Raw genomic sequence first — 56,812 nt, 5'->3', positions numbered from 1 at the left:
CGCAGAACGACAGGTCCCGGCAGACGGCTAGGCGAGTGACTCCAACGGCACGTGAGGGTTCGCCAGGGCATCGGTGTCCACCGCGGCCCGCGAGGAGATCAGCCGCTGGATCGGTTCTGTGACATCCCACACGTTCACGTTCATCCCGGCCAGCACCCGCCCCTCCCGTACCCAGAACGCGATGAACTCCCGCTTCCCCGCGTCCCCCCGGATGACCACCTGGTCGTACGAGCCGGGCGGCGCCCACCCGCTGTACTCCATGCCGAGGTCGTACTGGTCGGTGAAGAAGTAGGGCACCCGGTCGTACGGCACGTCCTGCCCGAGCATCGACCGCGCCGCGGCCGGGCCGCCGTTGAGCGCGTTGGCCCAGTGCTCCACGCGCAGGCTCGTGCCGAACAGCCCGTGCGGGAAGGAGGCCACGTCGCCGGCCGCGAAGATGTCCGGGTCGGACGTCCGCAGCCGTGCGTCGACGACGACGCCCCCGCCGTGCGCACGATCGGCGATCTCCAGGCCCGCCGCCTCGGCGAGGCCGGTCCGCGGGGCCGCGCCGATCGCCGCGAGGACGTCGTGCGCCGGGTGCTCCTCGCCGTCGTCGGTGCGGGCGGCGAGGACCATGCCGTCCTGTCCGACGATCTCGGTGAGCCGCACCCCGAAGCGGAACCGGACCCCGTGCTCGCGGTGCAGCTCGGCGAAGACGTTGCCCAGCTCGGGCCCGAGCACGCCGTGCAGCGGCGTCGGTCCGTGCTCGATGACGGTGACCTCGGCGCCGTACGTCCGCGCCGCCGCCGCGACCTCCAGGCCGATCCAGCCGGCGCCCGCGATCACGAGGTGCCCGTTGTCCCGGCCGAGCGCGCCGAGGACCCCCTTGAGGCGCTCGGCGTGCGCGAGGCGGCGCAGGTGGTGGACGCCGGCCAGGTCGGTGCCGGGGATGTCCAGGCGGCGGGGCTCCGCGCCGGTGGCGAGCAGCAGCTTGTCGTAGCGCACGAGGGTGCCGTCGTCGCCGAAGCGGACGGTCTTGGCGGCGCGGTCGACGCGGTCCACGGTCTGGCCGAGGTGCAGTTCGACGTCGTTCTGCGCGTACCAGGCGGGCTGGTGGACGAAGACGCTGTCGCGCTCGTCCTTGCCGAGCAGGTAGCCCTTGGAGAGCGGCGGCCGCTCGTAGGGGTGGTCGCGCTCGTCGCAGATCAGTATCACCCGGCCGCTGAAACCCTCGGCCCGGAGGGTCTCGGCCGCCTTCGCTCCGGCGAGTCCACCACCGACGATGACGAATGTCTGGTCCGCGTCGACCACTTGAAGCCTCCTCGTGAGGGTGCCGCCACATATGCCGCCCACATGCGCCGCACTGTGAGCCTCCCGCACGCAGCGTGATGCGGGAAGGGGGAGTGACCTTCGGTGCCGCGATCTTGACCCGTTCGGGGGTGGATCCGGACACGCAGGGTCACCCATGGTTCACATACGCCCCGTCAGCCTCGCATGCAACCACCGCGCGGAGGCGTCGGTGAGCGAGGCGATCTGATCGACGATCACGCGCTTGCGGGCGTGGTCGTCACCGGCCGTGTCGAACAGCGCCCGGAACTGCGGGTCCAGGCCCTCCGGCGCGCGGGCGGTGAGCGCCTCGGCGAGTTCGGCCACGACGATCCGCTGCTCGGCGCGGATCCGCTCCTGCTCGGCGCGCTGCATGACGTACCGGTGCGCGAGGGACTTCAGTACCGCGCACTCCAGCCGGGCCTCGCGCGGTACGACGAGTTCGGCGCCGTAGCGGGTGAGCCGGCCGGTGCCGTACCGCTCGCGGGTGGCGTTCTCCGCGGCCAGGCAGAACCGGCCGATCAGCTGGCTGGTGGCGTCCTTGAGGCGGGCCTGGGCGACCGCGCTGCCGTCGTAGCCGTGCGGCCACCACTCCTCGTTCCGGAGCCGGTCGAGGGCGGCGGCGAGTTCGGCGGGGTCGGTGTCGGCGGGCACGTATCTGCCGACGGCGACGGCGAAGACCTCCTGCCGTTCGGACTCGGCGCGCAGGCGGTCGGGGTCGATGTGGCCGGCGTGCAGGCCGTCCTCGACGTCGTGCACCGAGTAGGCGACGTCGTCGGACCAGTCCATGACCTGGGCCTCGAAGCAGGTGCGGGTGCCCGGGGCCTCCTTGCGGACCCAGTCGAAGACCGGCCGGTCGTCCTCGTACACGCCGAACTTCGGGGAGGCCGGGTCGGTGGGGTGCGCGCCGCGCGGCCACGGGTACTTGGTGGCGGCGTCGAGGGCGGCGCGGGTGAGGTTGAGGCCGACGGAGCCCTCGGGGGTGAACCGCTTGGGCTCGAGGCGGGTGAGCAGCCGCAGGGACTGGGCGTTGCCCTCGAAACCGCCGCAGTCGTCGGCGAACTCGTTCAGCGCCTGTTCGCCGTTGTGGCCGAACGGGGGGTGACCGAGGTCGTGGGAGAGGCAGGCGGCCTCCACCAGGTCCGGGTCGCAGCCGAGGGCCGCGCCCAGTTCGCGGCCGACCTGGGCGCATTCGAGGGAGTGGGTGAGTCGGGTGCGGGGGCTGGCGTCCCAGGCCTGGGCGGGGGTGCCGGGGGTGACGACCTGGGTCTTGCCGGCGAGCCTTCTGAGGGCGGCGGAGTGCAGGACACGGGCGCGGTCGCGCTGGAAGGCGGTGCGGCCGGGGCGTTTGTCGGGTTCGGGGGCCCAGCGGTCGGCTGACGCCGGGTCGTAGGCCGGCGGGGGTGCGGGTGCGGGGACTGCCATGGGTCGACAGTACGGGTTGGTGGTGGCAGAAAGGGGGTTGTGAGGTGCCTACTCGTCTGCCGGGTCGGGGTGCGTTCGCGAGTGCGGGTACGTGGGGGCTTGTCGCGCAGTTCCTCCCCCAGCCTCCGGCTGGGGGTACCCCCAGCGCCCCTTTCGGGGCGGCCCAGTGGACCCACCTTCTTGGGGGCGCGGGGAACTGCGCGATCGACCACAACGCACCCGAGGCCGCAGACGCACCCTAGGCGGCCACGGTCACCGGTGTTCCCAGTGCCCGCTCGTAGCGGTGGAGGACCAGGTCGGCCATCGCGGCGTGGGCTCCCAGGGGGGCCGCCACCACGCCCGGCGCCGCTGCCGCGCACTCGGTGGCGAAGCGGCCCGGGGCCGTGAAGTAGGAGGCGACGGCGATGTGCCGGCGCCCCTTCGCGCGCAGGGCGGTGACCGCTTCCGGGACCGTCGGGGCCGCCGCCGAGGCGTAGGCGGGGAGCACCGGGACGCCCAGGCGGGCGGCGAGGAGACCGGCCATGCGGTCGGTGTCGACCCTGGCGTCGGGGTCGCGGGAGCCGGCCGCCGCCAGGACCACGGCGCTCGCGGGCCTCGGGCGCCAGCCCGCCCCCAGCAGGCGGGCCCGCAGCGTGTCGGCCAGGAGGGGGTGCGGACCCAGCGGGGCGGCGACGCGCGTGCGGGCGCGGGCGGCGGCCGCCGTCTCCGGGATGTCCCGCTTGACGTGGTAGCCGCGGCCGAGGAGGAGCGGGACGAGGACCGCCTCGGTTTCCCCGAGAGCGGCGAGGGTGTCGGGGAGCAGCGGTGCGTTCAGTTCGATGTGACCGAGGTGCACGGGCAGGCCGGGGCGCAGGGCGCGCACCCGGTCCTGGAGCGCTCGTACGGTGCTGAGCGCGCGCGGGTCGCGGCTGCCGTGGGCCACCAGGACCAGGGCGGGCGGGCCGGGGCGCGGGGGAAGGTCGGTCACCGTCATAGGAGCATCCTCACCGGAGGAGATTGCGCGGCCGTTGCCTGACCGTCACGGCTGTTTTCCGGCGCTTCACGGTACGCACCCGTGCGGTGTGAGCGAACCGGAACGCCCCGGGCGGCGTCCTCCATGGTCGAAGCCGACAGGGCCCGGGGCCGACAGGGCCGACAGAGGGGACACCCGTATGAAGATCCGCCGACCGCGGTTGCCGCGCACCCGTACCGGCCGGCGGCGGCTGGTGCAGGGTGTGGTGGCGGGCTGCGTCCTGGCGCTGCTGCCGGCCACCTGGTTGTACGTGTCGACGGCGGACCGGCTGCGGACGGTGGCGGACGTGCCGCGCACCGACGTGGCCGTGGTCTTCGGCGCGGGCCTGTGGGACGGCGAGCCGTCGCCGTACCTGGCGCACCGTCTGGACGCGGCGGCGCGGCTGTACCGGCAGGGCCGCATCCGGGTGGTCCTCGTCACCGGCGACAACAGCCGCAAGGACTACGACGAGCCGGACGCCATGCGCGCCTACCTCACCCGGCACGGCGTCCCGGGCACCCGTGTCGTCACCGACTACGCGGGCTTCGACACCTGGGACTCCTGCGTCCGCGCGCGGCGGATCTTCGGCGTGGACCGGGCGGTACTGATCAGCCAGGGGTTCCACATCCGGCGTGCGGTGGCGCTGTGCGAGGCGGCGGGTGTGACGTCGTACGGGGTCGGGGTCGACGCCAAGCACGACGTGACCTGGTACTACGGCGGGACACGGGAGGTCTTCGCGGCGGCGAAGGCGGCACTGGACGTGGTGTTTCAGCCGAACCCGACGTTCCTCGGCCGGAAGGAACCCGGGGTGGCCCGCGCGCTGGCCGACGGCCGCTGAGGCGTCCGGCGGGAGGGTCACCGCCCCGCCGGCCTCCGGTGCCCGAGCCAGTCGCCGCCGTCGATACGCCGGCCCCGGGCGCGCAGCCGCTCGGCGACGGCCGGTCCCGCGACGTACACCCAGGCCCGGAGGGCGGCCCCGTCCCGCAGTCGTAGGGCCTCCCGTTCGACGCGCACGTACAGGCTCGCGGGATCGCCCGGTACGTACTCCTCCAGCTCGTCCAGCTCCTGGAGGAGCCGGTCGTACGACTCGGGCCGGGCGGTGACGAGTTCACCGCTGACCAGGCCGGTTCCGCCGGGTTCCGCGACGGCGTACGGATAGCCGGGTCCGTCGTAGAGCACCGCGCCGGCGAGGCGGCCCGGTTCCTCCGTCTCCGTGCGGCCGCGCAGGAACGCGTCGTGGTTGGGCTCGCCCGGCCGGAGGGTGCCGTAGACGAAGAGCGGGAGGTGGTGGGGGTTCCGGGCGGTCACAGAAAGGATTCTCCACCCACGCCGTCCCCACACACATCTCCATGGAGGCGCTATGGACATGACATGTCATGGCCCCTTAAATCTGTCTCGTCATCAGCGCCACCCCACGCCTTCGAGGCACTCTCCGAGGAGACTGATGAGCCGGACCCGGAACACCCGCGTTTCCCGTCTCGCCACCGCCGGCGTCGCCGCCACCACCGCGACCCTGCTGGCCGCCGCACTCTCCCCCGCCGCCCACGCCGACGCCAGACCCACCCGGGCCACCGCGATCGCCGACGCGGCCGAGGCGCTCGTCCAGCACGCCGCCGGACTCGGACTCACCTCCGCCGAGGGCACCTCGGTCCGGGACGTGATCGTCGACAAGAACGGCGCCCAGCACGTCCGTTACGACCGCACGTACCACAAGCTCCCGGTGCTGGGCGGCGACTTCGTGGTCCACCTCAAGGCGGACGGCGCGTACCGCGGCGCCGACCGGGCGACCCGGAGCACGATATCCCTCGCCTCGGTCGTGCCGGAGATATCCGCCCCGAAGGCCGCCGACCTCGCGGTGAACGCACTGCGGGCGGCACACCTCGGCGACGCGCTGAAGCAGGTGCGGGCCAAGCCGCAGCTGGTCGTCAACGCCCTGCACGGCACCCCGAAGCTGGCCTGGCGCACCAACGCCGTCGGCAAGGACTCGCTCGGCAACCCGGTCGCCCGCACCGTGCTGACGGACGCCCGCACCGGCGCCCAGATCGACGCCTGGGACAGCATCGAGACGGCGGCCGGCGACGGCAAGTCCCTGTACAGCGGCACGGTCCCGCTCCAGACGACGCAGTCCGGGTCGTCGTACAACCTCACCGACCCCACCCGCGGCAACACGTTCACCGGGGACGCGGCCAACAAGACCGACCTGTGCATCTTCGGCATCTGCATCAGCCGGGCGCCCAACACGGTGTTCACGGACGCCGACAACCACTGGGGCACGGGCGCCACGTCGGACCGCTCGTCGGCGGCCGTCGACGCCCAGTACGGCACCAACGAGACCTGGGACTACTACAAGAACGTCCACGGCCGCAACGGCATCGCCGGTGACGGCAAGGGCTCGTACAACCGCGTCCACTACGGCAGCAACTACAACAACGCCTTCTGGGACGACAGTTGCTTCTGCATGACGTACGGCGACGGTGACGGGACCACCTTCGGGCCGCTGGTCGCCCTCGACGTGGCGGGCCACGAGATGACCCACGGGGTCACCTCCAAGACGGCGGCGCTGACGTACACGGGCGAGTCCGGCGGCCTGAACGAGGCCACCTCGGACATCCTCGGCACGCTGGTGGAGTGGTACGCGAACAACTCCTCCGACCCGGGCGACTACCTGATCGGCGAGAAGATCGTCCGCTCCGGCTTCGGCAAGACGGCGCTGCGGTACATGGACCAGCCGTCCAAGGACGGGAGTTCGGCCGACTACTGGAGTTCCTCGGTCGGGAACCTGGACGTGCACTACTCGTCCGGCGTCGCGAACCACTTCGCGTATCTCCTCGCGGAGGGCAGCGGCGCCAAGACGATCAACGGCGTGAGCTACAACTCGCCGACGTACAACGGCTCGACGGTCACCGGGATCGGCCGGGACAAACTGGGTGCGATCTGGTACCGCGCGCTGACGGTCTACATGACGTCCTCGACGAACTACGCGGGCGCGCGGACGGCGACCCTGAACGCCGCGAGGGACCTCTACGGCGCCGGCAGCACCGAGTACAACGCGGTGGCGGCGGCCTGGAGCGCGGTGAACGTCAACTGAGCGGACCGCGGGACGCATGACGTCGGCCGCCCCGGTCGGGGCCGCGCACCGGGCCGGGGCGGCCGCACCCCGTACCTCGTACCCCATGGCAAACAGCGGCGAACAGGGTGAATACCCGGAATTCAAGGAACAGCCGGGGCATTCATACTGCCGCTGAGCGGATCCGATGGCGGATGTGTGTGAATTCCGTGACGGCCACCGAATTCCGCAACTCCGTTGTCGCGGCAAGCCCTTGCGGCACATTCCCTCGTGCACTAACTAGATAAAACATGAACTTGTTCAGCCGCCCCCACACCGCCCGGCGCACCCCCACGGCCTCGCCCCGCTCCGCGCAGGCATCCTCCCCCCACGGCTCCGCGCCCGCTCTGCCGGACCCCGCGCTCGCCGCCCTCACCGGCGAGTGGATCATCGACCCGGCGCACAGCAGAATCGGCTTCTCGGTCCGGCACGCGATGGTGACGACGGTGCGCGGGGCCTTCACCGAGTACAAGAGCCGGCTCTACTTCGACGGCCGTGACCCGTCCCGTTCCCAGGCGGAGATCATCCTGTCCACGGGCAGTGTGGACACCGGCGTCGAGCAGCGGGACGCCCACCTGACGGGCCGCGACTTCCTGGACTCCGCCACCTACCCGCGGATGCGCTTCCAGAGCACGGCGGTACGCCTCAAGTCCCCCGACGTCTACGTGATGACCGGCGACCTCGCCATCAAGGACCGGACCCGCCCGGTCGACCTGGAGCTGACCTACATCGGCCACGTCACCGACCCCTTCGGCTACCAGCGCGTGGGCTTCGACGGCACGACCACGATCAACCGGATGGACTGGGGCCTGTCGTACAACTCCCGCCTGGCGGAGGGCGGCGCGATGGTGAGCGAGACGGTGCGCCTGCAGTTCGACATCGCGGCGATCCGGATGGTGCCGGAGGGCGCGGTCTAGGGACGGAACGGCGGCTCCGACGGCTCGCCCGTGACTCCGGGACTCGTCCATGGCTCCGGCGGGTCACCCGTTCACTCCCCCCACGACCCGCCGTCCGTGTGCTTTTCATACATTTCCCTCCGCTTTCTTTCTATAGCCCCTTTGACCTGCCAGAACGGGCTCGCAACACCCCTGGCAAACCCGCTCTGTGACACCCGTTCATCCCACAGCCGACGGAATCTCGGGGAGCGGGTCCGGCCCGCCTGCCTTTACCTCGGAAGAGCAAGGGAGTGGACGAGAGCCCGACCAGGAGCGAGGGAGCACCATGCGACGCACCGTCCGTCTGCTGACCGGAGCCGCGCTCGCGGTGGCCGCGGCCGGTGGCGCGACCGCGCCGGCCTACGGCAGCGGCTCCGGCGGCCTGGACGTGTACCCCTCGACCGCGGCGCCCGGCGCCCAGGTCACGGTGAACACCGCGGTGTGCGGGGAGCGGGGGTCGGCCGTCGGCGACGCCGGTCCGGTCGGCGCCGGGACGTTCACGCTCGCGCCCAGCACGCACGAGGGCGAGGCGATCGGCGCGTTCCGGGTGCCGCCGAGCGCGCAGCCGGGGACGTACGAGATCGTCGCGAAGTGCGCCGACGGGACCCGCCGGGCCACCGGTGACCTGACGGTGGCGCTGACGCCGGCCGCGGGGCCGCTGCAACCCCACGGCAGTGTGAAGACGGGGGTCGGTGGTGCCCTTGGCACCGACCCCGTGCAGACCGCGGCGGGCGTGGCGGCTCTGGCCGTCGCCGCCGCGGGCGGTACCTGGCTCCTGCATCGCCGGGCGAGAGGCGATGCGTTCTGACGGACACCCTCCGCTGTCCGTCCGCCGGTACCGCCATCCCACCCCCTCCGGGTCCGACGCCCCTCGCGGCCCGGAGGGGGTAGGGGGTCACACGTTCGGTCGCCTTCGAAAGAGGGGTGCGCATGCGCAGGATCGGGGACACCGCGATAGCCGCCGTGACCCTGGTGGCCCTCGGCTCGGGCGTCTGGCTGCTCGGCCCGGGATCGGGGCCGCGTGACGCCCCGCCCCAGCCGTCCGCCGCGGAGGGCCGCCCCGACCCCGGGGAGGAACGCCTCGCGACCCCCGCGCTGCCGCCCTCCCCGCCCACCCGGATCCGCATCCCCGCCATCCGCGTGAACGCCCCGCTCATGGGCCTCGCCCTCACCTCCGCGGGCAGCCTCGACGTGCCGCCCGCCGCCGACAAGAACCTCGCCGGCTGGTACGAGGCGGGCACCAAGCCCGGCGAGACCGGCACCGCGATCGTCGCCGGGCACGTGGACAACACCGAGGGGCCCGCCGTCTTCTACGACCTCGGCGCCCTCAGGCGCGGCGCGGTCATCGAGGTGGACCGGCGGGACAGGTCGGTCGCCGTCTTCACGGTGGACGCGGTCGAGGTCTACCAGGCCCGGGACTTCCCCGACGAGAAGGTGTACGGGGCCGCGAAACGTCCCGAGCTGCGGGTGATCACCTGCGGCGGCGGTTACTCGCGCACGACCGGCTACCAGGGCAACGTCGTCGTCTTCGCCCACCTCACCGGGAGCCGCTGACCACCGGGGCCCCCGCCCGCGCCGGTACCGCGACTCCGCCGACACGGGCGCGTTGCGGGCGCCTCACAGGCGCTGTCCGCCGTGCCCGATGCCCCTCACACTCCTCCGCCGTCTGCGAAGAGGGCAGCGTTCCGCGCGGGAAACAGGGGTGATGCGGTCGGGTAACGTCCGCCGCGCACGCTCCTGGACATGACCTCGAATACGCGTGTGGTGGTGACCGGCGCCGGCCTCGCGGGCGCCCGCCCCGCCCGACGACTCGGGGAATCCGGCACGCCGGGGGCACCGGGAGCACCGGGAGCACCGGTGAGGCCCGTGCCGCCGATGCCGACGCCGACCCCACCGACGACACCACCCACGGCACCCGTGCCGCCCACTGGGCCCGTGACGCCCGCCGGACCACTGGCGGCGGCCGGACCAGTGGCATCCGCCGGATCCGCGACGTCCGCCGGATCCGTCACGTCCGCCGGACCCGTGCCGACCACGGGGCCCGTGGCATCCGCCAGGTCAGTGACGCCCGCCGGGTCCGGCGCGTCCGCCGTGCCCTTCGCCGGTGGCGTCCCCCCGCTCCACCTGCTCACCCACGATGGAGGCTCCTGATGACCACCGCCCCCGGGGCCACCCCCACGATCGTGCTCGTCGGCCACGGCATGGTCGGCCAGCGCTTCCTCGAAGCGCTCGCCGGGCGCGGCCTGACCGCCACGCACCGCGTGGTCGTGCTCTGCGAGGAGCCGCGTCCCGCGTACGACCGCGTCGCCCTCACCTCGTACTTCTCGGGCACCAGCCCCGACGAACTCTCGCTGACCGACGCGCGGTTCATCGACGACCACGGCATCGAGCTGTACGTCGGCGACCCCGCGGTGGCGGTCGACCGGGAAGCCCGCACGGTGACGGCCGCGTCCGGCGCGGTGTTCGGGTACGACACGCTGGTCCTGGCCACCGGCTCGTACCCGTTCGTGCCACCGGTCCCGCACCGGGAGGCGACCGGCTGCTTCGTGTACCGCACGATCGAGGACCTGCTCGCGATCGAGGAGTACGCGAAGAACGCCTCGACGGGTGCCGTGGTCGGCGGCGGCCTGCTCGGACTGGAGGCCGCGGGCGCGCTCAAGGGGCTCGGACTCACCTCCCACATCGTGGAGTTCGCACCCCGGCTGATGCCGGTGCAGGTGGACGAGGGCGGGGGCGCGGCGCTGCTGCGCACCATCGAGGAGATGGGCCTGACCGTCCACACCGGCGTGGGCACGCAGGAGATCGTGGTCGACGACGCGGGTGCCGTGACCGGCATGAAGCTGTCCGACGGTTCCGAACTCGCCACCGATCTGGTGGTGTTCAGCGCCGGAGTCCGGCCGCGTGACCAACTCGCCCGGGACTGCGGCCTGTCGGTCGGCGACCGCGGTGGAATCACCGTGGACGAGCAGTGCCGTACGGTGAGCGACCCGCACGTGTTCGCGATCGGCGAGTGCGCGCTGGCGGCGGACGGCCGGGTGTACGGCCTGGTGGCGCCGGGTTACGAGCAGGCCGAGACGGCCGCGGCGACCATCGCCTCCGACGAGGCCGCCTTCACCGGCGCCGACCTGTCGACCAAGCTGAAGCTGCTCGGCGTGGACGTGGCCTCCTTCGGCGACGCGCACGGCACGGGCGACGACTGCCTGGACGTGGTCTACTCCGACGCCCGTTCGGGCCTGTACAAGAAGCTGGTCATCGGCCGGGACGGCACCCTGCTCGGCGGCATCCTGGTCGGCGACGCGGAGGCGTACGGGACGCTGAAGGCGTTCACCGGTTCGGTGCCGCCGGTCGCCCCCGAGTCGCTGGTGCTGCCGGCCGGCGCCGGAGAGGGCGTCCAGCTCGGCCCGGCCGCACTGCCGGACGAGGCGGTCATCTGCTCCTGCAACAACGTCCGCAAGGGCACCGTCCGCGAGGCCGTCACCGGGCACAGCTGCACCACCGTGCCCGAGGTGAAGAAGTGCACCAAGGCCGGTACGACGTGCGGCAGTTGCGTCAAGGTCCTCGGACAGCTGGTCACCGCGGAGCTGGAGGCGTCCGGCGTCGAGGTCGACAAGGGCCTGTGCGGCTGCTTCGCGCAGACCCGCGAGGAGCTGTACGAGATCGTCCTCGCGTTGCGCGTCAACACCTACCAGGACCTGCTCGACCGGTACGGCCGCGAGGAGGCCCGGGGCGGCGACGGCTGCGAGACCTGCAAGCCCGCCGTCGGCTCGATCATCGCGTCCCTCGCCCCGACGATCGGCGCGAGCGGGTACGTCCTGGACGGCGAACAGGCGGCCCTCCAGGACAGCAACGACCACTTCCTCGCCAACCTCCAGAAGAACGGCTCCTATTCGGTCGTTCCGCGCATCCCCGGCGGTGAGATCACTCCCGAGGGCCTGATCACGATCGGTGAGATCGCCCGCGACTTCGGCCTGTACACGAAGATCACCGGTGGTCAGCGCATCGACATGTTCGGGGCGCGCGTCGAGCAGCTCCCGCTGATCTGGATGCGGCTGGTGGACGCCGGTTTCGAGTCCGGGCATGCCTACGGCAAGGCGCTGCGCACGGTGAAGTCCTGCGTGGGCTCGACCTGGTGCCGGTACGGCGTCCAGGACTCGGTCCGGATGGCGATCGACCTGGAGCTGCGCTACCGCGGGCTCCGGTCCCCGCACAAGCTCAAGTCGGCGGTGTCCGGCTGCGCCCGGGAGTGCGCGGAGGCCCGGTCGAAGGACTTCGGCGTCATCGCCACCGCGGGCGGCTGGAACCTCTACGTCGGCGGCAACGGCGGTGCCACGCCGCGCCACGCGGACCTGCTCGCCCAGGACCTGTCCGACGCCGAACTGGTCCGTCTGATCGACCGGTTCCTGATGTTCTACATCCGCACGGCGGACCGGCTGGAGCGCACGTCGACCTGGCTGGAGCGGATCCCGGGCGGCCTGGACCACGTCCGTGACGTCGTCGTCGAGGACTCGCTCGGCATCTGCGAGGAGCTGGAGTCCCTGATGGCGGCGCACGTCGCCCACTACGCCGACGAGTGGGCGGCGACCGTCGACAACCCCGAGAAGCTCGCCCGTTTCGTGTCCTTCGTCAACGCCCCCGACACCCCCGACCCGGTCGTGGGCTTCGTGCCCGAGCGTGACCAGATCAAGCCGGACCTGCCGCTGCTGTCCATCGGCATGCGCCCCGCCGCAGACGTACTGGAAGGAAGCGCCCAGCGATGACCCTGGCCCCCGAGACCACCGATCTGAAGGTCCAGCTCCAGTTGGCCGACAGCTGGTTCACGGTCTGCGACCTGAGCCTGCTGACCCCCGGCCGGGGGGTGGCCGCACTGCTGCCGGACGGACGCCAGGTCGCCGTCTTCCGCGACCGCACGGACCGCCTGTACGCCATCGACAACCGCGACCCCTTCGGCGGTGCGGCGGTCCTCTCCCGCGGCCTGACCGGCACCCACCAGGGCCGCCCGTTCGTCGCCTCACCGCTGCTGAAGCAGCGCTTCGACCTGACGACCGGCGAGTGCCTGGACGACGAGGCGGTCCGGGTGACGGCCTACGAGGTGCGGGCCGCCGTGTAGGAGCCGGTGCGGCCACCGCCGGTGCAGCCACCGCCGGTGCAGCCACCGCCGGTGCAGCCAGCCGGTGCGGCCACGCCCTGAGCGGCCTGAACGACTGATTTCTTGACCGATCGTTCTCGATGAATCTAGGCTCTGGCGCATGGCCAGGACCAAGGAGTTCGACCCGGACGCCGCGCTGCTGGCAGCTCTGGAGCTGTTCTGGCGGCGCGGCTACGAGGCCACCTCCGTGGCCGACCTGGTGGCCCACCTGGGCATCGGGCGGGCCAGCCTCTACGCGACCTTCGGCGGCAAGCACGAGCTGTACCTGAAGGCGCTGGACCGCTACCGGCGGGACCGCCTCCCCACCCTCCTGCACCGCCTGTCCCAGCCGGGTCCGGCGCTGCCGGCCGTACGCGCGCTGGTACGGCAGTACGCCGACGAGTCCGCGGTCGACGACCTGCGGCTGCGCGGCTGCCTGGTCACCAACACGGCGACCGAACTGGCCCCGCACGACCCGGCGGCGGCGCGCAGCGTCGAGCAGGACTGGGACCGTGTCGAGACGGTCCTGCACACCGCCCTGGTCCGCGCCCAGGCCCAGCACGAGCTGCCGGCCGACCGCGACCCGCTCGCCCTCGCCCGCACCCTGCTGGTGCTGCTCCAGGGCCTGCGGGTGGTGGGCAAGGCGTCGACGGACCCGGCCCGGGTCCGGGACGCGGCGGACCAGGTGCTGCGCCTGCTGGACTGACGGACGCCCCACGCTCTCTCCACAGCGCCGGGGGGTTTCTTTCCGTCTTCATACTGAACCGATCGTTCTGAAAATCGTTCTGCCAAAGGGGAGATCATGACCACGGGGAACCGTTTCTCGGGCCGTACGGCACTCGTCACGGGGGCCGGCAGCGGCATCGGCCGGACCACCGCCCTGGCGTTCGCGGCGGAGGGTGCGCGCGTGGTCGTGGCGGGCCGCCGGGAGGGGCCGCTGAAGGAGACGGTGACGCTGATCGAGGAGCGGGGCGGCGAGGCGGCGGCGGTACCGGCCGACCTCGTCCGGCCGGGGGACGCCATGAGGCTGGTCGCGGCCGCCGTGGACCGGTTCGGCTCGCTGGACGTGGCGGTCAACAACGCGGGGATCTTCCGGGGCGGTGTGCCGCTGGCCGACCTCCCGGAGGCCGACTGGCACGAGCAGCTGGCGGTCAACGTGACGGGGGTGCACCTCGCGTTGCAGGCGGAGATCCGCCGGATGCGGACCCAGCCGACGGGCGGTGCGATCGTCACCGTCTCCTCCAACTTCGGTGTCCACACCACGTCCGCCGGGGCCGCCGCGTACGCGGCGACGAAGGCGGCGGTGACGGCACTGAGCCGGGGCGCGGCGCTGGACCACATCAAGGACGGGGTCCGTATCAACGTCGTCAGCCCCGGGGCGACGGCCACCGCCATGTCGCTGCGCGCGGGCGAGACGGACGCGGACCGCGCCGCGCGGGCCCGGGCGACCCTCCCGCTGGGCCGGGTCTCGGCGACGGCGGAGATCGCGGCGGCCGTGCTGTACCTGGCCTCGGACGACGCCGCGTCCATGGTGGGCACGGACCTCCTGGTGGACAGCGGCGCCTCGCTGTAGCCACCGTACGGGCCGCCCGGCAGGGGCGTGCGATGCGGGGATGACGCGTAGGGTGCCGGGATGATCGCTGTTCCGGAGGGGCTGGTACGTGACACGGTCGGCCGCGAGGGCGACCGCGGGGCGGCGTGGATCGCCGAACTCCCTTCCATCGTCGCGGGCTTGCTGGAGAGCTGGGACTGCGAGCCGGACGGCGAGGTGACGCACGGGGGCGTCGGAGTGGTCGTCCCGGTACGGGAGCGGCCGTCCGGCAGGCGGTCCGTCGTCAAGGTGTCCTTCCCGCATCCCGGCAACGTCCACGAACCGGACGCCTTCGAGGCCTGGCGGGGCCGCGGAGCGGTCCTCCTGCACGGACGGGACGACGCCCGTTTCGCGCTCCTGCTGGAGCGGGCCCACATGACGACGCTGGCGGCGCTGGAGTCCGACGACGAGACGGTGGTGGCGATCGCGGGCCGTCTGAACCACCGCCTGGCCGTCCCGGCACCGGCGGCGCTGCCACGTCTGCGGGACCGGGCCGGGACCTGGGAGAGGGAGTTGCGGCGGGACGCCGCCGAGCTGGCGCACGGGCTGCCGCCGCGGGTGCTGGATGCGGCCGTCGCGACCACCCGCGAACTGGGCCGCGCCCAGCCGGACACCCTCGTCCACGGCGACCTGCACGCGCGCAACATCCTCCGGGGGGATCGCGAACCCTGGCTGGCCGTCGACCCGAAGGGCTGGGCCGGAGACCCCGCCTACGACGCCGGCACACTCCTGAAGTCCCGCGCCCTGAGCCTCATGCGGACCGGCGACCTGCGCAGGGCCGCCCACCGGCTCCTCGACGTCTTCGCCGAAGCAGCCGAACTCGACCGCGAACGAGTCCGCCGCTGGGCCCAGTTGCACGCCGTGCAGGCGGCCTTCTGGGCCCGCCGCCACGGCTTCCGCATCGCCCGCGACGGCCCACACCTGACCCACATCACCCGCTTCACCGACGAGCTGGCCACCTCACTGACCAGCTGACCCCCACCCGCCCGCACGGGCCCGGGTGACGGTGCGGCGGGCTGTCGTAGAGTGCGCCGGAGTGGGTGGGAATGCGATGCAGGGGGAGGCCGGCGTGGGTGCAGGGGAAGGTGTGCGGGGGTTCGACAGCCCCGAGCAGATGGTCGCGGAGGCGCGGAAGGCGTTCTTCGTGATGTTCGGGCTGCTCGTGACCGTCTGGCTGGTGCAACTGGCGAACTTCGCCGACCACTACGCCCTCTCCAGGGACTACGCGGTGGTCTCCGGCGACCTCGGCACGCTGCCCGACATCCTGGTCGCCCCGCTGCTGCACTGGAGCTGGGCGCACATCGAGAGCAACTCCGGCCCGCTGTTCGTCTTCGGCTTCCTCGCCGCCTACCGGGGCGTGCTGCGGTTCCTCGCGCTGACTCTGCTGATCGCCGTCAGCAGTGGCGCCGTGGTCTGGTTCTTCGAGCGGGGCGACGTGGCGACGGTCGGCGCCAGCGGCCTGATCTTCGGGTACTTCGGCTACGTCGTCGTACGCGGACTCTTCGACCGGCACCTGATCGACACGCTGGTGGGGGTCGTCATGGGCGCCTCCTTCGCCTACCTCCTCACCGTGGCCGTACCCGGCACCCCGGGTGTGAGCTGGCTCGGCCACCTCGGCGGGCTGCTCGGCGGTCTGGCCGGGGCCTGGCTCTTCCGGGACCGCCGGATGCGGACGGCACCCGCGGACGCCGCCACCCCCACCCCGCCCGGCACCGGCGACCCCACCCGCGCCGCCCTCCTCAAGGAACTGGACGACCACGGCCTGCTCTGAGGACCGTGAACGCACCGAGGGGCGGCGCCCCCCGCACAGGGTGCCGCCCCTCTTTTGTGTGCCGGGGCCGCCGTCCATCGGTCTTGAGGGTCGGGGACGGACGGCGGACCCGGGGTTCGTGGGAGGCCGTGCGGCCTCAGCGGTGGTCGCTGCCCTCCGACTGGGTCGCCGCCCGGCCGGCCTCCAGGCGGGCCACCGGGATGCGGAACGGGGAGCAGGAGACGTAGTCGAGGCCCACCTCGTGGAAGAAGTGGACGGACTCCGGGTCGCCGCCGTGCTCGCCGCAGACGCCCAGCTTGAGGTCGGGGCGGGTGGCGCGGCCGGCCTTGGCCGCCGCCGCGACCAGGGAGCCCACGCCGTCCCGGTCGATCGTCTCGAAGGGGGACACCCCGAAGATGCCCTTCTCCAGGTACGCGGTGAAGAAGGAGGCCTCCACGTCGTCGCGGCTGAAGCCCCAGACCGTCTGCGTCAGGTCGTTGGTGCCGAAGGAGAAGAACTGCGCCGCCTCGGCGATCTGACCGGCCGTCAGGGCCGCCCGCGGCAGCTCGATCATCGTGCCGATGGACAGCTTGAGGCTGGTGCCGGTCGCCGCCTCGACCTCCGCGATGACCTGGTCGGCCTCCTCGCGGACGATCTCCAGTTCCTGGACCGTGCCGACCAGCGGGATCATGATCTCCGCACGGGGGTCGCCCTTGGCGTTCTTGCGTTCGGCGGCGGCCTCGGCGATGGCGCGGACCTGCATGGTGAACAGGCCGGGGATGACGAGGCCGAGGCGGACGCCGCGCAGGCCCAGCATCGGGTTCTGCTCGTGCAGGCGGTGGACGGCCTGGAGAAGGCGCAGTTCGTTCTCGTGGGGTTCCTGGCGGGACTCCGCGAGGGCCACGCGGACCGAGAGTTCCGTGATGTCCGGGAGGAACTCGTGCAGCGGCGGGTCGAGGAGGCGGACCGTCACCGGCAGACCGTCCATCGCCGAGAAGAGTTCGACGAAGTCCTTCTTCTGGAGCGGGAGCAGGGCGCGCAGGGCCTCCTCGCGGTCCTCCTGGGTGTCCGCCAGGATGAGGCGTTCCACCAGCTCGCGGCGGTCGCCGAGGAACATGTGCTCGGTGCGGCACAGGCCGATGCCCTGGGCGCCGAAGCGGCGGGCGCGCAGCGCGTCCTCGGCGTTGTCGGCGTTGGCGCGCACCCGCAGCCGGCGCTTGCGGTCGGCGAAGGCCATGATGCGGTGGACGGCCTCGACGAGTTCGTCGGCGTCCTGGGCGCCCGCGTGCATCCGGCCCTCGAAGTACTCCACGACCGGGGACGGGACCACCGGGACCTCGCCCAGGTAGACCTTGCCGGAGGAGCCGTCGATGGAGATGACGTCGCCCTCCTCGACCACGTGCCCGCCCGGGACCGTCATCCGGCGCCGCTTGGTGTCGACTTCGAGGTCCTCCGCGCCGCACACGCACGTCTTGCCCATGCCACGGGCGACCACGGCCGCGTGGGAGGTCTTGCCGCCCCGGGAGGTGAGGATGCCCTCCGCCGCGATCATGCCGTCGAGGTCGTCGGGGTTGGTCTCGCGGCGGACCAGGATGACCTTCTCGCCCGAGCGGGACCACTTCACCGCGGTGTACGAGTCGAAGACCGCCTTGCCGACCGCCGCGCCCGGCGAGGCCGCGATGCCCCGGCCGACCTGCTGGGCCTTGGCCTGGTCGTCGAAGCGCGGGAACATCAGCTGGGCGAGCTGGGCGCCGGTGACGCGCTGGAGGGCCTCGGTCTCGTCGATCAGGCCCTGGTCGACGAGCTGGGTGGCGATCCGGAAGGCCGCGCCCGCGGTGCGCTTGCCGACCCGGGTCTGGAGCATCCACAGCTGACCGCGCTCGATGGTGAACTCGATGTCGCAGAGGTCCTTGTAGTGGTTCTCCAGCGTCTCCATGATCTGCATCAGCTGGTCGTACGACTTCTTGTCGATCTGCTCCAGCTCCGCGAGCGGGACCGTGTTGCGGATGCCCGCGACCACGTCCTCGCCCTGGGCGTTCTGGAGGTAGTCGCCGTAGACGCCCTGGTGTCCCGAGGCGGGGTCGCGGGTGAAGGCGACGCCGGTGCCGGAGTCGGGGCCCAGGTTGCCGAAGACCATCGAGCAGACGTTGACGGCGGTGCCGAGGTCGCCGGGGATGCGCTCCTGGCGGCGGTAGAGCTTGGCGCGGTCGGTGTTCCAGGACTCGAAGACCGCCTTGATGGCGAGGTCCATCTGCTCACGGGGGTCCTGCGGGAAGTCCCGGCCGGCCTGGGCCTTGACGATCTTCTTGAAGCTGGTGACCAGCTTCTTGAGGTCGGCCGCCTCCAGGTCCGTGTCGACGGTGACCTTCTTGGCGTCCTTGGCCGCGTCGAGGGCCTCCTCGAACAGCTCGCCGTCGACGCCGAGGACCGTCTTGCCGAACATCTGGATGAGGCGGCGGTAGGAGTCCCAGGCGAAGCGGTCGTCGCCGGCCTGCTTGGCCAGGCCCTGGACCGACTTGTCGGAGAGGCCGATGTTCAGGACCGTGTCCATCATGCCGGGCATGGAGAACTTGGCGCCGGAGCGGACCGAGACGAGCAGGGGGTTGTCGGCCTGGCCGAGCTTCTTGCCCATCCGGCTTTCGAGGGCGTCGAGGTGCGCACTCACCTCGTCACGCAGTGCCGCGGGCTCCGCGCCGCTGTCGAGGTAGACCTTGCAGGCCTCCGTCGTGATGGTGAAGCCGGGGGGAACGGGGAGTCCCAGGTTCGTCATCTCGGCGAGGTTCGCGCCCTTGCCACCCAGGAGGTCCTTGAGGTCCTTGTTTCCCTCGGTGAAGTCGTAGACGAACTTCGCTACGTGGGGTTCTTTGTTTTCCGACACGGGTCTCGACTCCCTCGAGGACGCGGTGGCTGCCCTGACGGCGAGGAACATACCCAGATCGAAGGCGTCTGGGTACGTCTACTCGCGTGTCATGCGCCCGTAACCGGTCGTCCGCCAGTGGATTGAAAGTCAAAGCTTGGCAAGCCGTAGTCCGGTTGTGTTTTCAGTTCTTGAACACATCATCGCGCATCGCCGCACGATTTCGCTCATCTGAGCGACCATCCCGCACGTCTGATTTCGATCGATGAACGATCAAGGGGTGGCACCCAGTGCCACCCCTTGGAGAAGTGCAGTCGCCCATGATCCGCTCATCTGAGCGCAACCCTTATCAAGGGTGGCGAGAATCACGCTGCCACATACCGCCCGGGTTCACCATGCGGACAGCGGAACGGGACGGAAACGCACCGGTCACACGCGCCGGTCACACGCCCAGCGCCAGCAGCCGCTCCTCGACCCGCTCCGGCGCGTACAGCTGCGCCACGACCAGCAGCCCGGCACCGACCAGCGCCGCCCGCTCGTCCAGTCGCGAGGTGACGACGTCCAGGTGGGCGGTGGAGCGGGGCAGCGCGCGCTGGTACAGCAGCTCCCGCACACCGGTGAGGAACGGGGTGCCCGCCAGGTCCCCGGCGATCATCAGCACCCCGGGGTTGAGCAGGGTGACGACCGTCGCCAGCACGTCCCCGACCCGGCGGCCGGCCTCCCGCGCCAGCGCAGCCGCCTGCGGATGGCCCGCGGCGAGCAGATCCCGCACGTCCGAGCCCGAGGCCGCCGGCACCCCCGCCTCCGTCAGCCGCCGGGCCACCGCGCCACCGCTGGCGACGGCGGCGAGGCAGCCGTACGAACCGCAGCGGCACTGCGCCTCGGCGCCCACCCGGATGTGGCCGATGTCCCCGGCGCCGCCGTCGACGCCCCGGAAGACGGCGCCGTCGACCACGACCCCGGCACCGATGCCGGTCGAGACCTTCACCAGGACGAACGCCGAGCAGTCGGGGTGTCCGGTGCGCTGCTCGCCGTACGCCATCAGGTTCGCGTCGTTGTCCACCACGACCGGGACCGCGGGCGCGCCGGTGTGTTCCGTGAACGCCCTGGCCAGCCGCCCCCGTATGTCGTAGCCGTCCCAGCCCGGCATGATCGGGGGCTGTACGACCCGGCCGGTGTCCATGTCGACGGGACCCGGTACCGCGAGGCCGATCCCGCAGACCTCGTCCGCGCGGTGACCGGTCTTCGTCAGCAACTCGGCCAACCAGCGGCCGAGTTCGGGAAGCACCGCCTCCGGTCCCTCCTGGATGACCAGGGTGCCGGAGTGCTCCGCGAGGATCTCGCCGCTCAGCGAGAGCACCGCGGCCCGGGCGTGCCGCGTCTCCAGGTCGGCGGCGAGCACCACCGCGTGGGAGTCGTCGAACTCGAGGGTGATGGAGGGGCGTCCGCCGAGCGGCGAGCCGACCGGGCCGCCGGCGCCCTCGCGCAGCCAGCCCGCGCGGAACAGCCGGTCCAGGCGCTGACCGACGGTCGCACGGGAGAGTCCGGTCGCCTGCTGGAGCGCACCGCGCGTCACGGCCCGTCCACTGCGCACCAGTTCGAGCAGTTCGCCCGCGTTCGCCTGCCCGCCGCCCCTGCCGGTTCTCCCCGGACGTCCGGTCATGCGCACCCCCTTGTGTTTCTCAAGCTTGCATTACATATTGAGTTTTGCGTGTTAAATAGACGTAACCCTACGGTAGCCACAGCCAAACCCGGTCGGCCGGACGTCTTCGGGGAGTCCCGAGTGGATCGCACTGCCCAGCTCACCGCCTCTGCGCCAGCTCACGAGATCGCATACGATCCACCGTCCACGCTGCCGAACGGCCCGGCGTCCCTGCACGTCACGGCCGCGCGGGTGCTCGACGCGAACTGGACCGGCACCTCGACCGTGCCCTCCCGGCGGCTGTATCCGCACCAGTGGTCCTGGGACTCGGCGTTCGTGGCGATCGGGCTGCGGCACCTGTCGCCGCTGCGCGCGCAGACGGAGCTGGAGACGCTGCTGGCCGCCCAGTGGGCCGACGGGCGGATCCCGCACATCGTGTTCAACCCCTCCGTACCCCTCGACGCGTACTTCCCGAGCCCGGACTTCTGGCGCTCCTCGACCGCGGGCCGCGCCGCGGGCGCCCCGCGCACCGTACAGACCTCCGGGATCGTGCAGCCACCCGTGCACGCGCTGGCCGTCTGGCTGGTGCACCTGGCCGACCCGGGCCTGTCCCGGGCGCGCGGCTTCCTGGCCGGTGCCTACCCGCGACTCGCCGCCTGGCACCGCTATCTGCTGCACCGGCGCGACCTGGGCGGCGGCGGGCTGGTTTCGGTCGTCCACCCCTGGGAGCAGGGGATGGACAACAGCCCCTGCTGGGACGCCCCCCTCTCCCGCGTCGTCCCGGCCCCGGCGCGCTCCTTCCGCCGGGCCGACCTGGACCACGGCGCCCCCGAGGACCGGCCGACGGACCTGGACTACGGGCGGTACGTGCGGCTCGCGGCCGACTACCGGGACGCCGGGTACGCGGACCACGGGCGGGAGTTCGCCGTCGAGGACCCCGCGTTCAACGCGCTGCTCGTCGCCTCCGAGCACGCCCTCGCCCGCATCGCGCGGGAGCTGGGGGCGACCGGCACGGCACGGCACGCGCGGGCCGAGCGGCTGACGGCGGCGCTGGTGGACCGGCTGTGGGACCCGGAGCGGGAGATCTTCCTCTGCCGGGACCTGCGGGGCGACGGCGGCCTGATCCCCGAGCGCTCGGTCTCCGGGCTGGTCCCGCTGCTCCTGCCCGAGCTGCCGGCCGAGACCGCCGCCGCGCTGGTACGGACCCTGACCGGCCCGCACTTCGGCACCGCCACCCGTCTGGTCCCCAGCTACGACCTGCTCGGCGAGGCCTTCGACCCGCACCGCTACTGGCGCGGGCCCGCCTGGTTCAACACCGGCTGGCTGCTGGAGCGGGGGCTGCGCGAACACGGCGAGCTGGAGCGGGCGGACGCGCTCGCCGAGGCGCTCGTGGGGACCGCCGGCGCGAGCGGGTTCGCCGAGTACGTCGACCCGGGCACCGGCGAGGCGTGCGGCGCGACCGGCTTCAGCTGGACGGCGGCACTCGCCCTCGACCTGCACCACAGCACGAAGCACGCGAAACACCTGAAACAGTCAACACATTCTAAAAATTGACAAGACCTGACAAAACGACGTGTCTTCGTCGTGGGCGGCACGTTCGACCTGGGTGACAAAGGAGGGGACCGGGGATGACGGACCGGCATCACCTGCTCGTGCACGGCGAGACCTTCGCCGCTGTGGACGACCACGGCGACATCAGCGGCGTCCGGGGCGGCGGCTCCCCGGACGGGTTGTTCGTACGGGACGCCCGGCACCTCAGCCGCTGGCAGCTGACGGCCGACGGGGCGCTGCCCGAGGTGCTCACCCCGGTCGCCGACGGGGACGGCGCGCGCTGCGTGCTGGTGCCGCGCGGCGGCCGCCAGGAACCGCCCGCGCACACGCTGTTCCGGGAACAGGCCGTCGGGGACGGCGCGTTCGTCGAGTCGCTGCGGGTCACCAGCAACCGCCCCGTGCCCACCACGATCCGGCTCGCGATCACCGCCGACGCCGACTTCACCGACCAGTTCGAACTCCGCGCCGACCACCGCACCTACACCAAGTCCGGTGCGGTGCGCTCCCGTCAGATCCTCGACGACGGGATGGAGTTCGGCTACCGGCGGGGCGAATGGCGGTCCTGTACGACGATCACGGCCGACCCGGCGCCGGACGGCGTGGAGGAGACCGGCACCGGGGCCCGGCGGATGGTGTGGACGCTGGAGCTGGCGCCGTACGGCACGACCGAGCTGGTCGTCCGGGTGATCGGGCGCCCGCACGGCGACCGGCGGGCGCTGCGCGTACCCCGCGACCCGGCCGCGCTCAACGAGCAGCTGCTCGCCGAAGAGGGCGAGTTCGTGGAGGGCGTGGCCTTCCCGACCGGCTGGCCGGAGCTGGCAGCGGCCTGCGCCCGCGGCCTCGCCGACCTCGCCACGCTCCAGGTGCCGGCCACCGGACCGGACGGGGAGCAGCTCCGGGTCCCCGCCGCGGGCGCCCCCTGGTTCCTCACCCTGCTCGGCCGCGACGCCCTGCTCACCTCCCTCTTCGCCCTCCCCTACCGCCCGCAGCTGGCCGCCGCCACCCTCCCGGCGCTCGCCGCCACCCAGGCGACCGAGACCGGCGCGCACCCCGTGGCCCAGCCCGGGAAGATCGTCCACGAGGTACGGCACGGGGAGCTGGCCCACTTCGGGCAGGTGCCGTACGGGCGTTACTACGGGTCCGTCGACGCGACCCCGCTCTTCCTGATCCTGCTCGGCGCGTACGTGGAACGCACCGGGGACCTCGCGACGGCCCGGCGGCTGGAGCGCCACGCGCGCGCGGCCGTCGGCTGGATGCTCGACCACGGCGGGCTGACCTCGCTCGGCTACCTCGTCTACCGCGCGGACAAGGGCGGGCTCGCCAACCAGAACTGGAAGGACTCCCCCGGCGCGATCTGCTCCGCCGACGGCAGCCGGCCGGTGGGGACCGTGATGGCGGCGGGCGCGCAGGGGTACGCGTACGACGCGTTGCGGCGGACGGCGTGGGTGGCGCGGACCGTGTGGGCCGACGAGACGTACGCGGCGCTCCTCGAACAGGCGGCCGGTGACCTGCGGGACCGGTTCCAGCGGGACTTCTGGATGCGGGAGGCCGGGTTTCCCGCGCTCGCGCTGGACGGGGAGGGGCGGCAGGTCGACGCGCTCGCCTCGGACGCGGGGCACCTGCTGTGGTCGGGGCTGCTCGACAAGGAGTACGGGGAGCAGGTCGGACGGCGGTTGCTGGAGCCGGACTTCTTCTCCGGGTGGGGGGTGCGGACGCTGGCCGCGGGGCAGCCGGCGTACCACCCGTTGTCGTACCACCGGGGGTCGGTGTGGCCGCACGACAACGCGCTGATCGCGCTGGGGCTGGCGCGGTACGGGATGCACGACGAGGCCCGTACCGTGGCGCACGGGCTGGTGGACGCGGCGACCGCGGGCGGCCACCGGCTGCCGGAGGTGCTGGCCGGGTACGGGCGCCAGACGCATCCGGAGCCGGTGCCCTATCCGCACGCGTGCGCACGGGAGTCGCGGTCGGCGGCGGCTCCGTTGGCGCTGTTGACCGCGGTGGGGGGTGCGTAGGGCGCCGGTGCGGGGCGTTGGTCGGTATGCGTTTGCCCGGTGTTTGCCGAAGGTCCTGAACCGGGGTCTTCTGCGAGCCGTACGGAAAGTCGGCGGGTCCAGGCCTCCCCAGCGTTGACCCGCCCTCTCCGTCTCACGGGTCTCGCACGGAAGGACCTCCGGGTTGCCTCAGCACACGAGCACACGCCAGTCATCAAGCACGGCCGGGGAGCCCGGGGCTGAGGTCGAGGCCGAGCAGGCCGAGGGGACCGCAGTGGCCGCCGGGGACACGGAGACCGCGCACGAAGCGGCGCCCACGGGCGAGCACGGGGCCGTGGGCGAGGACGCGCCCGCGGACCACGCGACCCCCGCCCCCGGAGCAAGGGCCGCGACCGAGAAGACCACCACCGAAGCCGCTTCGGACCGGACCGACCCCAGGACCGCCGGCGAAGCCGAGCCCGAAGCCAGGAGGGGGGCCAGGAGGGGGGCCAGGAGGGGGGCCAGGCCGGAGGCCACCGCCGAGCCCGACGGCAAGACCACTCCCGAGCCCGACGGCAAGACCACTCCCGAGCCCACGGCCAGCGCCGCCGGCGAGGCCACTGCCAAGCCCACCCCCGAGGCCGACGGCGAGACCGTCCCCGAGCCCGCGGGCGGAACCCGTGACGAGGCCGCGGCCAGGACCGGTGCCCAGGCCGCGGCCGGCGCCGGTGACGAGGCCGCGGCCGAGGGCGCCTCCGAGGCCGGTGGACAGGTCGGGATGGACGCGCGTACCGGAGTTGCTTCCGGGGCGTCGGCCGAGGGCGCCCCCGAGGCCGGTGGACAGGTCGGGATGGACGCGCGTACCGGAGTTGCTTCCGGGGCGTCGGCCGAGGGCGCCCCCGAGGCGCGGGACGCAGTCGCTGTCGCGCCGGAGCCCGGAGCCTCCGAGGGCGCCCCCGAGCCCGCCTCCGAAAGCGGTGACGAGGCCGAGCCCGCTGTCGGAGCGTCGCCCGAGGCCCCTTCGCAACCCGCCCCGCACGCCCGTACCGGAGCCGCACCCGACGCGGCGCCCACCACCTCTCCCGGCGCCGCCCCCGAAGCAGGTACCCCGGTTCGGCGGCCTCGGATATGGCAGCGGTGGCGCGCGGAGCACCCCTCTGCCGCACGGGTGCTCTCCGTCACCGTCACCGTGCTCTCCGCCCTCCTCGTCTACGCCTGCCTGCTGATGCCCAACACGCTCAGCGGCCTGAAGCCGGTCACGTTCGTGCGGATCCCGGCCGAGGCGGTCATGGGCGCGGTGGTGCTGCTGGCGCTGCCGCGGCGCTACCGGCTGGTGCTCGCCTCGGTCGCCGGGGCGGTGGTCGGTGCGCTGACCATCGTGGACTTCTTCAACATGGGGTTCGTCGACTACCTGGGCCGTCCCTTCAACATCATCCTGGACTGGTCCCTGCTGCCCGACGCCCGCGGCTACCTGAAGGACACCCTCGGCGGCACCGTCGAGCTGGCGATCACCGTCGGCGCGGTGCTGCTGGTCTTCCTGCTGATCGGGATCGTCGCGCTGGCCACCGTACGGGTCTCCGACCAGCTCGCCCGGGTCCGGACGAAGGCCACCCGGGGGACACTGATCGTCGGCACGGTGTGGATCACCTGCAACGCGCTCGGCCTGTCGGTCGCCGGCTCGCCGCTCGCCGCGCAGAAGGCGACCGCGGTGCTGAAGACGCAGGTGCGCACCGTGCAGCTGACGCTGAAGGACGAGGCCGAGTTCCGCAAGGTCGCCAAGGTCGACGCCTTCGGCAACACCCCGGGCGACCAGCTGGTGCCGGCGCTGCGCGGCAAGGACGTGGTCTTCACGTTCATCGAGAGCTACGGGCGCAGCGCCATCGAGGACCCGATCGAGGCACCCGGTGTCGACAGGACGCTGGACGCGCAGACGGCGATGCTGAAGAAGGCCGGTTACGCCGCGAAGAGCGGCTGGCTGACGTCGGCGACGTACGGCGGCAGCAGCTGGCTGGGACACTCCACCACCATGTCCGGACTGTGGGTCAGCAACCAGCAGCGGTACCGGACGGTCATGGCCAGCGACCACCTGAGCCTGACCAAGGCGTTCGAGAAGACCGGTGACTTCGACACCGTCGGTGTGATGCCGGGTATCCAGAAGGGCTGGCCGGAGCAGAGCTTCTACGGCCTCGGCAAGGTCTACAACGCCTTCCAGCTCGGCTACAAGGGGCCGAAGTTCAGCTGGTCGACGATGCCCGACCAGTACGCGCTCCAGCAGTTCCAGGACCGGGTGCACAGCAGGAAGCCGGCCGGCGGCAAGTCCCGGATGTCGCTGCTGATCCTGACCTCCAGCCACCAGCCGTGGGCGCCGATCCCGAAGATGGTGCCATGGGACGAACTGGGCGACGGCTCGGTCTTCGACGCCATCCAGAAGGCCGGCAACAAGGCGTCCGACGTCATCGCCGACACCACCAGGTCCCGCCAGGAGTACGGCAAGTCGGTCCAGTACTCGGTGACCGCGCTCACCCAGTGGCTACAGCGCTACGGCAACGACGACACGGTCCTGGTCTTCCTCGGCGACCACCAGCCGATCGCCCGGGTCAGCGGCAACCACGCCAGCCGTGACGTGCCGATCTCCATCGTCGCCAAGGACCCGAAGGTCCTCGACGCGATCGGCTCCTGGAACTGGACCGACGGTCTGCGCCCGGCGCACGACGCCCCGGTGTGGAAGATGAGCGCTTTCCGCGACAGGTTCCTGACCGCGTTCGGCTCCACCCCGCACCCGAAGACGAACTGAGCGCTCAGCCGCCCGAGGTGTCCAGTTCGGCGTCCTCGGTGATCCCGGCGCAGTCGTAGGGGTCCTTCAGCCAGCCGTCCGGCAGCACCACCCGGTTGTTGCCGGACGTACGGCCGCGGGGTCCGTCGGCGCCCACGGGCCAGGGCTGGTCGAGGTCCAGTTCGTCGAGGCCCTCGCGGAGTTCCGCCAGGGAGGAGGTGACGGCCAGACGCCTGCGCATCTCGCTGCCGACCGCGAAGCCCTTGAGGTACCAGGCGACGTGCTTGCGGAAGTCGACGACGCCCTTGGACTCGTCGCCGAGCCACTCGCCGAGCAGCCCGGCGTGCCGGACCATGACGTCGGCGACCTGGCGCAGGGACGGCCGGGCGATGTCCTCGTGCCGCCCCTCGAACGCCGCCACCAGGTCCGCGAACAGCCACGGCCTGCCCAGGCACCCGCGCCCGACCACGACCCCGTCGCAGCCGGTCTCCCGCACCATCCGCAGCGCGTCCTCGGCCGACCAGATGTCGCCGTTGCCGAGCACCGGGATCTCCGGGACGTGTTCCTTGAGGCGGGCGACGGCCTCCCAGTCGGCGGTGCCGCCGTAGTGCTGGGCGGCGGTGCGGCCGTGCAGCGCGATCGAGGTGACGCCCTCCTCGACGGCGATCCGGCCGGCGTCGAGGTAGGTGATGTGGTCGTCGTCGATGCCCTTGCGCATCTTCATCGTGACGGGCAGGTCCCCGGCGCCGCTCACCGCCTCGCGGAGGATCGCGCGGAGCAGGTTGCGCTTGTACGGGAGGGCCGAGCCGCCGCCCTTGCGCGTCACCTTCGGGACCGGGCAGCCGAAGTTCAGGTCGATGTGGTCGGCCAGGTCCTCCTCCGCGATCATGCGGACGGCCTTGCCGACGGTGGCCGGGTCGACGCCGTACAGCTGGATCGAGCGCGGCTTCTCGGTCGCGTCGAAACGGATCAGCTGCATGGTCTTCTCGTTGCGCTCGACCAGGGCCCGGGTCGTGATCATCTCGCTGACGAACAGCCCCTTGCCCCCGCTGAACTCTCGGCACAGGGTGCGGAAGGGGGCGTTGGTGATCCCGGCCATGGGGGCCAGGACGACCGGCGGCTGAACCGTGTGGGGGCCGATCTGCAGGGGCGACGTGGGCTCGGGCATTCCCCCATTGTCGCGTACGGCGCACGGTGCCCGGACGCCACGATCATGTAGCGGTCATTAGTTAGACGCACTATCGAAACCGGCGTAGGATGACGCCATGCCCGAGCTGAGCCCCCGCCGCCGCATGCTCGTGCTCGCGATCTGCTGCATGAGCCTGCTGATCGTGAGTCTCGACACCACCGCTCTCAACGTCGGCCTGCCGTCCATGCAGCGCGAGCTGCACGCCTCCACGGCCGGACTTCAGTGGACGATCGACGCGTACACCCTGGTCCTGGCCTCGCTGCTGATGCTCGCCGGTTCCACCGGCGACCGGGTCGGCCGCAAGAAGGTCTTCATGACCGGACTCGTGGTCTTCTCCCTCGGCTCGCTGCTGTGCTCGCTCGCGCCGAACCTGGAGTCGCTGATCGCATTCCGCATGGTGCAGGCGGTGGGTGGCTCGATGCTGAACCCCGTCGCCATGTCGATCATCACCAACACCTTCACCGACCCGCGTGAGCGGGCCCGGGCGATCGGCGTGTGGGGTGCGGTGGTCGGCATATCCATGGCCGCGGGACCGCTGGTCGGCGGCCTGCTGGTGGAGTCGGTCGGCTGGCGCGCGATCTTCTGGGTCAACCTCCCGGTGGGCCTGGCGGCACTGCTGCTGACCCTGCGCTTCGTACCGGAGTCCCGGGCGCCGAAGGCCCGCCGTCCCGACCCGGTCGGCCAGGTGCTGGTCATCGCGCTGTTCGGTTCGCTGACGTACTCGATCATCGAGGCGCCGACGGCGAGCGCGGCCACGGTGGTCCCGTTCGCCGTGGTGGCCCTGGCCGCCCTGCTCGGACTGCTCTGGTACGAGCCGCGGCGTGACCAGCCCCTCATCGACCTGCGCTTCTTCCGTTCGGTGCCGTTCAGCGGCGCCACGGTGATCGCGATCAGCGCGTTCGCGTCGCTCGGCGGCTTCCTGTTCCTGTCCACGCTGTACCTGCAGAACGTGCGCGGTCTCGACGCCCTGCACGCGGGCCTGTGGATGCTGCCGATGGCGGTGCCGATGTTCCTGTGCGCGCCGCTGGCGGGACGCCTGGTGGGCGGCCGCGGGCCGCGTCTGCCGCTGGTGATCGCCGGGGTGGCGATGACGGCGAGCGCGGTGCTGTTCGCGGCCTTCGAGGCGGAGACCTCGGACACCACCCTCTTCGCCGGCTATGTCCTGTTCGGCATCGGCTTCGGCTTCGTGAACGCCCCGATCACCAACACCGCGGTCTCCGGGATGCCGAGGTCGCAGGCGGGGGTCGCGGCGGCGATCGCCTCCACCAGCAGGCAGCTGGGCCAGACCCTGGGCGTGGCGGTCGTCGGCGCGGTGCTGGCGTCGGGGATCGGCTCGTCGTCGTACCACCGGTCCTTCGTGACCGCCGCCCGGCCCGGCTGGTGGATCCTCGCCGCCTGCGGCGTCGCGGTCCTGGTCCTGGGGGCGCTGACCAACGGCCGCTGGGCCCGCGGCACCGCCGAGCGCACCGCGCAGCGCCTGGAGTCGGCGGAGATCCGCCAGGTGGTGGGCGCCGGGGGCCGGGTCTAGGGTCCATCAGAAGGGCCCTGGCTGCCCCTGCCCCTGCCGACCGCGCCCTCGCGGGCGGGGGCGCCGGGCCGGTGCAGCTCGGCCGGCGTGACCGTCAGCAGGAGCTGGTCATGCGCTGGTGGCGGGTCCGGACCAGCTGGTGGAGGGTGCCCAGGGCCAGGGCCTGGAGCAGGGCGGACACCACGACCATGGTGACGAAGAACCAGTCCGGCGTCCCCGCGGGGCCCCAGGCGGCCCGGCCCAGCGCCCCGACGAGCAGGAACGCGGGGAAGGTGACCAGGGGCGGCCAGAGCCAGGCCGAGGCGGGATCCGTGTCCTGGGTGACGACGGGGTCCAGCGCGGCCTTGGCGATGACGAACGCGACCAGGGCGAGGTAGGCCACCGACACCCGGTTGCCGAGCGTCAGCCGTACGAGCGTGCGGACAAGGCCAGGTCCCATCGGTCGCCCCCCTGTGGTCGTGGTGTTCCGTCCCCTGTCCGCATGATGGTTCGAACAGCCGTGCCTTGTCCTGAGTACCCGTACTCAACCCTGTGCGGGACGCCCGCCGGGCCGCCTTGGCCCGCGCGGCCCCGGCCGTCCTCAGTTCGCGGGTCCGCCCAGTTCGAACCACACGTTCTTGCCGGTGCCCAGCCGGGTCGTGCCCCAGCGTCTGGCCAGCCGGTTCACCAGGTACAGGCCGCGGCCGTGCTCCTCGTCGGGCGTGGCCCGGCGCAGCCGGGGCAGCTGCGGCACGTCGTCGCCGACCTCGCAGCGCAGCACCTCGGTGCGCAACAACCGCAGGCCGATCGGCCGGGTGGCGTGCCGTACGGCGTTGGTGACGATCTCGCTGACCAGCAGCTCGGCGGTGTCGCTGAGCTCTTCCAGGTCCCACGCGGCCAGCGCCTGCCGGGTGAGCCGGCGGGCCCGGCCCGGGGCGGAGTTCTCCGGCTCCAGAGTCCAGTAGGCCACGTCGCTGGGCGCGATGCCGTCGAAGCGGGCGGCGAGCAGCGCGATGTCGTCGTCGCGGTCGCCCGGGCCGAGCATGTCGAGCACCTCGTCGCAGAGCGCCTCCAGGGGCGGCGGCCGGTCCGGGCCGGTCAGCTGAGCGGTGGCGGCCAGCTTCTCGCGCAGCTGCTCGATGCCGGTCCACACGTCGCGCAGCCGGGACTCCACCAGACCGTCGGTGTACAGGAGCAGGGTGGCGCCGACGGGCGCCTCCAGCTCGACCGCCTCGAAGTCGATGCCGCCGACGCCGATCGGGGCGCCCGGCGGCACCGCGAGGACCTCGGTCTTGCCGCCGGGGTGCAGCAGGATGGGCGGCGGGTGGCCGGCGTTGGCGACCGTCATGCGGTGCGACACCGGGTCGTAGACGACGTAGAGGCAGGTCGCCATGCGGTCGGTGCCGAGGCGCTGGGCCTGTTCGTCGAGGTGGTGCAGGACCTCCTGCGGGGGCAGGTCGAGCCCGGCCAGGGTGAGGGCGGTGGTGCGCAGCTGGCCCATGACGGCGGCCGAGGTCATCGAGTGCCCCATGACGTCGCCGACGACCAGCGCCACCCGGCTGCCGGGCAGCGGGATCGCGTCGTACCAGTCACCGCCGACGCGTGCGGTCTCGGCGGCGGGGAGGTAGCGGACCGCGAGCCGGACACCGGTGGGCCGGGGCAGGCTGTGCGGGAGCATGGCGCGCTGCAGCCGGTCGGCGATGAAGGCCTCCCGGCTGTACAGCACGGCCTTGTCGACGCCGAGCGCGGTGTGGGTGGCCAGCTGGGCGGCGACCAGCAGGTCGGCGGGTTCGAACGCCGGGCGTTCCGGGCGGCGCAGGAAGACCACCGCGCCGGTGACCCGGCGGCGGCCGCGCAGCGGGGCGAGGATCGCGTGCGAGCCGGCCCAGCCGTTCAACGCGCTGTCCTCACCGACGAGTTCGCTGAGCGCGGCACGGGTCGGCGTGTTGTCGGCGAACACCGGCCGGACTCCGCGCAGCACTTCGGCGAGGGCGCCGCCGGGCGCCACCTCGCTCCAGTCGGAGGCGTCCAGGTCGTCCTGCTCCTCGCCCACGGTCTCGACCGGCCAGACCAGGCCCTCGGCGCCGGGGCCCTTGATCCGGTCGGTGCGGCGCAGCCGGAGCACGGCGGGGCCGGTGGGGCGTTCGTCGCCGACCGGGAGCGGGTCGCGCAGGTAGACGAGGGCCGCGTCGGAGTACGTGGGTACGGCGGCCCGGCACAGGCCGAGCACGATCTCGTCGGTGTCGAAGCCGCGGGCGATCCGCCGGGTGGCCGCGCCGACGTAGCGGAGGCGGTCCTCGTCCGGGGCCTTCAGCGCGGTGCTGGGCCGCACCTGCGGGATCACGGTGGCCTCCCGCACCCCGAGCGCGGTCTGCGCCGCCAGCGCGTCGGCCAGGGCGATGTCGTCCTCCACGAAGTCCTCCCGGTCCGGGCGCCGCAGGAGCACCGCCACGCCCACCACGGCGTCGGGGGCGCGCAGCGGGGCGAGCAGGACCCGGTTGCCCTGCGGCAGCCGGGGTGCCGTGCCCAGCAGCTCGCGCAGCGCGTCGGCGGTGTCACCGACGGCCGGGTCGCCGGCGCGCGCCCTGCCGCAGCGCAGCATTCCGGCCAGCACTCCGTCGGGCGCCACCGACACGCTGTCCGGGGGCACCCCGCCCAGGGCGCCGACGAGTTCGGCGGGCGCCTGGTCCAGCAGCAGCCGCAGCGGCTCGGACCGGTCCTGCGGGCCGTCCTCCAGGTAGACGAACGCGCCGTCCGCCAGCTCGGGGACGACCGCCCGGCACAGCTCTCGGACGGCCTGGGCCGCGCCCTCGGCGCGCGCGATCCGGCGGCCGGCAACGGCCAGGAAACGTTGAGGATCCGGCAGCATCGCCTCTCCGTGCCGGTGGCCGCTTCACAAGGTCGCTTTCATCTTGAGCCAGGGTCAATGCCGTGTCCAGGGTTTCCACCGGTACACCAAGTCCAGCTCATGATCCGGTGGTTGGGGCACGACCGGAGGGTGACCCCGGGAACACCCACCGTACGCCCGCCCAGTTCACGTGAACACACCTGGTGTCCTCGGTAAAACCCGGTGCGGATTCCCCCGTTGATGTTGCTCCTGCTGCACACTCGCGTCATGTCGCCGATCGACGAGAGCACGGTCAGACGCTGGGACCAGCACGGCCGGGAGCACGTGGTCCGGGTGCGGCGCACGGGTGTGCAGCGCACGATCCAGTGCGCCACCTGCGGCTGGCGCCGACGCGCGCAGTTCCTGCCCTGGCTGAAGGCCGAGGAGCACCTGGCCGAGGCCCACCAGGCCACCGTGGACCCGGCGGGGGCCGAGCCCTCCCGATGAGTTCTCGCCGGTGTGGCAGTCGTACCCGGGACCGCGCCCACCGGAAGGACGACCGATGACCCTGACCCCGCTGCACGCCACCCTGCGCCGGTACGCCGACGACGGGGCCGTTCCCGGAGCCGTCGGGCTCGTCGCCCGCGGCGACGACGTCGAGGCCGTGGCCGTCGGGTCCATGGACGCCGAGGGCTCCGCCCCGATGGAGCGGGACGCCATCTTCCGCATCGCGTCGATCACCAAGCCGATCACCGCCGCGGCGGTGCTGATGCTGGTGGACGAGGGCCTGGTCGGGCTCGGCGACCCGGTGGAGCGGTGGCTGCCCGAGCTGGCGAAGCCGGTGGTGGTGCGGACGCCCGCCGGGCCCCTCGACGACGTGGTGCCGGCCGCCCGCGCGGTCACCGTCGAGGACCTGCTGAGCTTCCGCGCCGGCTGGGGGATGCCCGACGACTTCTCGCTGCCCGCCGTCCGGGCCCTGACCGCGGTGCAGCGGTACGACCTCCCCTTCGGGCAGTGGCCGGACCCGGAGTCCTGGCTGCGCACGCTCGCCGAGGTGCCCATGCTGCACCAGCCGGGCGAGGCCTGGCTGTACGGCACCTCGTCCGACCTCCAGGGCGTCCTGGTCGCCCGGGCGTCGGGCCGTACGCTCGCCGACTTCCTGGCGGAGCGGCTCTTCGAACCGCTGGGCATGCGGGACACCGCGTTCGAGGTGCCGGCGTCGAAGCGGCACCGCTTCACCTGGTCCTACCACCGCGCCGAGGACGGCACCCTGCGCCTCGCGGACACCCCGGACGGCGGCTTCGGCGGGGTCCCGCGGTTCCTGTCGGGCGGCGGCGGCCTGGTCTCCACGGCGGACGACTGGCTGGCCTTCGGGCGGCTGCTGCTGAACGCGGGCGCCACCGCGGACGGCCGCCGGCTGCTCTCCGCCACCTCGGTCAGCCGGATGACCACCAATCACCTCACGGCGGCCCAGCGCGACGCCGCCACCCTCTTCCTGGCGGGCCAGGGCTGGGGGTACGGCGGCCAGGTCGACGTCACCCCGGCGGACCCCTGGTCGGTGCCCGGCCGCTACGGCTGGGTCGGCGGCACCGGCACCACCGCGCACGTCGTCCCGGCCACCGGTACGGTCACGGTCCTGATGACGCAGACGGCGATGACGAGCCCGGCGCCGACCCCGCTGATGCGGGACTTCTGGAGGGTCACGGCGTAGGCCCGCCGTTACGGCATTCGGGTGACACGGAGCGCACCGGGCGGGCGGCCGGGACGACCCCTTTCACCTGCGGACTTTACCGAACCGCAGCGGGGCCCCCGGCCGCTTCCCGCACGCGCTCGGGTCGCCGTCGCGGGCGACCCGGCCAAGCCTGGAGGGGTCCCCTCGTCACTCGACAGGAGCACTCCATGCACACCACTCAGCGTCAGATGACCCGTGCCCTCGCCTCGGGCGCCCTCTCGCTGGCCCTGCTGTCGGCCGGCAGCGCCGGCGCCCTCGCCGCGGAGACCAAGGCGAGCCCCTCGCCGTCCATGATGGCCTCGATCTCGATCAAGGCCACCAAGTCCTCGGTCGCCACCGGTGAGTCGGTGACCTTCACCGGCCGTACGTCAGGTCTGAAGGTGGGCGCGCCGCTGGTGCTCCAGCACGAGAAGAGCGGCAAGTGGGTCCCGCTCAAGGTGAACACGAAGATCAAGAACGGCAGTTCGTACTCGCTGACCACGTCGTTCAAGAAGAAGGGGACCCAGCACCTGCGGGTCGCCGCGGTCGGCAAGAAGGTCTACTCCCCGACCGTGACGGTCAACGTCACCTGAGGCCGCGCACCAGCAGGTCCACCAGCGACGCGAAGTCCCCGTCGGCCTCCGGCCGCTCCCACTCGCGGGCGTAGCCCGGGTCGTGGAAGCGGCCGGTGGCCTGGAAGACCGCGCGGGCCGCGGCGGCCGGGTCGGGCACCGTGAAGGTGCCCGACCCGGTCCCGTCCGCGATGATGCGGGTCAGCTGGCCGGTCAGGTCGGCGATGTGCTCGGCGACCGCCGGTCCGCTCTCCTCGACCAGCACCATGTAGGTGGCGAACAGCTCGGGGTCGTCGCTCGCCTTGCGCCGCTTGGCCTCGAACAGCGCCCGCAGCCAGGCGCGCAGCCGTTCGTCGGGGGCCCGGTCCTCGGCCAGGATGCCGGACAGCGCCGCCGAGGTGCGGTCCAGCCACCGCTTGGTCACCGCCGCGCGCAGCGCCGCCTTGGTCCGGAAGTGCCGGTAGACACTGCCGTGGCTGACGCCGAGCGCGCGGGCCACGTCGACCACGGTGGCCTTGGCCGGGCCGTGCCGGCGCAGCACCTCCTCGGTCGCCTGGAGGATGCGTTCGGCGGTGAGGACCGGGGGCGGGGACGTGGCTGCCATGCCCTAGACGGTACCCGGACGGCCGTTCCCGCTGCCGGGGGCCGTGATCACTGCTCGGTGCCGAGGGTGGCCATCTGCACGGCCGGGTACCGGGTGCCGGCCGCCGCGTCCGCCGGTACGGCCTCCTCGATCGCCGCCAGGTCGGCCGCGTCCAGGGTGACGTCGAGCGCGCCCAGCGACTCGGAGAGCCGCTCGCGGGTGCGGGCGCCGACGAGGGGCACGATGTCGTCGCCGTGGCCGGCGCCCCGGGAGAGCACCCAGGCGATGGCGATCTGCGCCACGGTCACCCCCTTCTCGTCGGCGATCTTGCGCAGCGCCTCGACCAGGTCGAGGTTGTGCCGGAGGTTGTCGCCCTGGAAACGGGGCGAGTGGGCCCGGAAGTCCTGGGCGCCGAGCTGCCGGTCGCGGGTGAAGTGGCCGGAGATCAGACCCCGGGAGAGCACGCCGTACGCGGTGATGCCGATGCCCAGTTCCCGGGTGGTCGGCAGGATCTCCCGCTCGATGTCCCGGGTGATGATCGCGTACTCGACCTGGAGGTCGGAGATCGGCGCGGTGGCGGCGGCCCGCCGGATGTTCTCGGCGCTGGCCTCGCTGAGGCCGATGTGCCGGACGTACCCGGCGTCGACCAGTTCGCTGATCGCGCCGACGGTCTCCTCGATGGGGACGTCCGGGTCGACGCGGGCGATCCGGTAGACGTCGATGTGGTCGACGCCGAGGCGCTGGAGGGAGTAGGCGGCGAAGTTCTTGACGGCGGCCGGGCGGCCGTCGTATCCGAGCCAGCTGCCCTCCGGGCCGCGCAGCGCGCCGAACTTCACGCTGAGCAGGGCCTGTTCGCGGCGCGCGGCGGGGGCGGTGCGCAGGGCCTCGCCGATGAGCATCTCGTTGTGACCCATGGCGTAGAAGTCGCCGGTGTCGAGCAGGGTCACGCCGGCTTCGAGGGCGGCGTGGACGGTGGCGATCGACTCGGCCCGGTCGGCCTCGCCGTACAGCGCGGACATGCCCATGCAGCCGAGGCCGAGGGCGGAGACCTGCGGGCCGGTGGTTCCGAGGGTGCGGGTGTGCGTCGTCATGACTCCACTCTGGCATGACAGCTGACAGATTTCAATATCTGTCATTCCATGGGTTGCCATGAGTCGCCGAGCCCGCAAAAAAGCGGTTCCCCGCACCCCTGTGGGGGTGCGGGGAACCGCACGGCCGGGCGGACGACGACCCGATCAGCCGCCTAGCAGCCGACGAGGCGCCCCGCGAGGTAGCCCTCGATCTGGTCCAGGGAGACCCGCTCCTGCTTCATCGTGTCGCGCTCGCGCACGGTCACCGCGTTGTCCTCGAGCGTGTCGAAGTCGACGGTGACGCAGTACGGCGTGCCGATCTCGTCCTGGCGGCGGTAACGGCGGCCGATGGCACCCGCGTCGTCGAACTCGATGTTCCAGTTCTGCCGCAGCGCCTGGGCGAGACCCTTGGCCTTGGGCGAGAGCTCCGGGTTGCGGGACAGCGGGAGGACGGCGACCTTCACCGGGGCGAGGCGGTGGTCCAGGCGCAGCACCGTGCGCTTCTCCAGCTTGCCCTTGGCGTTCGGCGCCTCGTCCTCGACGTACGCGTCGAGCAGGAACGCCAGCATCGCGCGGCCGACACCGGCCGCCGGCTCGATGACGTACGGCGTCCAGCGCTCGCCGGCCTCCTGGTCGAAGTAGGAGAGGTCCTGGCCGGAGGCCTTGGAGTGGGCACCGAGGTCGTAGTCGGTGCGGTTGGCGACACCTTCCAGTTCGCCCCACTCGTTGCCGCCGAACTGGAAGCGGTACTCGATGTCAGCGGTGCGCTTGGAGTAGTGGGAGAGCTTCTCCTTCGGGTGCTCGTACCACCGCATGTTCTCCTCGCGCAGGCCCAGGCCGGTGTACCAGTTCCAGCGCTGCTCCATCCAGTACTCCTGCCACTTCTCGTCCTCGCCCGGCTTGACGAAGAACTCCATCTCCATCTGCTCGAACTCGCGGGTGCGGAAGATGAAGTTGCCGGGCGTGATCTCGTTGCGGAAGGACTTGCCCATCTGCGCGATGCCGAACGGCGGCTTGCGGCGCGAGGTGGTCTGCACCTGGGCGAAGTTGGTGAAGATGCCCTGCGCGGTCTCCGGACGCAGGTAGGCGACCGAGCCGCTGTCCTGGGTCGGGCCGAGGTGGGTGGAGAGCAGACCCGAGAACTGCTTGGGCTCGGTGAACTGGCCCTTGTTGCCGCAGTTCGGGCAGTTCACGTCCGCCAGGCCGTTCTCCGGCAGGCGGCCGTGCTTGGCCTCGTAGGCCTCCTCCAGGTGGTCCGCGCGGAACCGCTTGTGGCACGCGGTGCACTCGGTCAGCGGGTCCGTGAAGGTGGCGACGTGACCGGAGGCGACCCAGACCTCGGGGGCCAGGATGACGGACGAGTCAATGCCGACCACGTCCTCGCGGGACGTCACCATGTAGCGCCACCACTGGCGCTTCAGGTTCTCCTTGAGCTCGACACCCAGCGGCCCGTAGTCCCAGGCGGCGCGCTGACCGCCGTAGATCTCACTGCACGGGAATACGAAGCCTCGGCGCTTGCTCAGGCTGACGATGGTGTCGATCTTGTCGGCGGCCACGGTGCTCTCTTCATTACGACGACGGGCGACGAAGCGAGACGCTTCACAGCGAATGCTTCAGCGTACCGGCGGGGGCTCCCCCTCAACCAAATCGGATCCCCTTACCGGCCTCTCACCGAAGCTTGTTGACAACGGTTTCCATGTTTGTTGAAAATGACTCTCATGAACGTACGACGAGGCCTCATACCCGCGGCCGCCGCGACCACCGTCACCGCACTCGGCATGGCCACCCTCACCGCGTGCGGCGGCGCCGCCACGGCGGCCGGGACCGGCAAGTTCGACGTCGTCGCGTCGTTCTACCCGATGGCCTTCCTCGCCGACCGGATCGGCGGCGGCCACGTCCACGTCACCAGCCTCACCACACCCGGCCAGGAACCCCACGACCTGGAGATCAGCGGCAAGCAGATCGTCGGGATCGAGAAGTCCGACGCGGTCCTCTACCTCAAGAACCTCCAGCCCTCCGTCGACAGCGCGGTCGCCCAGTCGTCCGTCAAGACGAAGATCGACGCCGCCTCCCTGACCACCCTGGAGAAGCACGGCAACGAGGTCGGCGGGCACGCCGCCTCCCACGACACCTCGAAGAACGAGGAACTGGCCGGCCTCGACCCGCACATCTGGCTGGACCCGGTGCGCTACGCCCAGGTCGCCGAGGGCGTCGGCAAGGCCTTCGAGAAGGCCGACCCGGACCACGCGGCCGACTACCGCAAGAACACCGCGGCCCTGGTCAAGCAGCTGGACGACCTGAACACGCAGTTCAAGAACGGCCTCGCGCACACGAGGTCCAAGGTCTTCGTCACCACCCACGCGGCCTTCGGCTACCTCGCCGAGCGCTACGGCCTGACCGAGGAGGCCATCAACGGCCTCGACCCCGAGTCGGAGCCGAGCGCGGCCCGGGTCAAGGACCTGGAGACCATGGCCAAGGCCGACGGCGTCACCACCGTGTTCTACGAGACGCTCGTCAGCGACAAGACCGCCAGGACCATCGCCTCCGACGCCGGACTGCGGACGGACGTCCTCGACCCGATCGAGGGCATCACCGGCAAGTCCCGCGGCAAGGACTACTTCGCCGTCCAGGAAGCCAACCTCAAGGCGCTCCAGCAGGCGCTGGGCACCAAGTGACGGGAGACGAGATGACCGGCGAGCCCGTCATAGCCCTGCGCCAGGTGACCGCCGAGCTGGGCTCACGCCCCGTGCTGCGCGGTATCGACCTCACCGTGCACCGCGGCGAGGTGGTCGCGCTGCTCGGCGCGAACGGCTCCGGCAAGTCGACGGCGATCCGCACCGTCATCGGCCAGGTGCCGGTGACCGGCGGCGATATCGAGCTGTTCGGCACCCCCCGCCGTGCCTTCCGCCAGTGGTCGCGGGTGGGGTACGTCCCGCAGCGCACCACCGCGGCCGGCGGCGTCCCCGCCACCGTCACCGAGGTGGTCTCCGCCGGCCGGCTCTCCCGCACCCGCTTCGGACTCTTCCGCAGGGCCGACCACGAGGCCGTACGGGACGCCCTCGACCTGGTCGGGATGGCGGACCGGGCCAAGGACAACGTCGAGGCGCTCTCCGGCGGCCAGCACCAGCGGGTGCTGATCGCCCGCGCGCTGGTCGCCCGCCCCGAACTGCTGATCATGGACGAGCCGATGGCGGGCGTCGACCTGGCCAGCCAGGAGATCCTCGCGCGGACCCTGCGCGAACAGGTCGAGCAGGGCGCCACGGTCCTCCTCGTCCTGCACGAACTGGGCCCGCTGGAGCCGCTGATCGACCGCGCGGTGGTGCTCCGCGACGGCTGCGTCCTGCACGACGGGCCGCCGCCGCGCGCCGTCGGCCAGCACGCCCTGCCCGGCCACGACCACGTCCACCCCCACGACGAGCACACCCCCCTGCGCACAGGACTGCTGAGCTGATGGACTTCCTGAACTACGCCTTCATGCAGCGGGCCCTGCTCGCCGCCGTCCTGGTCGGCGTCACCGCCCCCGCCGTCGGCATCTACCTCGTCCAGCGCCGCCAGGCCCTGATGGGCGACGGCATCGGCCACGTCGCCATGACCGGCGTCGGCCTCGGCTTCCTGCTCTCCACCTCCCCCGTGTGGATGGCCACGGCCGTCTCCGTCCTCGGCGCGGTCCTGATGGAACTGATCCGCTGGTACGGCCGTACCCGGGGCGACATCGCCCTCGCGATGCTCTTCTACGGCGGCATGGCCGGCGGTGTCATGCTGATCAACCTCGCGCCGGGCGGCTCCAACGCCAACCTGATGTCGTACCTCTTCGGCTCGCTGTCCACGGTCTCGCAGTCGGACGTGACCGCGATCTGCCTGCTCGCCGCGTTCGTCCTGCTGGTCACCCTCGGCCTGCGCAGGCAGCTGTTCGCGGTCAGCCAGGACGAGGAGTTCGCGCGGGTCACGGGCCTGCCGGTACGGGCGCTGAACCTGCTGACGGCGGTCACGGCGGCGGTCACCGTGACGGTCGCGATGCGCGTGGTGGGGCTGCTGCTGGTGTCGGCGCTGATGGTCGTGCCGGTGGCCGCCGCCCAGCAGGTGAGCCGGAGCTTCGCGGCCACCTTCGCGATCGCCGTGGCGATCGGTGTGACGGTGTCGATCGGGGGCACGATCACCTCGTACTACCAGTACGTCCCGCCGGGCGCGACGATCGTGCTGCTGACCATCGCCGCGTTCTTCGCGCTGAGCGTGCTGGCCGCCCCGCTGGCCCGCCGACGCGCCCGCGCGGCCGCCGCGCGCCGCCCCGCCGGGGACCCGGCGGAGTGCGCGATCCCGGCCACCAGGGGGTCCGCGGACGAGGTCGGCGTCTGACCTCCCTCAGCCCGGGCTGGCACAATGGCCCGGCAGAAGCAGTGATGTGAGGAGGCAACCGGTGACGACCGCTGGACCGCCCGTGAAGGGCCGCTCGACCCGTCAGCGGGCAGCCGTGGCGGCGTGCCTGGACGAGGTCGAGGAGTTCCGCAGCGCGCAGGAACTCCACGACATGCTCAAGCACAAGGGCGACTCGGTCGGCCTGACCACGGTCTACCGCACGCTCCAGAACCTCGCCGACGCCGGCGAGGTCGACGTCCTGCGCACGTCCGACGGCGAGTCGGTGTACCGGCGCTGCTCGACCGGGGAACACCACCACCACCTGGTCTGCCGGGTGTGCGGCAAGGCGGTCGAGGTCGAGGGCCCGGCGGTGGAGAAGTGGGCCGAGGCCATCGCGGCCGAGCACGGGTACGTCAACGTCGCCCACACCGTCGAGATCTTCGGGACGTGCGCGGACTGCGCCGGGGCCACGGAGAGCTGCTAGCTACACGCGCGTGAGATGTCGGTCGAGGATGGCGCGCAGCCGGTCGGCGTCGGCGGGATCCTGGAGACCGCGCTTGGGCAGCACGGTGAAACAGGAGACGTTCTTGTCGTCGCTGTAGGTGAAGAAGGCTTCCTTGGTCTCCCGGTAGCGGGGCTGCGCCGACCAGTTGAGCGACGTCGTGCTGTTGTCGTTGGCCAGCGTCAGCCCGGCGTCCGTCACGGTCGCGCGAAACGTGCCGTTGCGGGCGCCGAGCCTCTGGAACGCGCGGGCCTGGAGCCGGGGTGTGAAGTACACCAGGATCGCGGCCAAGGGCATCACGATCAACAGGTACCAGTTGGGCTTGTCACGCCCCGCCAGGGAGAGCGAGGCGTTCAGCACGAAGGCGAGCGCCACGACCACGAAGGCCCAGCGCCGCGGCCGCACCCACCGCCGCCGCAACCGCTCGCGTTCCCGCAGCACCCCCGTGAAGTCCTCCATCGCCGGCTCGTAGACCAGCTCCACCACGCCTTGTTCGGCGTCCCGCCCCATGTCCATGACCATGAGGCGGGATCGTACCCGGCGCGCGTCGGCAGGCAGGGGGTGGCCGTCAGTCGCCCTGCCGGTCGCCCTCCATGGCCAGCAGTTCCTCGTTGGGGATCGCGCCGCCGAACCGCCGGTCGCGGGAGGCGTACTCGACGCACGCCCGCCACAGGTCGCGGCGGTCGAAGTCGGGCCACAGGACGTCCTGGAAGACCATCTCGGCGTAGGCGCTCTGCCAGATCAGGTAGTTGGAGGTGCGCTGCTCGCCGCTGGGCCGCAGGAACATGTCCACGTCCGGCATGTCCCCGTAGTACATGTGCTTCTGCAGGGTCTTCTCGGTGATCTTCGCCGGGTCGAGGCGGCCCGCCTTCACCTCCTCGGCGATCGACTGCACCGCGTCGGTGATCTCGGCACGGCCGCCGTAGTTCATGCAGAAGTACAGGGTGAGCAGGTCGTTGTCCTTGGTCTGCTCCTGGGCGACCTGGAGCTCCTTGGCGACCGACTTCCACAGCCGGGGCATCCGGCCCGCCCAGCGCACCCGGACGCCCAGTCCGTCGAGCTGGTCACGGGACTTGCGGATGAAGTCGCGGTTGAAGTTCATCAGGAAGCGGACCTCGTCGGGCGAACGCTTCCAGTTCTCGGTGGAGAAGGCGTACAGCGAGATGTTCCGGACGCCGATCTCGATCGCGCCCTGCAACACGTCCAGCACCTGCTCCGCGCCGACCTTGTGGCCCTCGGTGCGCGGCAGTCCGCGCTCCTTCGCCCAGCGGCCGTTGCCGTCCATGACGATGGCCACATGGCCCGGGACCAGCTCGCCGGGGAGCTTCGGCGGGCGGGCACCGGAGGGGTGCGGCTCCGGCGCGCTGTACTCGCGGCGCCGGCTTCCCAGGATCCCGCGTACGACCATGTGCTTCTCGTCTCCCTCTGGTCCCTCTGGCTTTTCGCTGCCTAGCTTTTCTCTACATACCTGAGCGAGCGCAGCCCCCGCTCCAGATGCCAGTGCAGATACGCGGACACGAGGCCGCTGCCCTCCCGGACGTGACGCGGCTCGGCCGCGTCCGCCGCCTCCCAGTCTCCCGTAAGCAGCGCCCCGAGGAGTACCAGGGTCCCCGGCGAGGGGACGACGCTGCCGGGCACCCGGCAGTCCACGCAGACGCTGCCGCCGGAGGCCACCGAGAAGAACCGGTTGGGACCGGGCATGCCGCACTTGGCGCAGGCCTCGAAGCTGGGCGCGTAGCCGTTGACGGCGAGGGAGCGCAGCAGGAAGGCGTCGAGGACGAGGTGGGGGGCGTGCTCGCCACGGGCGAGGGTCCTGAGCGCCCCCACCAGCAGCAGGTACTGCTGCACGGCCGGCTCGCCCTCGTGGTCGGTGAACCGCTCGGCGGTCTCCAGCATGGCCGTGCCGGCGGTGTACCGCGCGTAGTCGGCGACGATCCCGCCGCCGTACGGCGCGATGGTCTCGCTCTGCGTGCACAGCGGCAGCCCGCGGCCGACCAGCTCGCTCCCCCGGGCGAAGAACTGCACGTCGACATGGGAGAACGGCTCCAGCCGGGCGCCGAACTTGGACTTGGTCCGCCGCACCCCCCGGGCGACGGCCCGCACCCGCCCGTGCCCACGGGTGAGCAGAGTGATGATGCGGTCCGCCTCGCCGAGCTTCTGGGTGCGCAGCACGATGCCGTCGTCCCGGAAGAGACTCATGGCGCACCGACCCTCGGCTGGGGGTGCGGGGGTCGGCCCCCGCGTGGCAACAGCATGATCCGGTCCGCCTCACCCAGCTTCTGGGTGCGCGGCACGATGCCGTCGTCGCGGAACAGACTCATGGGCCCATTCTGCCCTGCCGCGGCGGGCGGCCGGTGCGCGGCGGGACCTTCAAGGGACTTCCCCGCGGCTGCGGGCGTTGGCGTGGGCGGTGGCCGCGCTGAGCCGTTCCGCCTGGGTGGCGACGCGCACGGCGTCCGGGTGGGCGTCCCACTCCCGTCCTCCCCCGTACGGCCGCAACTGCACATAGGGGCCCTCGTGCCCCATGACGATGCCCAGCCGTCCGGTACGGGTGTCGACGGCGCAGGAGCCGGTCGGGAGGTTCTTCGCGTTCACCTCACCTGGCTCCCCCGACCCCGCCGATTTCACGCTTCGCATCACCGAGGTGGCGCTGCGTGCCTAGACTCGGCCGGAGTCTGTCCCCGCGGCCGGTCCCCCGGGCGGCCTACAGCAGCCCCGCCCCCGCGAGGAACTTCGCCACGCGCTCCGTCTCCGCCTCCGACAGCGGCACCTGGGGTTCGGCCGTGACCGGGCAGTCGATCACCCCGCGCAGGTGCAGCGCCGCCTTGAACGCCCCCAGCGCGGCCGAGCTCCCGCCCATCCGGCCCGGGTCGCCGACGCCGGTCATCCGGTAGAGGCCGCACAGCCGCTCCTGCTCCCCCCGCGCCCGCTCCCAGTCACCCGCCCGGCAGAGGCGGTACAGCCGGACGTACCCGTCGGGGTCGACGTTGCCGAGCCCCGGCACCACCCCGTCGGCGCCCAGCGCGAGCGCCGAGTCGACGGTCAGCTCGGAGCCCGTCAGCGCGCCGAAACCGGGCAGGCCGCGGCTGCCGACGACGACCTCGCGCAGGCCCGCCAGGTCCCCGCTGGAGTCCTTCAGACCGGCCAGCACCCCCTCGGCGGCCAGTTCGAGGACCAGGCCGGCGGGGAGCTTGGTGTGGACGGCGGACGGGATGTCGTAGGCGATCACGGGGACGGGCGAACGCTCGGCGACCAGGCGGAGGTGGCGGGCGATCTCGGCGGGGTGGGTGCGGGTGTAGAAGGGGGCGGTGACGACGATCGCGTCCGCACCCGCGGAGGTGACGGACGCCACGTGGTCCAGGACCCGGGGCGTGGTCATGTCGATCACACCCGCCAGGACCGGCAGCCTTCCGGCCGCCCGGGAGACCACCGTCTCCGTGACCAGCCTGCGCTGCCGGTCCGTCAGGTACGCCGCCTCGGAGGTCGAGCCGAGGACGAACAGGCCGTCCACGCCGGCCTCCGCCAGACGGTCGACGAGCCTGCCCAGGGAGCGGACGTCCACCTCGCGGTCCGGGGTCAGGGGCGTGCAGACGGGCGGTACGACTCCGGTGAGCGGGGTGGGCAGGGTCATCGGGGCTCCCTGGGCAGACGGCGGCTCGGCTGGTCCTCCTCCCCAGGATGGACGGGGTGATGGCAGCGGTAGCGGTGACCGGGCCGTGACCCGGCCGCGAAGTCAGGCATGCGGACGGCACACTCGTCGTCCGCCCGCCAGCAGCGGGTACGGAACGGGCACCCGGACGGCGGCCGGGTCGCCGAGGGCACCGGGCCGGTGAGCGGGATCGGGTCGACGGGGTCGAGCAGGCCGGGGGCGGCCGAGAACAGGGCCCGGGTGTACGGGTGGCGGGCGCCCCCGGTGACGTCGGCGGCCGGGGTCTCCTCGACGATCCGGCCCAGGTACATGGTGATCACCCGGTCGCTCATCCGCCGTACCGTCTGGATGTCGTGGGAGACGAGGACCAGCGCGAGCCCGAGGCGTTCGCGCAGGTCGAGGAGGAGGTTGAGGATCTGGGCGCGGACCGAGACGTCCAGGGCGCTGGTCGGTTCGTCCGCCACCACCAGCGGCGGGTCGAGAGCGAGCGCGCGGGCGATCGCGACGCGCTGGCGCTGGCCCCCGGAGAGCTGGCCGGGCAGCGCGTCGGCCAGGGCCCCCGGCAATCCGACCAGGCTCATCAACTCCTTTACTCTGTCCTCCCGTTCGGCCTTCGTACCACGCCGGTGCACGTCCAGCGGGTCACGCAGGACACGGCCGACGGGCAGCCGGCGGTTCAGGGCGGTCGAGGGGTCCTGGAGGACCAGGCCGGTGCCCGCGCCGACGGTGGTCCGGCGTTCGGCCGCCGGCATCGACCACAGGTCGCGGCCCTGGAAGGTGACCGTGCCTGCGGTCGGCCGCTGGATGCCCACCAGCACCTTCGCCAGCGTCGACTTCCCGCACCCCGACTCGCCGACCACCCCGACCGTCTCGCCCGCCGCCACGCTGAGGTCGGCACCGGTCAGCGCGTACACCCGGTCCCGGCCGAACAGGCCGCCGGCGCGGGCCCGGTGCACCACGTGGACGTCGGACAGCGCCACGGCGCTCATGACACCACCTCCGTGCCCGCCAGGTCGACGGCCGGGTGGTGGCAGGCCGCGGTGTGAGCGGGGGTGCCGAGCAGGGCCGGGGGTGTGGTGCGGCAGCGCTCGTCCGCCGCGGGACAGCGGTCGCTGAAGCGGCAGCCCGCCCGGAAGTCGGCGGGCGCCGGGACGACGCCCCTGATCTGGGTGAGCCGTTCGGCGCCGGACTCCAGGGAGAGGACGCTGCCGAGCAGGCCGCGGGTGTAGTGGTGGGCCGGGGAGCCCACGAGGTCCGCCGTGACGCCGGTCTCCACGATCTGGCCGCCGTACATCACCACCACGCGGTCGGTGACGTCCGCGACGAGGGCGAGGTCGTGGGAGACCAGGATCAGCGCGAAGCCGAGTTCCGCGCGGAGGCGGAGGAGGAGTTCCATCACCTGGGCCTGGACGGTGACGTCGAGGGCGGTGGTGGGTTCGTCGGCGATGATCAGACGGGGGTCGCGGGAGAGGGCCATCGCGATGAGGACGCGCTGGCGCTGGCCGCCGGAGAGTTCGTGGGGGCGGCTGCGGAGGGTGCGGGTGGGGTCGAGGCCGACGAGGGTGAGGAGTTCGGTGGGGGTGCGGCGGCCGCCGCGCCGGGTGAGTTGCCTGAGCTGGGCGTTGACGGTCATGGAGGGGTTCAGGGCGGAGAGGGCGTCCTGGTGGACCATCGCCAGTTCGTGGCCGAGGAGGCGGGGGTGGGGGGTGGTGAGGTCGACGGGCGGGTGCGGGCCGGTGGGGGCTGGTCGCGCCCGCGCGGCGGCAGCCGCATGTTCGGTACAGCCCCGCGCCCCTTTGGGGCGCGTTCCCTCACCGGCGTGGAAATCGATTCGGCCCGCTACCCTCGCGGTCCTCGGCTGCAGACCCATGATCGTCAAGGCCGTCAGGGACTTGCCGCAGCCGGATTCGCCCACCAGGCCGAGGACTTCGCCCGCGTGGACCTCGAAGCTGATGCTGTCGACGATGTGCACACCCCGGTGGCGGTCCGGGAAGGCGATCGTGAGGTTCTCCACGGACAGGACCGGCGGTCCCTCCCGAGAGGGCAGGGGCCGGGCACGCCGTCGTAGCCGGTCGGCCGCCTCGGTCAGGGAGGGCAGTTCCGGGGCCTCCCCCGGCTCGAGTACCGCCACAGGCTCCGTCGGCTCCACCTCTCGGCCCGCCGGGAACGCCCAGGCGTCCGAGACCCCCTCGGAGAGGACGTTGAGGGAGAGGACCGTGAGGAGGATCAGCAGGCCGGGGAAGAGGGTCGCCCACCAGCCGCCGGTCAGGACCATGTTCTTGCCGTCCGCGATGACGCTGCCCCAGGACGGGTCGGGGGGCCGCACGCCCGCGCCGACGAAGGACAGGGACGCCTCGAAGACGATGGCCTCGGCGACCTGGACCGTGCAGAAGACGAGCACGGGGGCGAGGCAGTTGACCGCCACGTGGCGGACGACGATGTGCGGGGTGCGGGCGCCGATCACCCGTTCTACGGTGACGTAGTCCTCGCCGTACTGGTCGAGGACGTTCGCCCGTACGACGCGGGCCACCGGCGGGGTGAAGAGGAAGGCGATCGCGCAGATCAGAACGGTGATGCCGCCGCCGAAGACGGCGACCAGGACCGCGGCGAGGGCGATGCCGGGGAAGGCCATCACCACGTCCAGGCAGCGCATCAGCGTCTCGTCGACGGCCTTGCGGGAGGTGGCGGCCAGGGCCCCGAGGAGCGCCCCGGCGAGCAGCGCGAGGCCGGTCGCGCCGAGGCCGATGGCGAGGGACCAGCGGGCTCCGTACATCAGCCGGCTGAGGATGTCCCGGCCGAGGCTGTCCTGGCCCATCCAGTGGCCGGCGGAGGGGTGCCCGGTGCCGTCGGCGGGGGCCTGCTGGGCGAGGGGGTCGTCGGGGGCGAGCAGCGGTGCGCACAGCGCCACCAGGACGATGACGGCGAGGAAGGCGAGGGCCGCCTTCGACGGCCGCGGCAGCCCGCGCAGCCGTACCCCGGGGCGGGCGACGGCGGCGGTGAGGCCCGCGCGGGTGAACGTCGTCATGCCGCCTCCCTCAGGCGCGGGTTGACCAGGAGGTGGAGGAGGTCGATGACGAGGTTGACGACGACGAAGCCGGTGGCGGTGGTGAGGACGACGCCCTGGACGACGGCGGGGTCGCCGTTCTGGACGGCGTCGATCAGCAGCTTGCCCATGCCGGGCAGCGCGAAGACGGTCTCGATGACGACCGCGCCGCCGAGCAGGTAGCCGACCCGCAGGCCGAGCACGGTCAGCGGGTTGACCAGGGCGTTGCGCAGCACGTTGCGGCCGACGACGACATGGGGCGGCAGGCCGCTGCCGACGGCGGTGCGGACGTAGTCCTTGTCGAGTTCCTCGACGACCGAGGTGCGGACGATCCGGGTGAGCTGGGCGGCGACCGGCAGGGAGAGCGCGAGGGCGGGCAGGGCCATGGTCCTCAGCCAGCCGGTGACGGAGTCCTCGGGGTTGATGTAGCCGCCGGTCGGGAACCAGCCGTGGTCGACGGCGAGGTACTGGATCATCAGCAGGGCCAGCCAGAAGGCGGGGGCGGCGACGCCGATCAGGGAGAGCACGCGGATGACCTGGTCCGGCGCGCGGTCGCGGAAGACGGCCGCGGTGATCCCGCCGGCCAGGGCCAGGACGACGGCGACGGCCAGGCCCAGGAAGGTCAGCTGGAGGGTGAGCGGGAGCGCGGTGAGGACCTGGTCGAGGACCGGGGTGCGGGTCAGGGCGCTGGTGCCGAGGTCACCGTGGAGCAGGTCGCGGACGAAGTGGGCGTAGCGCAGCGGGAGCGGGTCGAGCAGGCCGTTTCGCTCCCGGAAGTCGTGGAGCTGCCGCGGGGTGGGGTTGGCCCCCTGGAAGAACGCGGACGCCGGGTCGACGTCGGAGAAGCGCATCACCAGGAACACGAACAGGGCGATGCCGAGCAGCAGCGGCACCAGCAGGGCGACGCGGCGCAGCAGGATGCGCAGGACGGCGTTCATGCCGTCAGGCCCACTTGGCGGTGAGGACGTTGATACCGGGGTAGGGCTGGGCCCTTATGCCGGTGAGCCGGTGCGGGTCCCAGGCGGTGATCAGCTCGTTGTGGACGACCGGGTAGATGACGGCCTGTCCGGCGACGACGTCGAGGTAGTCCTGGATCATCGCCTTCTTCTTCCCGGGGTCCGCCTCGCGGGTGGCCGCGTCCATGTCCTTGAAGAGCCGCTTCGCCACCGGGTGGCCGGCCCAGCGGGCGTAGTTCGTCCAGAGGTTCTCGGGGCCGTAGTTGTAGTGCATGATCAGGTCGGCGTCGAGGCCGAACTGGTTGGGGTTCGAGACGGCGGCGACGACCTGGTAGTCCTGTTTCTGGTCCAGCTTGGTGAACACGGCCGTGGTCTCCTGCGGGGTCAGGGTCGTGGGGACGCCGATCGCGTCCCAGGACGACTTGATGGTGGGCAGGCAGTCGACGATCCAGCTCACGTTGACGGCGAGGAGGTCGACGCGCAGCCCGCTGACTCCGGCGGCCCCGAGGAGCGCCTTCGCCTTCTCGGGGTCGTGGTCGTAGACCGTCCTCGCCCTGCGGTAGCTGGGGTTGGCCTCGTTCAGGAAGGAACGCGCGGGCTTTCCGTGGCCCTTGAGGGCGACCTCGACGATCTCCCGTTTGTCGATGGCGTAGTGCAGGGCCTGGCGGACCCGGACGTCGTCGAAGGGCGGGTGCCGGGTGTTGAACATCAGGAACAGGTTGTTCATCCCGGCGCCGCCGCCGACCGAGAGGCCGCCCTGTTCGAGGCGGGGGATGGTGGCGTAGGGGATGTTGTCGGAGATCTGGGCGCCCGCGTCCACCCCGGAGATCCTGGCGACGCGGGAGGCGGCGTCGACGATCGTCAGCCAGTTCATGCGCCGGAAGGCGGGCCTGCGGGGCCCGTTGTAGCGGTCGTACGCGGCGAAGGTGGTGTTCGACTTCGGGTGGTGGCCGGTCTGCCGGTACGGTCCCGAGCCCACCGCCAGTCCCCTGATCGCGTCGTCCCAGGCGCCGGGCCGGGCGAACACGTGCTTCGGCATGATCTTGGCGAGGGTGAGGCGGGCGACGCCGTCCGGGAAGGGGAAGCGGAGCACCAGGTCGACGGTGCGGGTGTCGACCTCGCGGGCCTCTTTCAGCCAGCTCGCGAAGAAGTTCTGCACGAGGGTCGGGGTGCCCGGGTCGAGGATCCGGTCGAAGACGAAGACGACGTCGTCGGCGGTGACCGGTCTCCCGTCGTGGAAGGTGGCCCCCCGGCGCAGGGTGAACCGCCAGGTGGTGGCGTCCGGGTCGGCCGGCAGCCGGGTCGCCAGCGCCGGGTAGGGGGCGCGGGTGATCGGGTCGGTGTCGGCGAGGCCCTCGTAGATGTGGTTGTTGGCGGCCATCGCGAACGCGGAGGCGGTCTGGGTGGGGTCCCAGCTGCCGTCGTTGCCGTAGCCGATGACGGCGGTCAGGGTGCGGTCGGAGCCCGCGCCGCCGAGGTCGATGGTGGACTCGGGCCCGCAGGCCGTCAGCGGGGTCAGCGAGGCGGCGGCGCCCAGGGCGCCCGCGTGTCTCAGGAACGTCCTGCGGGCGTGGGTCGCCTGATCGCGCACGGTGCCTCCGGCGTGGGGGGAAGGAGACGTCGGACGTCCTGGGTTAGCGCGACCATAAGAGGGGGTTCAGGGGCGGTCAAGGCACAGCGCGCGAATGGCGTAAACCATCAGAGGTGGGACCAATGGCACTCCGTAGGGCTCCCCGCACGGAACACCTAGGGCAGCGTCTTCTCGTAGGAGGCGTCCTGGTCGGAGTCGTAGACGAGCTTGCCGGCCGCGTCGTAGCCCTTGAGGTGCGGGGCCCTGGTGACCTGCTGGTGCAGGGTGCCGGTGGCGACGAACCAGCCGTGGTCGAGGACCACCTGGCCCGCGGCGTCGCCGTAGGAGACGGTCATCCGGCTCACCGAGGCGCGCCGGCCGCCGATGATCCCCCAGCGGAACGGCAGTTTCCAGTGGCCCTTGTCGATGATCGACTGCTGGTACAGCTTGCCGCTGTCGATGTCCGGGACCACGGACGTCTTCGCGTCCCCGAAGGGGTCACCGATGCTGGTGTTCAGGCCGGAGGCCGCGCCGTCCTTGACGGTGCAGATGAGCCGGGCCGGCACCGGCTTCTGGCGCACCGCGACCACGAAGTAGCCGTCACCGGGAGCGTTGGAGTCGCCGGTGCTGCGCATCGCCAGGATGATCCGGTAGTCGCCGGGCCTGCCGAGGTCGGTGTAGGTCGGGTCCTTGGGCGTGCGGTGCGCCTCGTTGTCGGCGAGGCACTTGCCGAGTCCGGCGGCCGCCTGTTCGAAGGTGATCCCGTCCAGCAGCTGGTGCGCCGCGGACGCCGGGCGGGCCGGGGCCGTCGGGGTGGCCGCCGGCGCCGAGGGCGTCGACGACGGGGCTGCCGGGGAGGAGGGCGCCGGGCCGGTCGGGACCGGGTGCGCGCTGGCGAGCGCGGTGGGACCGGGACCGGCGGGGCTCGTCACGGTGGAGCCGCCGCCCAGCGCGTACGCGCCGACCGGGACCGCCGCCAGCGCCGCCAGCGCCGCCCCGGTCACGCCCATGCGGCGGCGCCGCTCCACCAGACCGCGCCGGCGGATCTCCGGGTACGGCACCGGCGACGGCCGCACCTGCGCCGCGTCCCCCGCCAGCAGCGTCCGGAGCCGCTCCTCGAAGTCCGGCTCCGCTCCCCCGCCCTGCGTCTCTTCGCTCACCTGGTGCCTCCCTGCGCGGGCGCCGCGTGGCTCATGGCCTGCGCGAGCCCCGGAATCGTACGCAACTTGGCCAGGCCCTTGGACGCCTGGCTCTTGACGGTGCCCGGGGAGCAGCCGAGCACGTCGGCGACCTCCGCCTCGGACAGGTCCTCCCAGTACCGCAGCACCACCACCGCCCGCTGCTTGGGCGGCAGCTGGGCCAGCGCGGCGAGCAGTGTGCCGCGTTCGTCGGCGCGGGACACCGCGTCGTCGTACTGCACGCGCTCCGGTGGCGCGGCGGTCAGCGACTCGGTGACCCGGCGCTTGCGGAACCTGTCGCTGTTGCAGCTGACCAGCATGCGGCGGACGTAGGCCTCCGGGCGGTCGGTCCGCGAGACACGGCGCCACGACCGGTACGCCTTCGCCAGCGCGGTCTGCGTGAGGTCCTCCGCGTGGTGCGGATCGCCGGTGAGCAGATAGGCGGTCCGGACCAGATGGGTCCATCTCGCTCTGACGAATTCCTGGAACTGGGCCTCTAGTTCGGCCTGCATCAGCCACCCCCTCGCCCTCCAGACCACCGGGCGCCCCGATTCGGTTGCCCGGCCGGGGCTACCCGGGGCTCTTGAGCCGGCGGAACTCGATGGTGTCGTACGCCGTTCTCGTGCCCGTCTCGTAGAGCACCCCCACCGTGCCCTTGGCCACCTGCACCAGGTCGGAGTAGGCCGCCTTCAGGCCGGAGAGGGTGGTGAGCCTCTCGAAGGTGATGCCCTCGTCCGTGCTGGCCCACAGGGCCATGGCCTTGCGGGCCGTCGGGACCGACGGCGCCGAGAAGAGCAACGGGGCGTCCGCTCCCGGCAGTTGCAGCACCGAGCCCTCGACCACGGGGACCTGCCGGAGCGTCGGCTGCACGGTGAACCGGGCGTCCAGGGTCTCGGCCCCGTCGCTGGACCAGGCGTCGAGCCGGTTGCCGGGGCTGGAGCCGTTCTGGTCGCGGGCGTTGAAGTAGAGGCGGCCGTCCGGCAGTTCGGCGGCGGTGGTCTCGTTGGCGTTGTCGTGGCCGGTGTAGGAGTCGTCGACGAAGCCCAGGTGCCAGCTGCGGCCGTGGTCGTCGCTGTAGATCGCGTGGCCGCCGTAGTACTTGGACTCCCGGCCGGTGTCGGGGGAGCCGGCGCGCGGCGCGGCGGAGTGGTCGGCGGCGACGACCAGGCGGCCCCGGTGCGGTCCCCGGGCGATGGCGACGGCATGGCCCGGACCCGTCGCGTACCAGCGCCAGCCGGCCGGTTTCACCTGGGCGGTGACCTCGTGCGGCCTGGTGAAGTGGCGGCCGTCGTCCCGGCTGCGCTGCACGAACACCCGGCGGCTCTGCTCCTTGCCGACCTGACCGCGCATGATCTGGTCCTCGTTCACCGAGCCGTCGTTGTAGGAGGTCACCAGGACCACGTCGCCGCTCGCCGGGTCGACGACGGGTGCGGGGTTGCCGCGGGTGTTCCCCTTGCCGTCGGCCACCACCCGGAGCGGGTCCCAGGTGCAGCCGCCGTCGGTGGAGCGCCTGAGGACGACATCGATGTCACCGCTGTCGCCGGTGGTGGAGTGCCGGCCCTCGGCGAAGGCGAGCAGGGTGCCGTGCCAGGTGCGGACGACGGCCGGGATGCGGTACTGGGCGTAGCCGCCCTCACCGGAGACGTAGGGCACGGAGGACGCGCAGGTGGCCGCCCAGGCCCTGGGCTGGACCGTGAACGCCCCGAGGAGCAGGGAGCCGGCCAGGACGATGCGGCTGACGCGGATCACAGGAGACTCTTGGGTCACCCCTTCATTTTTCCCCTGCATACCGACATCGCACCCCACAACGGCCAAAAGGGTCACCAGGTTTGGTATGCCGTCAGTTTCCCGCGCGGGTCACGAGGGGGTGCGGGCGGCGGCCAGCAGCCGGGTCACGTCGTCGGCGCAGATGGTCAGGGCCGCGCCGACCGTGCCGAGGACCTCGCGTTCGCGGTGGGTGTAGGGGCCGTCGGCGAGGGCGATCCGGGCGCCCTGCAGAAGCAGGGACTCCCGTCCCGCCGGGGCGAGGTGGGGGGCGAGCGGGTCGAGGGCCTCGTGCAGCTCTATGGCGAGGCTCGCGCCGCCCGGTTGCTCGAAGACCCGGCCGGTGTCGGCCGCGAGGGCGTCGACGAGGGCGCCGAGCTGGTCCTCGGTGGCGTCCTCGAACCCGGCCGCGCGCACCGCGACCGCCGCCGCCTCCAGGGACGTACGGGAGCAGGTGCCGCCCGCGGTGAGGACGGCGAGCGCGACGGTGTGCACGGCGTCGCGCAGCATCGCCGAGAAGCGGGAGGTGGTGGGGTGGTCGAGGACGTCGGTGCCGTAGTGCCGGCGGCAGGCGGCGCACTCCACGACCGGACCGGTGGTGCCGCGGGGCAGCACGGGCACGCCGAGCAGGGTGAAGCGGCGGCGGCCGGTGAGCCGCTGGTAGTTGCGGTCGCCTCCGCAGCCCGGGCAGAAGAACTCGCCGTCGCCGACGGGTGTCCACGCGGTGCGGGTGCCCAGGATGCGGGCAGGCCTGACGTCCCGGCCGTCTCGTCCCCGTACTGGCAGCACGTCGCACCTCCGTAACGCCGTGGCAACATCGCCACCGCTGGCGTGATGTTAGCCACATGGAGGAGCCGGAGTCAGTACCGCGGACGAGACCTTTCCGTGATCTTCATGGCCGGATGGCCGAGAAACAGCGGGCCCTGATCGCCGTATGCGGTGATCAGGGCCGCTGAACCGCCGGTCAGAGGGGTTATCGCGTCGCGCGGTTGACGGCGGACACGACCGCCTTCAGCGACGCACGCGTCGTGTTCGCGTCGATGCCGATTCCCCACAGGATCTTGCCGTCGATCGCGCACTCGATGTAGGAGGCGGCCTGCGCGGAGGCTCCCTCGCTCATCGTGTGCTCCTGGTAGTCCAGCAGGCGTACGTCGATGCCCAGGCTCTGCAGCGCGTCGAAGAACGCGGAGATCGGCCCGTTGCCGGAGCCGGTCAGGACGGTGTCCTCGCCGTCGACGGTGGCCTCCACGGTCAGGGTGTCCACGCCGTCCGTGTCGGTGGTCGACTGGCCCGTCCTCACCTGGACGCGGCCCCAGGGGTTCTCCGGGTTGGGCAGGTACTCGTCCTGGAAGACCGCCCAGATGTCGGAGCCGGTGACCTCGCCGCCCTCGGCGTCCGTCTTGGCCTGGATGATCTTCGAGAACTCGATCTGCATCCGGCGCGGCAGGTCCAGCTTGTGGTCGTTCTTCAGGACGTACGCGATACCGCCCTTGCCGGACTGCGAGTTGACCCGGATGACCGCCTCGTAGGAGCGGCCGACGTCCTTCGGGTCGATCGGCAGGTACGGCACCGCCCACTCGATGTCGTCGACGGTGACGCCCTTCGCGGCCGCGTCGGCCTCCATGGCGTCGAAGCCCTTCTTGATGGCGTCCTGGTGGGAGCCGGAGAAGGACGTGTAGACCAGGTCGCCCACGTACGGGTGGCGCGGGTGGACCTCCATCTGGTTGCAGTACTCCCACACGCGACGGATCTCGTCGATGTCGGAGAAGTCGATCTGCGGGTCGACGCCCTGCGAGAACAGGTTCATGCCCAGGGTGACCAGGTCGACGTTGCCGGTGCGCTCGCCCTGCCCGAACAGGCAGCCCTCGACGCGGTCGGCGCCGGCCATCAGTGCCAGCTCGGCGGCGGCGACGGCCGTACCGCGGTCGTTGTGCGGGTGGATCGACAGGCAGACGTGCTCGCGGCGGGACAGGTTGCGGCCCATCCACTCGAAGCGGTCGGCGTGCGTGGACGGCGTCGAGCGCTCCACGGTGGCCGGCAGGTTCAGGATGATCTCGCGGCCCGGGCCGGGCTGCCAGACGTCCATGACCGCCTCGCAGACCTCCAGCGCGAAGTCCAGCTCGGTGTCGGTGAAGATCTCCGGGCTGTACTGGTAGCCGAACTCCGTCTCCGGGCCCAGCAGCTTCTCGGCGTACTCCATCACCCTGCGGGTGCCGTCGACCGCGATCTGCTTGATGTCGTCCCGGGAGCCGCGGAACACCACCCGGCGGAAGACCGGCGCGGTGGCGTTGTAGAGGTGCACGGTGGCCCGCTTGGCGCCCTTCAGCGACTCCACGGTCCGCTCGATCAGGTCCTCACGGGCCTGGGTCAGGACGGAGATGGTGACGTCGTCCGGGATCGCGCCCTCTTCCTCGATGATCGAGCGCACGAAGTCGAAGTCGGTCTGACCGGAGGCGGGGAAGCCGACCTCGATCTCCTTGTAGCCCATCTTGACCAGCTGGTCGAACATCCGGCGCTTGCGCTCGGGCGACATGGGGTCGATCAGGGCCTGGTTGCCGTCGCGCAGGTCCGTGGAGAGCCAGCGGGGGGCTTCGGTGATCCGCTGCTGGGGCCAGGTGCGGTCGGGGATGTCGACCTGCTCGTAACGGCCGTACTTGTGGATCGGCATGGTGGTGGGCTGCTGGCGGTTCGCCATGATGCGGGGCTCCTGGTGGGTGTCCGGAAGGACGGCCGACGACGCAACACGAAGCTCCGCGGGGAGGGAGTCGACCTGGACTACAGGCCCTCGCCGCGGCAGCTAAGAAGAAGCAGCCCGAAACGCATGATGCACAGCACTCTAGCCGAGCCCCATGGAGCAAGCGGTTCTGTATCAGCATGCGGGACTACCGGCGCCCCGCCAGGGGCGCTGGGGGTACCCCCGGCCGAAGGCTGGGGGAGGAACTGCGCGACCAGCCCCCACCGCGCCGCACCGCACCGCATAACACAGAGCAACCACCCCGTGACGAGAGCATCCCCATATTTCACCAATCATGGTTGCACCTAGTGACACAGAGCTAACGCGGTGCCATCGTGCCGAGCATGACGACCAACGGGGGCTACAGGCCCGTCTTCTGCACGATCGTGCCGCCGCACATCCTCGACCACCTCGCCACCCACGAGGACCCGGCGCTCGCCGACCCCGCGCTGCGCACCCTCCAGCACGACTCCGCCCAGCGCACCCACCGCCGCGTGACCGCCGTCCGCACCACCGCGGTCGCGGTCGGCCCGGCGCCCACCACGGCGCAACCCCACCGCACCGTCTACGACGCCGGCCA

General features: G+C 72.1%; 49 protein-coding genes and 1 pseudogene (1 of these 50 running past the window's edge). 23 read left to right on the top strand and 27 right to left on the bottom strand.

The annotated features are described in order from the left end of the window. Positions 1 to 27 precede the first annotated feature (27 nt). The 3 genes from AB0958_RS05610 to AB0958_RS05600 form a co-directional block, all read right to left on the bottom strand. A complete protein-coding gene (locus AB0958_RS05610) occupies positions 28 to 1,290 on the bottom strand; it encodes an FAD-dependent oxidoreductase (RefSeq protein ID WP_366889001.1) in 1,263 nt (420 codons plus the stop codon). Positions 1,291 to 1,449: 159 nt separating this feature from the next. Beyond that, a complete protein-coding gene (locus AB0958_RS05605; RefSeq protein WP_366889000.1) occupies positions 1,450 to 2,730 on the bottom strand; it encodes a deoxyguanosinetriphosphate triphosphohydrolase in 1,281 nt (426 codons plus the stop codon). Between the two features lie 238 nt (positions 2,731 to 2,968). Next, the gene (locus tag AB0958_RS05600) at positions 2,969 to 3,703 is read right to left on the bottom strand and encodes a sirohydrochlorin chelatase (RefSeq protein ID WP_366888999.1); all 735 of its coding nucleotides are present in this window, start codon (positions 3,701 to 3,703) and stop codon (positions 2,969 to 2,971) included. Between the two features lie 178 nt (positions 3,704 to 3,881). Between AB0958_RS05600 and AB0958_RS05595 the strand changes: the two genes are divergently transcribed. Then, positions 3,882 to 4,559 (top strand): ElyC/SanA/YdcF family protein, encoded by a 678-nt coding sequence (locus AB0958_RS05595; protein WP_366888998.1) that lies wholly within the window; start codon positions 3,882 to 3,884, stop codon positions 4,557 to 4,559. 17 nt (positions 4,560 to 4,576) lie between these two features. Here the strand turns inward: AB0958_RS05595 and AB0958_RS05590 are convergent, their stop codons facing one another. Continuing rightward, positions 4,577 to 5,029 (bottom strand): gamma-glutamylcyclotransferase family protein, encoded by a 453-nt coding sequence (locus tag AB0958_RS05590; protein ID WP_366888997.1) that lies wholly within the window; start codon positions 5,027 to 5,029, stop codon positions 4,577 to 4,579. Between the two features lie 136 nt (positions 5,030 to 5,165). Here AB0958_RS05590 and AB0958_RS05585 point away from each other — a divergent pair, with 136 nt between their 5' ends. The 10 genes from AB0958_RS05585 (at position 5,166) to AB0958_RS05540 (ending at position 16,249) form a co-directional block, all read left to right on the top strand. Beyond that, on the top strand, positions 5,166 to 6,809 hold the full coding sequence (locus AB0958_RS05585) for a M4 family metallopeptidase (protein WP_366888996.1): 1,644 nt from the start codon (positions 5,166 to 5,168) through the stop codon (positions 6,807 to 6,809). 269 nt (positions 6,810 to 7,078) lie between these two features. Continuing rightward, positions 7,079 to 7,744, top strand: coding sequence for a YceI family protein (locus AB0958_RS05580; RefSeq protein WP_366888995.1), 666 nt, complete (start codon positions 7,079 to 7,081; stop codon positions 7,742 to 7,744). A gap of 304 nt (positions 7,745 to 8,048) precedes the next feature. Next, positions 8,049 to 8,570, top strand: coding sequence for a hypothetical protein (locus AB0958_RS05575; protein WP_366888994.1), 522 nt, complete (start codon positions 8,049 to 8,051; stop codon positions 8,568 to 8,570). A 122-nt stretch (positions 8,571 to 8,692) separates the two neighbouring features. Beyond that, a complete protein-coding gene (locus AB0958_RS05570; RefSeq protein ID WP_366888993.1) occupies positions 8,693 to 9,316 on the top strand; it encodes a class F sortase in 624 nt (207 codons plus the stop codon). Positions 9,317 to 9,912: 596 nt separating this feature from the next. After that, complete coding sequence (gene nirB, locus AB0958_RS05565; RefSeq protein WP_366888992.1) at positions 9,913 to 12,519, top strand: nitrite reductase large subunit NirB; 2,607 nt, start codon at positions 9,913 to 9,915, stop codon at positions 12,517 to 12,519. After that, positions 12,516 to 12,869, top strand: a complete 354-nt coding sequence (nirD, locus tag AB0958_RS05560; protein WP_366888991.1) for a nitrite reductase small subunit NirD — start codon at positions 12,516 to 12,518, stop codon at positions 12,867 to 12,869. Before nirB ends, nirD begins: the two co-directional genes overlap by 4 nt. Before the next feature lie 139 nt (positions 12,870 to 13,008). Continuing rightward, positions 13,009 to 13,593, top strand: a complete 585-nt coding sequence (locus AB0958_RS05555) for a TetR family transcriptional regulator (protein WP_366888990.1) — start codon at positions 13,009 to 13,011, stop codon at positions 13,591 to 13,593. Positions 13,594 to 13,689: 96 nt separating this feature from the next. After that, complete coding sequence (locus AB0958_RS05550; RefSeq protein ID WP_366888989.1) at positions 13,690 to 14,460, top strand: SDR family oxidoreductase; 771 nt, start codon at positions 13,690 to 13,692, stop codon at positions 14,458 to 14,460. Between the two features lie 60 nt (positions 14,461 to 14,520). Continuing rightward, positions 14,521 to 15,453 (top strand): aminoglycoside phosphotransferase family protein, encoded by a 933-nt coding sequence (locus AB0958_RS05545; RefSeq protein ID WP_366888988.1) that lies wholly within the window; start codon positions 14,521 to 14,523, stop codon positions 15,451 to 15,453. Positions 15,454 to 15,547: 94 nt separating this feature from the next. Beyond that, the gene (locus tag AB0958_RS05540) at positions 15,548 to 16,249 is read left to right on the top strand and encodes a rhomboid family intramembrane serine protease (RefSeq protein WP_366888987.1); all 702 of its coding nucleotides are present in this window, start codon (positions 15,548 to 15,550) and stop codon (positions 16,247 to 16,249) included. Between the two features lie 136 nt (positions 16,250 to 16,385). Here AB0958_RS05540 and ppdK read toward each other — a convergent pair whose 3' ends face one another. Both ppdK and AB0958_RS05530 read right to left on the bottom strand, forming a co-directional pair. Continuing rightward, positions 16,386 to 19,106 (bottom strand): pyruvate, phosphate dikinase, encoded by a 2,721-nt coding sequence (ppdK, locus tag AB0958_RS05535; protein WP_366888986.1) that lies wholly within the window; start codon positions 19,104 to 19,106, stop codon positions 16,386 to 16,388. A gap of 421 nt (positions 19,107 to 19,527) precedes the next feature. Then, positions 19,528 to 20,748 (bottom strand): ROK family protein, encoded by a 1,221-nt coding sequence (locus AB0958_RS05530; RefSeq protein WP_366888985.1) that lies wholly within the window; start codon positions 20,746 to 20,748, stop codon positions 19,528 to 19,530. Between the two features lie 120 nt (positions 20,749 to 20,868). On the opposite strand from AB0958_RS05530, the gene AB0958_RS05525 reads away from it, so the two are divergent. From AB0958_RS05525 to AB0958_RS05515, 3 genes are all read left to right on the top strand, one after another. Further along, the gene (locus tag AB0958_RS05525) at positions 20,869 to 22,281 is read left to right on the top strand and encodes a hypothetical protein (RefSeq protein WP_366888984.1); all 1,413 of its coding nucleotides are present in this window, start codon (positions 20,869 to 20,871) and stop codon (positions 22,279 to 22,281) included. A gap of 74 nt (positions 22,282 to 22,355) precedes the next feature. Continuing rightward, the gene (locus AB0958_RS05520; protein WP_366888983.1) at positions 22,356 to 24,293 is read left to right on the top strand and encodes a glycogen debranching N-terminal domain-containing protein; all 1,938 of its coding nucleotides are present in this window, start codon (positions 22,356 to 22,358) and stop codon (positions 24,291 to 24,293) included. A gap of 736 nt (positions 24,294 to 25,029) precedes the next feature. Then, complete coding sequence (locus tag AB0958_RS05515; protein ID WP_366889020.1) at positions 25,030 to 27,045, top strand: CDP-alcohol phosphatidyltransferase; 2,016 nt, start codon at positions 25,030 to 25,032, stop codon at positions 27,043 to 27,045. 4 nt (positions 27,046 to 27,049) lie between these two features. Here AB0958_RS05515 and dusB read toward each other — a convergent pair whose 3' ends face one another. Beyond that, positions 27,050 to 28,192 carry a tRNA dihydrouridine synthase DusB gene (gene dusB, locus AB0958_RS05510; protein WP_366888982.1) on the bottom strand — a complete coding sequence of 381 codons (1,143 nt, stop codon included), beginning with the start codon at positions 28,190 to 28,192 and terminating at the stop codon, positions 27,050 to 27,052. 97 nt (positions 28,193 to 28,289) lie between these two features. Here dusB and AB0958_RS05505 point away from each other — a divergent pair, with 97 nt between their 5' ends. Further along, the gene (locus AB0958_RS05505; RefSeq protein ID WP_366888981.1) at positions 28,290 to 29,741 is read left to right on the top strand and encodes an MFS transporter; all 1,452 of its coding nucleotides are present in this window, start codon (positions 28,290 to 28,292) and stop codon (positions 29,739 to 29,741) included. Between the two features lie 94 nt (positions 29,742 to 29,835). On the opposite strand, the gene AB0958_RS05500 is transcribed toward AB0958_RS05505, so the two are convergent. Beyond that, positions 29,836 to 30,180 (bottom strand): hypothetical protein, encoded by a 345-nt coding sequence (locus AB0958_RS05500; RefSeq protein WP_366888980.1) that lies wholly within the window; start codon positions 30,178 to 30,180, stop codon positions 29,836 to 29,838. 141 nt (positions 30,181 to 30,321) lie between these two features. Then, positions 30,322 to 32,589 carry an ATP-binding SpoIIE family protein phosphatase gene (locus AB0958_RS05495; RefSeq protein WP_366888979.1) on the bottom strand — a complete coding sequence of 756 codons (2,268 nt, stop codon included), beginning with the start codon at positions 32,587 to 32,589 and terminating at the stop codon, positions 30,322 to 30,324. 246 nt (positions 32,590 to 32,835) lie between these two features. Here AB0958_RS05495 and AB0958_RS05490 point away from each other — a divergent pair, with 246 nt between their 5' ends. From AB0958_RS05490 to AB0958_RS05480, 3 genes are all read left to right on the top strand, one after another. After that, a complete protein-coding gene (locus AB0958_RS05490; protein WP_366888978.1) occupies positions 32,836 to 33,054 on the top strand; it encodes a hypothetical protein in 219 nt (72 codons plus the stop codon). A 61-nt stretch (positions 33,055 to 33,115) separates the two neighbouring features. Next, positions 33,116 to 34,258 (top strand): serine hydrolase domain-containing protein, encoded by a 1,143-nt coding sequence (locus AB0958_RS05485; protein ID WP_366889019.1) that lies wholly within the window; start codon positions 33,116 to 33,118, stop codon positions 34,256 to 34,258. A gap of 188 nt (positions 34,259 to 34,446) precedes the next feature. Beyond that, a complete protein-coding gene (locus AB0958_RS05480) occupies positions 34,447 to 34,851 on the top strand; it encodes a hypothetical protein (protein WP_366888977.1) in 405 nt (134 codons plus the stop codon). Here the strand turns inward: AB0958_RS05480 and AB0958_RS05475 are convergent. From AB0958_RS05475 to AB0958_RS05465, 3 genes are all read right to left on the bottom strand, one after another. After that, positions 34,844 to 35,434 (bottom strand): TetR family transcriptional regulator, encoded by a 591-nt coding sequence (locus tag AB0958_RS05475; RefSeq protein ID WP_366888976.1) that lies wholly within the window; start codon positions 35,432 to 35,434, stop codon positions 34,844 to 34,846. The genes AB0958_RS05480 and AB0958_RS05475 overlap by 8 nt on opposite strands. A gap of 47 nt (positions 35,435 to 35,481) precedes the next feature. Further along, positions 35,482 to 36,504, bottom strand: a complete 1,023-nt coding sequence (locus tag AB0958_RS05470; RefSeq protein WP_366888975.1) for an aldo/keto reductase — start codon at positions 36,502 to 36,504, stop codon at positions 35,482 to 35,484. 152 nt (positions 36,505 to 36,656) lie between these two features. Then, positions 36,657 to 38,039, bottom strand: coding sequence for a glycine--tRNA ligase (locus AB0958_RS05465; RefSeq protein WP_046729864.1), 1,383 nt, complete (start codon positions 38,037 to 38,039; stop codon positions 36,657 to 36,659). 162 nt (positions 38,040 to 38,201) lie between these two features. On the opposite strand from AB0958_RS05465, the gene AB0958_RS05460 reads away from it, so the two are divergent. From AB0958_RS05460 to AB0958_RS05445, 4 genes are all read left to right on the top strand, one after another. Next, positions 38,202 to 39,158 carry a metal ABC transporter substrate-binding protein gene (locus tag AB0958_RS05460; RefSeq protein ID WP_366888974.1) on the top strand — a complete coding sequence of 319 codons (957 nt, stop codon included), beginning with the start codon at positions 38,202 to 38,204 and terminating at the stop codon, positions 39,156 to 39,158. A gap of 11 nt (positions 39,159 to 39,169) precedes the next feature. Next, the gene (locus AB0958_RS05455) at positions 39,170 to 39,934 is read left to right on the top strand and encodes a metal ABC transporter ATP-binding protein (protein ID WP_366888973.1); all 765 of its coding nucleotides are present in this window, start codon (positions 39,170 to 39,172) and stop codon (positions 39,932 to 39,934) included. After that, entirely contained in the window at positions 39,934 to 40,836 is a 903-nt protein-coding gene (locus AB0958_RS05450; RefSeq protein ID WP_366888972.1) for a metal ABC transporter permease, read from the top strand. Before AB0958_RS05455 ends, AB0958_RS05450 begins: the two co-directional genes overlap by 1 nt. Positions 40,837 to 40,897: 61 nt before the next feature. Further along, entirely contained in the window at positions 40,898 to 41,320 is a 423-nt protein-coding gene (locus AB0958_RS05445) for a transcriptional repressor (protein WP_366888971.1), read from the top strand. Here the strand turns inward: AB0958_RS05445 and AB0958_RS05440 are convergent, their stop codons facing one another. The 15 genes and pseudogenes from AB0958_RS05440 to leuA all read right to left on the bottom strand — a co-directional run bounded on the left by AB0958_RS05440 (position 41,321) and on the right by leuA (position 56,193). Continuing rightward, entirely contained in the window at positions 41,321 to 41,860 is a 540-nt protein-coding gene (locus tag AB0958_RS05440; protein ID WP_366888970.1) for a YcxB family protein, read from the bottom strand. It lies immediately after the preceding gene. Positions 41,861 to 41,906: 46 nt separating this feature from the next. Beyond that, entirely contained in the window at positions 41,907 to 42,746 is an 840-nt protein-coding gene (locus AB0958_RS05435) for an isoprenyl transferase (RefSeq protein ID WP_366888969.1), read from the bottom strand. 41 nt (positions 42,747 to 42,787) lie between these two features. Continuing rightward, positions 42,788 to 43,537 carry a DNA repair protein RecO gene (gene recO / locus AB0958_RS05430; RefSeq protein WP_360519830.1) on the bottom strand — a complete coding sequence of 250 codons (750 nt, stop codon included), beginning with the start codon at positions 43,535 to 43,537 and terminating at the stop codon, positions 42,788 to 42,790. Positions 43,538 to 43,569: 32 nt separating this feature from the next. Beyond that, positions 43,570 to 43,659: pseudogene (locus tag AB0958_RS05425) on the bottom strand (DNA repair protein RecO); the annotation flags it as partial. A 49-nt stretch (positions 43,660 to 43,708) separates the two neighbouring features. Then, positions 43,709 to 43,933, bottom strand: a complete 225-nt coding sequence (locus AB0958_RS05420) for a hypothetical protein (protein WP_366889022.1) — start codon at positions 43,931 to 43,933, stop codon at positions 43,709 to 43,711. Between the two features lie 109 nt (positions 43,934 to 44,042). Further along, positions 44,043 to 44,969 carry a dihydrodipicolinate synthase family protein gene (locus tag AB0958_RS05415; protein ID WP_366888968.1) on the bottom strand — a complete coding sequence of 309 codons (927 nt, stop codon included), beginning with the start codon at positions 44,967 to 44,969 and terminating at the stop codon, positions 44,043 to 44,045. Further along, positions 44,966 to 45,976, bottom strand: a complete 1,011-nt coding sequence (locus tag AB0958_RS05410; RefSeq protein WP_366888967.1) for an ABC transporter ATP-binding protein — start codon at positions 45,974 to 45,976, stop codon at positions 44,966 to 44,968. Before AB0958_RS05410 ends, AB0958_RS05415 begins: the two co-directional genes overlap by 4 nt. Beyond that, entirely contained in the window at positions 45,973 to 48,012 is a 2,040-nt protein-coding gene (locus tag AB0958_RS05405) for a dipeptide/oligopeptide/nickel ABC transporter permease/ATP-binding protein (RefSeq protein WP_366888966.1), read from the bottom strand. The genes AB0958_RS05410 and AB0958_RS05405 overlap by 4 nt, the downstream gene beginning before the upstream one ends. Next, positions 48,009 to 48,968, bottom strand: a complete 960-nt coding sequence (locus tag AB0958_RS05400) for an ABC transporter permease (RefSeq protein WP_366888965.1) — start codon at positions 48,966 to 48,968, stop codon at positions 48,009 to 48,011. The genes AB0958_RS05405 and AB0958_RS05400 overlap by 4 nt, the downstream gene beginning before the upstream one ends. A gap of 4 nt (positions 48,969 to 48,972) precedes the next feature. Continuing rightward, complete coding sequence (locus tag AB0958_RS05395; RefSeq protein ID WP_366888964.1) at positions 48,973 to 50,577, bottom strand: ABC transporter substrate-binding protein; 1,605 nt, start codon at positions 50,575 to 50,577, stop codon at positions 48,973 to 48,975. A gap of 155 nt (positions 50,578 to 50,732) precedes the next feature. Further along, positions 50,733 to 51,716: a hypothetical protein gene (locus AB0958_RS05390; protein ID WP_366888963.1), complete on the bottom strand. Its 984-nt coding sequence runs from the start codon at positions 51,714 to 51,716 to the stop codon at positions 50,733 to 50,735. Then, positions 51,713 to 52,246, bottom strand: coding sequence for a SigE family RNA polymerase sigma factor (locus AB0958_RS05385; protein ID WP_366888962.1), 534 nt, complete (start codon positions 52,244 to 52,246; stop codon positions 51,713 to 51,715). The genes AB0958_RS05390 and AB0958_RS05385 overlap by 4 nt, the downstream gene beginning before the upstream one ends. A 58-nt stretch (positions 52,247 to 52,304) precedes the next feature. Beyond that, positions 52,305 to 53,459: a sialidase family protein gene (locus AB0958_RS05380; protein WP_366889018.1), complete on the bottom strand. Its 1,155-nt coding sequence runs from the start codon at positions 53,457 to 53,459 to the stop codon at positions 52,305 to 52,307. A gap of 132 nt (positions 53,460 to 53,591) precedes the next feature. Beyond that, on the bottom strand, positions 53,592 to 54,287 hold the full coding sequence (locus AB0958_RS05375) for a TerB family tellurite resistance protein (protein WP_366888961.1): 696 nt from the start codon (positions 54,285 to 54,287) through the stop codon (positions 53,592 to 53,594). A gap of 184 nt (positions 54,288 to 54,471) precedes the next feature. Then, on the bottom strand, positions 54,472 to 56,193 hold the full coding sequence (gene leuA, locus AB0958_RS05370) for a 2-isopropylmalate synthase (protein ID WP_366888960.1): 1,722 nt from the start codon (positions 56,191 to 56,193) through the stop codon (positions 54,472 to 54,474). Positions 56,194 to 56,576: 383 nt separating this feature from the next. On the opposite strand from leuA, the gene AB0958_RS05365 reads away from it, so the two are divergent. Further along, positions 56,577 to 56,812: the 5' end (the start) of a M4 family metallopeptidase gene (locus AB0958_RS05365; RefSeq protein WP_366888959.1), read on the top strand. It continues 832 nt past the right edge of the window; 236 of the gene's 1,068 nt are visible here — the first part of the coding sequence; its start codon is at positions 56,577 to 56,579; the stop codon falls past the right edge of the window.

The sequence above is a fragment of the Streptomyces sp. NPDC006655 genome (assembly GCF_040703965.1).
Lineage (GTDB): Bacteria > Actinomycetota > Actinomycetes > Streptomycetales > Streptomycetaceae > Streptomyces.
The sequence above is the reverse complement of the archived record's forward strand: the minus strand, read 5'-3'. Positions and strand labels throughout refer to the sequence as shown.

What these genes read in the sequence shown, in the direction of transcription:
- AB0958_RS05605 (WP_366889000.1), bottom strand. Translation starts at nt 2,730, where the DNA reads ATGGCAGTCCCCGCACCCGCACCCCCGCCGGCCTACGACCCGGCGTCA.
- AB0958_RS05600 (WP_366888999.1), bottom strand. Translation starts at nt 3,703, where the DNA reads ATGACGGTGACCGACCTTCCCCCGCGCCCCGGCCCGCCCGCCCTGGTC.
- AB0958_RS05595 (WP_366888998.1), top strand. Translation starts at nt 3,882, where the DNA reads ATGAAGATCCGCCGACCGCGGTTGCCGCGCACCCGTACCGGCCGGCGG.
- AB0958_RS05585 (WP_366888996.1), top strand. Translation starts at nt 5,166, where the DNA reads ATGAGCCGGACCCGGAACACCCGCGTTTCCCGTCTCGCCACCGCCGGC.
- AB0958_RS05580 (WP_366888995.1), top strand. Translation starts at nt 7,079, where the DNA reads ATGAACTTGTTCAGCCGCCCCCACACCGCCCGGCGCACCCCCACGGCC.
- AB0958_RS05575 (WP_366888994.1), top strand. Translation starts at nt 8,049, where the DNA reads ATGCGACGCACCGTCCGTCTGCTGACCGGAGCCGCGCTCGCGGTGGCC.
- AB0958_RS05570 (WP_366888993.1), top strand. Translation starts at nt 8,693, where the DNA reads ATGCGCAGGATCGGGGACACCGCGATAGCCGCCGTGACCCTGGTGGCC.
- nirB (WP_366888992.1), top strand. Translation starts at nt 9,913, where the DNA reads ATGACCACCGCCCCCGGGGCCACCCCCACGATCGTGCTCGTCGGCCAC.
- nirD (WP_366888991.1), top strand. Translation starts at nt 12,516, where the DNA reads ATGACCCTGGCCCCCGAGACCACCGATCTGAAGGTCCAGCTCCAGTTG.
- AB0958_RS05555 (WP_366888990.1), top strand. Translation starts at nt 13,009, where the DNA reads ATGGCCAGGACCAAGGAGTTCGACCCGGACGCCGCGCTGCTGGCAGCT.
- AB0958_RS05550 (WP_366888989.1), top strand. Translation starts at nt 13,690, where the DNA reads ATGACCACGGGGAACCGTTTCTCGGGCCGTACGGCACTCGTCACGGGG.
- AB0958_RS05545 (WP_366888988.1), top strand. Translation starts at nt 14,521, where the DNA reads ATGATCGCTGTTCCGGAGGGGCTGGTACGTGACACGGTCGGCCGCGAG.
- AB0958_RS05530 (WP_366888985.1), bottom strand. Translation starts at nt 20,748, where the DNA reads ATGACCGGACGTCCGGGGAGAACCGGCAGGGGCGGCGGGCAGGCGAAC.
- AB0958_RS05520 (WP_366888983.1), top strand. Translation starts at nt 22,356, where the DNA reads ATGACGGACCGGCATCACCTGCTCGTGCACGGCGAGACCTTCGCCGCT.
- AB0958_RS05515 (WP_366889020.1), top strand. Translation starts at nt 25,030, where the DNA reads ATGGACGCGCGTACCGGAGTTGCTTCCGGGGCGTCGGCCGAGGGCGCC.
- dusB (WP_366888982.1), bottom strand. Translation starts at nt 28,192, where the DNA reads ATGCCCGAGCCCACGTCGCCCCTGCAGATCGGCCCCCACACGGTTCAG.
- AB0958_RS05505 (WP_366888981.1), top strand. Translation starts at nt 28,290, where the DNA reads ATGCCCGAGCTGAGCCCCCGCCGCCGCATGCTCGTGCTCGCGATCTGC.
- AB0958_RS05500 (WP_366888980.1), bottom strand. Translation starts at nt 30,180, where the DNA reads ATGGGACCTGGCCTTGTCCGCACGCTCGTACGGCTGACGCTCGGCAAC.
- AB0958_RS05495 (WP_366888979.1), bottom strand. Translation starts at nt 32,589, where the DNA reads ATGCTGCCGGATCCTCAACGTTTCCTGGCCGTTGCCGGCCGCCGGATC.
- AB0958_RS05490 (WP_366888978.1), top strand. Translation starts at nt 32,836, where the DNA reads ATGTCGCCGATCGACGAGAGCACGGTCAGACGCTGGGACCAGCACGGC.
- AB0958_RS05480 (WP_366888977.1), top strand. Translation starts at nt 34,447, where the DNA reads ATGCACACCACTCAGCGTCAGATGACCCGTGCCCTCGCCTCGGGCGCC.
- AB0958_RS05475 (WP_366888976.1), bottom strand. Translation starts at nt 35,434, where the DNA reads ATGGCAGCCACGTCCCCGCCCCCGGTCCTCACCGCCGAACGCATCCTC.
- AB0958_RS05470 (WP_366888975.1), bottom strand. Translation starts at nt 36,504, where the DNA reads ATGACGACGCACACCCGCACCCTCGGAACCACCGGCCCGCAGGTCTCC.
- AB0958_RS05460 (WP_366888974.1), top strand. Translation starts at nt 38,202, where the DNA reads ATGAACGTACGACGAGGCCTCATACCCGCGGCCGCCGCGACCACCGTC.
- AB0958_RS05455 (WP_366888973.1), top strand. Translation starts at nt 39,170, where the DNA reads ATGACCGGCGAGCCCGTCATAGCCCTGCGCCAGGTGACCGCCGAGCTG.
- AB0958_RS05450 (WP_366888972.1), top strand. Translation starts at nt 39,934, where the DNA reads ATGGACTTCCTGAACTACGCCTTCATGCAGCGGGCCCTGCTCGCCGCC.
- AB0958_RS05440 (WP_366888970.1), bottom strand. Translation starts at nt 41,860, where the DNA reads ATGGTCATGGACATGGGGCGGGACGCCGAACAAGGCGTGGTGGAGCTG.
- AB0958_RS05435 (WP_366888969.1), bottom strand. Translation starts at nt 42,746, where the DNA reads ATGGTCGTACGCGGGATCCTGGGAAGCCGGCGCCGCGAGTACAGCGCG.
- recO (WP_360519830.1), bottom strand. Translation starts at nt 43,537, where the DNA reads ATGAGTCTCTTCCGGGACGACGGCATCGTGCTGCGCACCCAGAAGCTC.
- AB0958_RS05415 (WP_366888968.1), bottom strand. Translation starts at nt 44,969, where the DNA reads ATGACCCTGCCCACCCCGCTCACCGGAGTCGTACCGCCCGTCTGCACG.
- AB0958_RS05410 (WP_366888967.1), bottom strand. Translation starts at nt 45,976, where the DNA reads ATGAGCGCCGTGGCGCTGTCCGACGTCCACGTGGTGCACCGGGCCCGC.
- AB0958_RS05405 (WP_366888966.1), bottom strand. Translation starts at nt 48,012, where the DNA reads ATGACGACGTTCACCCGCGCGGGCCTCACCGCCGCCGTCGCCCGCCCC.
- AB0958_RS05400 (WP_366888965.1), bottom strand. Translation starts at nt 48,968, where the DNA reads ATGAACGCCGTCCTGCGCATCCTGCTGCGCCGCGTCGCCCTGCTGGTG.
- AB0958_RS05385 (WP_366888962.1), bottom strand. Translation starts at nt 52,246, where the DNA reads ATGCAGGCCGAACTAGAGGCCCAGTTCCAGGAATTCGTCAGAGCGAGA.
- leuA (WP_366888960.1), bottom strand. Translation starts at nt 56,193, where the DNA reads ATGGCGAACCGCCAGCAGCCCACCACCATGCCGATCCACAAGTACGGC.